Here is a 49592-nt window from a genome sequence, read left to right on the forward strand (position 1 = left end):
ACTGTGGGGAAATTTGATGTATTTCCAAATGCCGCTAACATCATCCCTGGGCGTGTGGAATTTGTGCTGGAAGTCCGGTCAGCAGACAAGCAGGAACGCGAAGCGCTGGTTGACGGGATTCATCAATTATTCGAAGCAATCAAAGAACAGTACGGAGTGTCTGTGTCCATAAAAAATATTTATGATACTCAGGAAGCCGTATTCGACCAGGAACTTGTCGAGCTTCTGGAACAGTCGGCAAAAACGATCGATGTCCCTTATGCTGTTCTTCCAAGTATGGCAGGACATGATGCCCTGCACCTGGCCGGAGTCACCAAATCCGCCATGCTGTTTGTAAAAAGCATAAAAGGCATCAGCCACAACCCTGAAGAATTGAGCCTGAAAGAAGATATCGAACAAAGCGCCAATGTTTTATTGAATGCCATTTTACTGGCAGATGAAAAACTTTCATGATTTTTCCATAACAAAACCCGCCCCTTAACTTTTTGAAGGGCGGGTTTTCAATTTTATCGTTGGATCAGCTCAAGCCGAAGTCGTTGACGAGAGCAGCAAGGCCGCCTTGATAACCGCTGCCGATTGCGTTGAATTTCCACTCACCACCGTGGCGATACAACTCACCGACGACAAGAGCCGTTTCGATGGAGAAGTCTTCCCCAAGGTCATAGCGCAAAACTTCTTCGTTTGTGCTTTCGTTGACGATGCGGATAAATGCATTTGAAACCTGGCCGAAGTTCTGTCCACGGCTGTCAGCTTCATGGATTGTTACAGTAAAGACAACTTTATGGATGTCTGCCGGAACATTCGGCAAATCGACGATTACTTGCTCGTCATCGCCTTCTCCTTCACCGGTCAGGTTATCTCCGGTATGCGTGACGGAACCATTTCCGCCGACCAGGTTATTATAGAAGATAAAATCTTCAGGACCACGGGACTTGCCGTTTTCTCCTACAAGGAAAACAGAAGCGTCCAGGTCAAAGTCGCCACCGCCGCTGTATTTGTTCGTATCCCAGCCAAGTCCGACAGTTACTTTTGTCAGTCCCGGGTTTGTTTTTGTTAAATCGATTTTTTGGCCTTTTGATAAGTTGATTGTTGACATACTCAATTCCTCCTCAGATCAATTGGTTTTTCTTTGGGCATCTTCGTATTTCTTTTGCAACTCTTCAATTCGGACACGGCCTTCTTCGCGCATTTTGCGGTTCTCTTCTTCAATTGCGCGCGTGTCGTTCATCCCTTGCATAATAGTCTCCCATGTTTGTTCGATGGTTTCAATCTTGATGCTCGGTTGACCGGACATGCGCGCAATATCCACGCTCTGGCGTGAAATATCATTGGCGTTGTTGATCAGCATTTCGTTGGTCCGGCGATCCAACTCATTCATCGACTCGGAAACCAGGTTTTGGCGCTTCGCCGCAATCGCATTGATCAAGCCGGTTTTGAAAATAGGAATCGTGGTGACGAACGCAGAGTTGATCTTTCCGATCAGTTTTGTGTTCCCCCGCTGCAGCATACGGATTTGAGGCGCCGCCTGGTACGACACTTGTTTAGCCATTTCCAGATCGTAGACGCGCTGTTCCAATAATTCGATGGCGTTCTGCAAAGAGTTCAGCTCCATCAACGCCATTTGGTCACCTGACTCGGCCTTTTTCCTTACAGCCGGTTCCTGCGCTTTCAATTCCTGCACTTTTACATCACCGGCAGCAATGTACTTCTCCAGCTCCATAAAGTACTGGAAGTTCTGGTCGTATAACTCTTCTAAAGTAGTGGTGGATTTTTTCATTTCCGATTCGTACTTTGTGATTTCCACGTATACTTTATCAATTTCCGTTCCCATCGTCTGATACTTATTAAACAGCTGCTCAATCATTTTGTTGCCTTTATTAAAAATTTTGTTGAAGAAGCCTTTCTTTTCAACGAAATCCTTTTTGTCGAATTTATCCATGATTTTTCCGAGCTGCCGTAATAGTTCACTGGATTCCTCCATGCTGTTGGCCTGCACGGAATTCAGTACTTTTCCTGTAAAAGCCGAAATCTCATTTGCCGGCTCGCGGCCGAACTCCAACAATTCAATTTGGTTTTTCGGGTCAATTTTCGAAGCCAATTGCAGCACTTCCGGATCTTGTTTGAGCTTTGTCTGCAATTCATTTTCATCTTTCATGATCAATTCCTGTTGTTCAATCTGATCTGGCATTGTATTCATCCTGTTTCCCTCCTTTATTGGTTACAGCCATTTCCTGAATAATTTTTTGACTACTGACGGCTCCTGGAAAGGTTCATTGAAACTTCGTTCATCCAGCCAATGTTCATCGATTGCCTCTGTGTCAATCCATCGTTCAATATCACGATGTCCCTGCGGATTGATGACGATGACATCAAGCCCGAACATGTGGACCAACGCAATCGCGTTGGCATCCGCCCGACTGAGTTCGCCGTCTTTTTCTTCGTTGTAAAACAGCAGCGTCGGGACAAACTGAGGATAATCGAACAATTGAATCAGCTGTATCACTGAATCAGGCAATGACATGGACTGGGAAAAAGCATAAAGCTGCAAATCCTCGAACGACTCTCCGGGCTGTGGCAGCAAGATCGGTTTCTCCACATGACGGGCGATTGCAGCACCTATTGCCGTTTGAACACCTTCCGGTAACTTGCTGTATCTCCACCAGTTCGAAGCTTTCATCTTCTCCGGATCCAGTTTTCCGTCATTGCCCAACGCTGCACGGTAATGAAATTGCTGATTGCCTTTCCGTTCCTCGATAAAAGGAAAACTGCGGATCAGCTTGGTGTCCTCCCGTTCCGTCAGGTTGTGGATATTGTCCCAAAAACGGCGCCGGTCTTTTTCGATGCCCATCACTTTGGCAAAAACCACCGGAATCATGACGGTTCCTTTTTCTACGCCAAAAGACGGCCGGACCATGGCCCGTTCTTTTGCCAGCATGAATGCTTCGTCTATGGTCGTTTTCAACCGGATCGACCGTGTAACGTAGGACTTGAATTGGAATGGCTTATAAAGACCGGAATCGTCATGATGAAGCAGCCGGTCCACTTCCTGCGTAGCGCGGTAGGCAACGGTTCCGACCCGCTCCGGCTTTTCTTCCGGAAAAAGAGGAATGCTGTCTGCTGTCACTTGGAACGTGTGGGTATGAAGGCCATCGCCGTCTACTGCTTTTTCAAACCAACGTTCGGCTGTCGGATCAAATACGATGATGTGAAACCCGAATGCAGCGGCAAAAGTGAGAAACCATTTCTCACTTTCTGTTGCCTCTCCGTACCATAAAAATCCGGGAAGCCCTTTTTCCAAAGACAAATTGTCAATCTCCGGCTGGATGTGATTGAACGTCCATTTCACAAGATCGGTTGCTATCCTCCGGAATGAAGAATGAGTCGTGCTGCCTCCCGACTGCTGCTGGAACGCTTTCAATATATCGATCATAACCACCCGGATACGCCGATTCATTCCCGCATCTTTCAACCTTGGCAAAAGTCCTTTGCCGTCAAGGAATGCCACAATCCGGTTAGGTGACAGCCCGTTTTCTTTTTTATTCATCTCAAACAAATCCTGCAAATTGCGCAGCCGCTCCTGATCAATGTGCTTATTGAGCTTTCCGGAAAGCCGCAGTACGCGCCCTTCCGCATCTTCCAGCAAATCGTAAATTGAAGCGAAATAATCATCTGTATCGAGCGGCATGCCGAGAAACTGGCCAAGCAGCTGCGGGTAAGTGATGGTTTCTCCGTCTATTTTCGTTTCAGTGTGATTGACAATCGGCTGTTTCAGCCAACCCGCCAGTTTTTCCGGGTCCCACGTTCTCACGCGAACCGGATGCAGTTGAACCATGGGCTTCCCTCCTTAATTACTTGCTTTGAAGCGATATATCAGCAACTCCCGCCAGGATTTCTTCTCCCGCTTTGATGCCTGTCTGCTCTGTCACCTGAATATGGGAGGAGATCGCCGACCGGCTGCGAACAGCTTCTCCATGTGCTGCCAAAAAACCGAGGTCCGCACTTTCAAGCAAATCCAGATCCAGCAGTGAATCGCCCGCTGCAACAACCAGTTCTGCTTCCATTCTATCACGGACATACTCCATCGCTGCCGCTTTGGTAATACTTTCAGGCATGAAATACAGCTTTCGGCCTTGAAGGGACATCCCCCAGCCGATTTCACGGAACACCTTCGTATAATATTCAAGGTTTTCCACTGGAAAACCTTCCCGGTCCACGATTAAGTAGACAAACCAATCGTCCGCCTGCCTGATTCTCAACACCCACTCTTCGGAGAAATGGCGCTTGATCTCAGGCATCAATTCTTCAATCACCGTCTTTTTGTCGATGCATTGTTTGCGGATATTGTCCGACCAATCACGAACCGGCTGTCCATTTTCTAAAATCACAGCCCCGTTCGAAATAACAGCAAATCGCGGAAGCTGCCCGTCCCTGTATATGCCTGTTACGCGTTCATACTGCTCTTGTGTCCTCGTGGTTACAGGAACAAAGACGGCTGACTTTTCAAGTTCCCATAACGCCTTTTGTCCCCGCCTGGTCATAAAGGATTGCGGCTTGCCTTCAAGATGCTCCACTACCTGTAACTCTTCAGGGGTCACATCTGGTCCCATCGAACGGTGGGAATAGATTAAGGTTTGGTCCAGATCGCTGGCAAATAGTATGGTCATGATTCTTTCCCCGAACGGATCAAACCGATCGCTCTGTAGAAAAGATCCGGCACTTCTATAACCGGCACTTCTTTTTCTGCCGCCAATATGAGAATGTGCTGAACATCCGGGTGTTTTAAATCATTCACAAGCACTTTCCACGGACTGCGCCGGAGAAGCACCCGCGTCGTTTCTCCTACTCCCGGCTTGACCAGATGGTAATCGGTTTCACTGTACATCTTCTGGCCGATCGCTTCTACTTCCTTCATCCCTTCCCAGGTTCTTTCCACTTTGACCGGTGTGCTGAGCACTTCTTTTTCTGCCGCAGCTGAAGTGATTGAGAAACAGGAGGTCACTTGGTCGATAAAGTCATTTGATAAATCTTCCTCCAGCAGTTCACCGTAAAACTTAGCACCATGGAAATCGTCATTGCCAATGTATTTTGGGTTTAGAATGGTACGGCTGACCAGACCCGAGACAGTAGCATTCAAGCAGGCACTTGGAATCAGAAAATCATTTCTTGTGCCAAACAATACAGCGCAGGCTCCCGGGTCGGCAAGCACCGCCATATCATCATGCAGATCCAAATCCTGTTTTTCATTCAGCAAATTTACCGCTTTCGTCAACTCTTTTTGGATGGCGCCTTTGCCGGTCCATCCATCCACAAATTGAATCCGGCTTTTTGGATGGGCCTCTCTGACTGCCTGAAGCGCTTTTTCATCAAGCCCTTTATCCCGAAGGATTGAAACACTGTAATGCGGCCAGTCCAAATTCAGGATTTGCTCAGCGTACCGGCGGATCAGGATACCGATTGGACTTCCCGCACGGGCCAGCGACACCAGCACGACATCCTCTGTACCCGCGTTAAGCAGAATACGCCTTGTCACAACTCCCACCAGACAGCTCAATTGTTCCTTCGTCTTTTCGACCGAAGCGTGATACAGTTTCGTATATTCTTCAGAAGGCCGGTATTCGACCGGGAGCCTTTCAGCATAATGAGCCCCACTTCTCACAGCATTTTCACGTTCTTCCAGGGAACTTTCCGTAAAATCCTCTGTTACATCTTTCAATAAAAAAGTAATGTCTTTTTTCGGATAACTGGTCTTCACTAAACGGGTTGCAATCATTCGGCTTGGGCACTCCTTTCGGCTGCTGTCATGGATATCCATTCAACAGGCGCTTTTTTCTCCAGGTAAGCAAGCAATGGCTGCCAGGATTTTTCATCGATCACTGATTCAGCCAATAGATAAATCTTGTCTACATCCAGTCGATTGACATTATATAAAAAATGGTCAATCCCTTCTGCATCAGGCAAACTGAATTTCGCTTTTTCCTTTATCGGATAACCTTCGCTGTCGGAAGCATAGATCGGACTTCTGGTTGCTGTTTGAACAAGCGGAGCGCCGTCGAGTTCCAATGCGAAGCGAAGCGGTAAATACATATTTTCTCCAATGCCGATCACCAGGGGCTTGGCACCACTCTCCACCGTTTTTACGGCAGCTTGTGCCCAGCTGCCGATTTCTGCATGGGTAGAGCTGTCCAGGCCAAACCTTCCCGTATATGTAAGGTAACGCTGTTGTGTTTGCGAAGAATACGGCAATGCTTTTCCTTCCGCTTTTCTGTTCAGCAAAACTGTTGACGTGCCGCTTAAAAAATCCAGGCTCTCTTCTTCAGGAGATTCACTGTGGATCAACTCGAATTCACCGGCCATCAACGCCAGCACTTCCACATGAATTCCCCGGCTTTCAGCCATCTGTGCCATTGTCTTTTTCTGGCTGTCATTGCGCCAATCGAGAATCGATAAACATTTGTACTCTTTCCCTGGGTATTGGTCATCCAATGCGCCAATCAAATTGATCAATGTATTGCCTGTTGAGATTTCATCATCAACCAACACAATCGTCTCAGCTTTTTCAAGCATTCCGGCAGGTGCATACACTTTGTGGTCCGTCGCATGAGAATGCTCTTCCTGAAAGACGAAAGAAGGTGTTTGGCCTTTGATTTCCTCACGCGTTGTATGAATATAATCCGCTTGCTTAAAATGCTGGAAAACAGCATGGCCCAACCCGGTGGCAGTTTCCGCCATTCCGAGGAAAAGTGTCTTTTCAGACAGGGCAATTCGATATTCCAGAGCTTTGCGCATCAATTTGCTGGATGGTTTTTGTGATTCAATCATGCGTGCAATTTCTTTCGTTTGCGGATGTGCCGAATCCCCTGCACTCTCCATCAGTAAAGAAGCCAGCAATGTTCCCGTCCCCAGGGCAAGTGACGGATGAACGGCCAAATGTTTTGCGATCAGTTTACTGACAAACAGAAATTGCCTTTTTTTGTTAATTCGCAGAGCCATGGCAAACAGCGAATCAGGCGTCAGCCCTTCGTAAGTTCGATGTATTTTTACGTTGATGTCCATTTTATCCCAGTACTTATAATTGGTTTGAAAATTGTTCGGCACGGATATGGTTGAGGACATCGATTGCTTGATAGTTTTCATTCAGCACCCCATAGACTTTCGCTTGAGCCGCAACCTTCTTCGCCCAGCTCAAATGCGGTTTTACTTCATTCATTTTATTTCGTTTCGGGCTCTGCAGCACACCATTGCGTTTTTCACTTTCCGACAAAATCAGCATGGCGTCTTCATAGGTCTCCAGAGAAACAATATGTCCGGCATTGACGATGGAAATCTGCGAAGGGTGAATGCAGGTTTTTCCTTTGAATCCATTCAGAATATCCAGCTGAACTTCTTCCCACAGAACTTTTTCTATAGAGGATGAAAGCCAGCCGTTTCGATGACCCGAAAAGTATTCATAAACAGGACCGGATACGGTAAAGCCATCTTCTGCCCGACTGAAGCGGTTCAGAACGGAAACCAGGCAGTCCCTGATCAAGTGCACATCGTAAACGGTGCGTTCCGCAGGACGGCGGATTCCATACAAGCTGGAAAAATCAGTGGCTCCTACACGCACTGTCAGGACCCGCTCTTTTTCCGCCACCAAAATTTTATATACTTCCTGTAAAGTCTGTTCTCTCGATTCGGTGTACAGCACTTCTTTCGTCTCCAGTAAAGGCAGTGCATATAACTTTCGATTCGCTGCTTCACTGGCACGGTCAAGCGCGCCAAAAAAAGACAGCAGGTTATCCGGCTGGCATTTCGGGAAGACGATGCCGGTTAAGACACCCATTGCCGTTCCTGCCTGGCAAACGATTTTGTCTAATTGTTCAGCATCACGAATCCGCAAGAACAAGGCAGGACCTTTTTCCAACTGATCAACCGGTGCCAGCTCGAGCTTTTTCAGCTGGCTCACTACATTCTTCTCTGCTGCAGGCAATTCAAAATCCGCGACTGCATCTTCCAGGCAGATGATCAAAGTCGCCAAGCCGGAAAAAGCTGCCTTCCTGTAACTGCCATCAATGACTTTCTGCGCAACATCAGGTCTCGATCCTGGTGTATAAAGCGCCGCTCCCAATGCCAGTCCCAACGTTTCCCGTTCTGTATCACGATTGAATTCTGCCGGGGAATATTTAAAGAAGGTTTTTAAATCAGAATCAGTCAATGCATTAAAATGTTTCACAATTGTCCCCTCCCGGCATGATGAAAACGTCATCTTATTCTTTTTCAAATAATGGAGAAAAAAGCAAGGAGCCCCGCCCCTTGCTTGTCTTCTCTTCACTGATTGATCAAGCGTCGAGTCCGAAATCCTTTACGAGAGATCCGAGTCCGCCCTGGTAACCGCTTCCGATTGCATTAAATTTCCACTCATTGCCGTGGCGGTAAAGTTCCCCTACCACAACAGCCGTTTCGATTGAAAAATCTTCTCCCAGGTCATAGCGGATCAATTCTTCATTTGTTTCGGCATTAACAATCCGTACATATGAATTGTTTACTTGCCCGAAATTCTGGCCGCGGGCTTCTGCATCATGGATCGTGATGGCAAAATTCACTTTTTCGATGGAAGATGGAATCGAAGACAAATTCACCTTGATCTGCTCATCATCGCCTTCCCCTTCGCCGGTTTTGTTGTCACCGGTATGTTCGACAGCTCCACCAGCGCCGACTGTGTTGTTGTAGAATACGAAATCCGCTTCTGAAGCCGCTTTGCCTTCAGCATTCAACAGGAATACGGAAGAGTCCAAATCGAAATCATGGCCTCCGTCGTATTTATTGGTATCCCATCCTAAACCAACGATGACATTTGATAGCCCCGGGTTGCTTTTTGTTAAATCCACTTTTTGTCCTTTTGATAAATTAATAGCCACTCCACTTCACTCCTTATGCGTATTTGTTGGCAATCGAGCCAATATCAGAATCCGTCGTACTTTCCCCTACTGCAGAGAACTTCCATTCATTGCCCTGGCGGTAGATTTCACCAGGAATCAAAGAAGTCTTGCCGGAGTAATTCTCCGTCAGATTGTAATGGACCAGTTCTTCTCTCGTCTGGTTATCGACCAAACGGATAAAGGCGTTTTCAATCATGCCGAAATCCTGCTTTTTCTTTTGGGCATTGTAGATATTGACGACAAATACAAGACGATGAATCGATGGAGAAATACGTTTCAAGTCAACGTTGATCGTTTCATCGTCGCCTTCGCCTTCCCCCGTCAAGTTGTCGCCGGAATGCACGACACTGCCGTCCTTACTTTTCTTGTTTCCAAAGTAAATCAGGTTTTCTTTGCCGCGTAATTTTCCATTTTCATCAAGCATGATGACGGAAGCATCACAGTCGATATCAGCTCCGCCACCGCCGCCGCCAAGCAGGCCGCTTAAAAATCCACCGCTCTTTTTGGTTTCGACCGGGTCCCACCCGAGGCCAACCATAATGCTTGAAAGGGATGAACGCCCTTTTGTCAAATCGATTTTTTGACCTTTCACTAAATTGATAGCCATCTTCAACACTCTCCATTCTCTTTATGCATTCTACTTCAATACTATTTGTAAACTCAGAAAAATTCAATTTTAAAAGCTGAAAAGTTTTAACCTTTCACGTCTTTTGCCGGAGATGATCCAGCATTTCTGAATTTATACATTTCCCTCTCCTACTGTACGTAAACAAAAAGAAAAGGTTTCATTGTTTCTGATAGACTCACGGTGCCGGCTTATTTTATCATCATTGGGGGTAAACAAAGTCAGAGACCGAGTTTTTTACATAAATGAAAGGGGAAGTGGTTATGAAGCTGATATCCATTGTTGTGCCCGCTTATAATGAAGAACACAATATTTCTTCGATGCATGAGAAGCTGGTTCAGCAGTTAGACGCGCTTCCTTATCGATATGAAATCATGTTCATCAATGATGGCAGCAGTGATGGCACGCTCGAAGAAATCTTATCGCTGGCCAAAGTTCATAAATACGTCAAATATATTTCGCTGACCCGCAATTTCGGCAAAGAAGCTGCCATTCTTGCCGGCCTTCAGCGCGTCAAAGGAGAAGCTGTCATCCTGATGGACAGTGACCTGCAGCATCCACCGACTTTAATCGGCGAAATGCTTCAAGGATATGAAGAAGGCTTTCATCAAGTGGTGGCGAAGCGGTCACGAGTCGGGGATCCAAAACTGCGCAGTTTTTTATCGTCCCTCTATTACCGGTTGATCAATTCCATTACAGACGTGGATCTAATGGACGGAGAAGGTGATTTCCGCCTGTTGAGCAGAAAAGCCATTAATTCCATTCTGACACTCAGCGAGAGCAACCGTTTTTCAAAAGGTCTTTTTTCCTGGATCGGGTTGAGCAAAAAAACAATTTGCTATGAAAATGTCCTGAGAGAAGACGGTGATTCCAAATGGTCGTTCGGCAGCCTGGTCAATTACGGAATTGACGGCATTCTGTCCTTTAACACGAAACCTTTGCGAGTTTGTTTTTACACCGGCTTTATCGTGTTGTTTTTGTCATTGATTTACATCGGCATAACGCTGATTCAAATTATAAAAGAAGGCATCGGGGCACCGGGTTATTTCACCACCATCACCGCCATACTCGTACTGGGCGGAATTCAGCTCATCAGTCTGGGAGTTGTCGGGGAATATATCGGCAGAATCTATAATGAAACGAAAAGGCGGCCGAACTTTTTGGTTGATGTCAGCAACGTGGATGAATATGATGAACAGTAAATTTCTGAATACGGAGTTTACCCGCTTTCTTTTTGTCGGTGTCATCAACACGCTGACATACTACGCTATTTACCTGGTTCTGCATAATGCCTTTTCCCTTCCTTATTTACTGGCTCATGTCATTGGATTCTTTATCAGTTTGAATGTCTCTTTTTTCCTTAACTGTTACGTAACGTACCGAATCAAACCGACGTTAAAAAAATACCTGTATTTCCCTTTGACTCAAGTGGTCAATATGTCCGTCTCTACATTTCTGATATTTGTATTTGTGGAGTTTTTCAAGCTGAACAGTAATATTGCACCTTTTGCTGCAGTGATATTTACTGTACCAATCACCTTTATCGTGTCCAGCAAAATTTTAAAGGACACTTCTCAACAAAAATTTGTCAAAAGACGGTGAATCCATGCGCAACATGACTTTTACAATTGTGCTAATGTTTATTTCCCTCCTGCTGTCTGTTTTCGGACATGCAGTCTTTTTGTATCAGTGGATGCACGACAGCTTTATGGTGGGCATCGGGGATGGCATTGCACAAATGGTTCCATTTAAACAGCTGCTGTATGACCAATACACAGAAGGAGAATTCTTTTATTCTTTTGACTTCGGCTTAGGCGCCGGCACCTACAGTGAACTGGCCTATTATTTTTCGACTTCTCTCGTATTCATCGTGACGGTGCTGGTCGTCTTTTTACTGGAAACGGTGGGGGCCATCGGTTCACCGGATGCCTTGTTTTGGGCCAACGCCGCCGTGTTCATCAGCATTGTCCGTTTGGCGTTTATCCTGTTCATCGCCACCCATCTCTTCCTGTACATGAGGTTTTCACGCCTCCTGGCAGTACTGGGGGCTTCTTTCTACGGTCTTACGGGCATGTACTTTCGCCACACCGTATACTGGGAGTTTTTCGCCGATGCTTTCCTGTGGCTGCCGCTACTGATTCTGGGTGTGGAAAAAATCTTCCGGGAACAAAGACCGGGCTGGTTTTTAGCCGCCGTGGCCATCTCGATGGTTGACAATTTCTATTTTTCTTATGTCAATTTCTTGTTGACCGGCATTTACATTCTGTTCCGATTGTTCATTCCTTTGGTTCCGTCCGAAACGAAAAGGAAAAAAGCGGTTGTCCAATTGTTTTTGAGCGGGTTGATCGGCGCCGGAATCAGTGCCGTCTCTTTTGTACCGGCCGTATACGCCTATTTGAATAATCATCGGCCGCCTTTTGAACAGGAAGTTGTGTGGTTTGAATTTATCGACAACATCTTATTTACGAGCCGGTATATTATGCCTCCCGCTCTTTTTGTCTTGTTGCTGTTTTGTTTTTTTCTTTATAAAAATAAGACATTCCGTTTGTTTGCTTTATTGGGGATGGCAGGACTTGTTCTTCACTACAGCCCAATGGCAGCCAGCGCCTTTAACGGGTTCTCCGCCCCTCAATACCGCTGGCAATATTTCATGGCATTGGTCATTGGGGGAGTAATAGCAGCCGGGATGCAGGATTTGTCGAAACTCACTACGAAATCTTTAACGCTCGCTTCTGCATTAGCCTTCGCCTGCTATGGATTATATGCAGCCAACGACGACTATTTTAAATTTTTCTCTCTTTCAACTGCATGGACATTGGGTACTTTGTTGTTGACCACCGGGCTGCTGTTCGGCTACGTGAAAACTGGCAGAGCCGGGTTCCGATATTCGTTAATCGGCTTTTTGTTTCTATGGATGATCGTTTCGGTCAACTTTTATCAGGTGGAGAAACTTCTGAAAGACGGAGACATTGCAGAAGTGACAGAAGAACTGCTGACAGGACCGGAATATGATGACCCTGAAATCCGGAATCTTATCAGGACAATTGAACAAAGAGAAGAGGACAGCTTTTACCGGATCGATTACATGGAAGGTGAACGCAACAATTCCCCAATTGTCCAGGGATACCGCGGTGTCAGTGCCTATTCGAGCATCCTGAACAAAAACTTGCTGTACTTCTATTTATATGACCTGGAAATCGATATGGCCCGTGAAAGTGTCAGCCGTTACGCTACGCTGGGAAATCGAGCGAATCTTTTAAGCCTTATCCAAGGCAAATATATTATTTTGCCTCAGGCCGATCCCAATGTCCCTTATGGATTTACAGAAGTAATGTCTTCAGAAAATTATACGGTCTATGAAAATGACAACGTATTGCCGTTTGCCCGTTCAGCTTCGACGATTTATCAAGAGGAACAGCTGGCTCCTTTTCCGCCTTTGATCCGGGAACATGCCATGCTGACAGGCATTGTGCTTGATGGAGACCAGGAGGCAGATCCCCTTCCTGACGTTCCGGACCAAACAGCTTCTTTCGTGATTTCTGAACATGCGGCTTCCTTTGAAGATGGTATATTGACCGTATTTGGAGAAACGGGCGGACTTGACCTTACGCCGGTAGACGGTAACTTCACCGAGGGCGATGTCTATCTATCCTTTCATTTAGAGAATATGGCAGCTGGTCAAGGTTTTCCGCTTACTGTAAATGGCTACCATACGACACGCAAACCAAACGATTCTATTTACAAAACGTTTGTCGATGATTTAACCATCCGCATCCCGTCAGCTGAAGTTGTGGAAATCCGTGTGCCGGAAGGACAGTATAAATTGACGGAACTCGAAATTTATGAAGAACCTTATGATGTATTGGAAGAACAAAGCAACCAGCCATCCACTCTTTCTTCTTTCCGCATCAACGGGAGTAGAGTTGAAGTTTTATACAACAACCCGCAAGGTCATCAATATCTGGTCATGAACATCCCCTATGAACGAGGATGGCGAGCGACAGTCAATGGACAAAACGTCGATGTCCTGAAAGCAAACTATGCTTTTCTTGCCGTTCCGCTCACTGAAGGTGAGAATGAGATGACGCTGACTTATCTGCCTCCTTTCTTTACACCTTCTCTTATTGTCAGCTTGCTGTCTCTGTTTTTGGCGATATGGTGGTCTTTCAGAAAAAGGAGAACATGAATCCGGAATTTCTCCTACAAAAGAAGTGCTTTCTGAAAATAGCGTTTATTTCCCCGGAAATAAGTGTATTGAAAGAATAACAAAATCTTCAAAAAGGAGTGGTTTAGTTGAAGCGTTGGCTGATGTTCCTACTGGCAATTGCAATTCTCCTTGTCCTTACAGCCTGTGGTGGTGGTGATACAGAAGAACCGGCAACAGAAACGGAAGGTGTGCCGGAAGAACAGGAAAATGTGGAAGGTGAAGAAGAAACTCCTCCAGTTGGCGAAGAAGCAGGTGAAGATGAAGGTGGCGGGGAAAGCGAAGAGTTCATGTTTTTAACCATCGACATGATGGACAGCGATGGCAATTCCATTGGCACTGCTGAATTGAGTGATGAAGACAACGGTGTTACTGTAGCACTTGACGTCGAAGGCCTGGAACAAGGGACCCACGGCATTCACTTCCATGAAACGGGACAATGTGAAGCACCTGATTTCGAATCGGCGGGAGGTCATTTTAACCCGACAGGCGCGAGCCATGGCTTAAACCACCCGGAAGGCCCTCATGCAGGTGACCTGCCAAACATTGAAGTCGGCGAAGATGGCACAGTCAGTGAAGAAATTACAGCTGAAAATGTCACCTTGAAAAGCGGCGAAGACAACTCATTGGTGAAAGAAGGAGGAACAGCTTTGATCATCCACGCTGGTGAAGACGATGGCGAAACTCAGCCATCCGGTGATTCCGGCGAACGAATTGCCTGCGGCGTGGTGACTGCTGAGTAAAAAAAGCGGGCATCCCGCTTTTTTTTGCATATATCCACGTACAAAATTGTTACGCTGGCCATCCTCCTGCAAGCACATGCGTTTATACGGGATTCAAAAGGGAATGAATACCGTAAACCGAATTTGTGAAGGAGGATTTTTTTATGTCAGAAGACAAGTTTGAACGAATTGACGAAAAAGTGGACCCTCAGGAACAGCCGAGACAACCGGGTCTGGAAAAGGAAATGGATCCTGAACCGATTTACGATGACAAAGAGTATAAAGGATCCGGCAAACTCCAAGGCAAAGTGGCATTGATCACCGGCGGAGACAGTGGAATCGGTCGTGCGGTAGCGATTGCTTTCGCCAAAGAAGGCGCGAATGTGGCCATTGCTTATCTGGATGAGCACGAAGATGCTGATAAGACGGTTAAAATTGTGGAAGAATACGGAGCCAACTGCATGAAAATCGCCACCGACATCAGCGATGTAGAAAATTGCCACCAGCTGGTTGCCGACGTAGTGGCTGAATTCGGCAGCTTGAATATACTGGTCAATAATGCCGGGAAACAATTCCCGCAGAAAAACTTCTTGTCCATTACACCCGACCAGCTGAAAGAAACGTTTGAAACTAATATCTTTTCCATGTTTTACTTGGCACAGGCTGCCTTGCCCCACCTGGAAAAGCATGATTCCATTATTAATACCTCGTCTGTGACGGCATACCGAGGGTCACCTGGACTCATCGATTATTCAGCGACAAAAGGAGCGATCACTTCCTTTACACGTTCTTTATCTCAAAACTTAATAGATGAAGGGATACGGGTCAACTCAGTAGCTCCAGGGCCGATTTGGACACCGCTGATTCCGGCTTCTTTCGATGCCGAAAAAGTTGGGGAACATGGTGGGGATACACCGATGGAGCGGCGTGGCCAACCTGCGGAATTGGCGCCGGCTTATGTTTACCTGGCGTCCAGAGACTCCACTTACATCACCGGCCAGACAATCCATGTCAACGGAGGAGATTTTATTACGTCCTAATTCACCCTAACTTTTGCATTCTTGTGTTTGAGTGAGTTTTTTTGCCGCATTCGGGTATAGGGAGGATATATAACCCAGTACTGAGGAGGTGGACCCATTGAAATATTTAGAAGCTTTTATCGTCAAGTTTGCAATGATTTTCGCTGTGCTGTTCATTGTTCTGGGACTGGCCTACGGCGTTCAGGTTTTTGAAATATTTATCATCAGTGTCATCTTGAGTGTTGTTGGATTTGTAGGGGATTTAACCATTTACCCAAGCACGTCCAATAAAGTTGCAACCGGCGGTGACCTCGTGCTCGCTTTTGCCGCAGTCTGGCTGATTGGCCTCTGGATGATCGAAAATCCTGACTTTTCTCTTGTTATGGCTGCCATCTATTCAGCTGTTTTAATAGCCGCCGGCGAATGGTTTTTCCATATTTATCTGACAAAGCGGGTGTGGAAACAGAAAGAAACTTCCCACACGACCACACACGATGAACCTAGACAGTCTTAACACCGAAAAGACGCCGATGCAGTTGCACGGCGTCTTTTACTTTTCAGGGACAGGCGGGAAAAAGCGCACTTTCTTTCGTTTGGAGTAATGAGTAAGCGGCTTTTCCAAATGAAGATTTTTTGATAAAAAGCTCGCCATAGTATTGTTTTCTATCTCACCTTGTATATATTGCAACTTCCAAGGGGAATGTTCAATATCCAGCCGGAGCAGCTGTCCTTTTGGTTTTGTCCATAAACAATAACGTTCCGTCAGCCAGCTTTCAAGCTCTGTTTTGTCAACAGGGTGTGAGGTTACTCGATAAGACAATTCCAAGGACTCCGGAAAAGAACCTTTATTCGTTCTTCTGCTTTTGAAAGTGCATCTTTTTCCGGTCGTTGACATTGCCATCTGCGCATGCCGGTAAGGTAAGAAATCACCCAATCTTGCTGCTTTGACAGCTAACGGATGATCTGCATCGAGACTGAAAAAATACACACCCGATTGCCTTTTGTATGTTACATAAGTTCGGACATTCAATTCCAGGAAAGAACTGACTCCGGGCACAGGCGGAAGAAAACGGGGGCGTGTCTTTTTTGCTTTGAAAAAAACCAGTCCAAGCCATGCCTTTCCATCATAAATGTCAATTTCGAGCTCAGCCGGCACATATTTTCTCATTTCATTCCTGTCTACGGGCCAATGCATAAACACCAAATCGTGCCATTCCTGAGTCATCATCCACTTTTTCGGCATTTTCATCGCTCCTTTCCGTAAAAATAGCCTCTTCCTGAGAAGAGGCTTGTGATGAGAAGTTTACTTCAGTTTGTCTTCCGGCAACGTATCATGTGCTTCCGGAGGTGCTGGTTTCAGGATGGGCGCCTCGCCCATCGGTTCCGGTTTTTCGACAGTGAAATTGTGGCCGTCCGGCGCTGTTTCGTGTAACCAGGAAAGCTGAGAGCTGGTGCTGGTTTCAGAATTGGTGAAATGGATATGTGAATACTCGGAAGCTTCCCATTCTGGAGGAACAGTAGAAGGCACGATAACGCCTTCTTTTGCTTCCATTTCTTTTATCGCTGCAAGCCATTGGTTTTGATGCATTGTATCACGCGCTAAAAGGAAGGAAAGCATTTCTTTTACGCCCTTATCATCCGTCATACTGTACAGGCGAGCCACTTGCAGGCGGCCTTGCGACTCAGCGTTGACATTGGAACGGAAATCCGCCAGCAAGTTCCCGCTTGCGATAATATAGCCTGCATTCCACGGCACTCCATTGCTGTCTTTAGGTGACGCTCCCAAGCCATGGACAATCGCGTGCTGTGGATTCATGCCTCCCAGGATGGCTCCCACTACCGGATCTGCTGCCGCTTTTTCCTGTTCGTAGGCAGGTGCTCCTTCCAACAATCTGGCAACCATGGTCGCCAGCATTTCGATATGTCCGAGTTCCTGAGTGCCTGTATCCATCAATAAGTCTCTGTATCGCTCATGGCCACGTGTACTCCAACCTTGGAATAAGTATTGCATCGCTACAGTCATTTCACCATATTGCCCGCCGATGACTTCCTGCAATTGTTTCGCAAAAACGGCATCTGGCGCATCGGGTTTAGCATGGAATTGAAGTTCTTTTCTATGGAAAAACATCTACAAGACCTCCTATATATGTTTTGAAATTATATTGCTTATTTTCCGGGGTTATCATTATTGGAGTCAATTCGTCCTTCACTCTTCGGTGACACGTCTTGGGGGTGGCCGCCGTCATAGTCAGAGTCGTTGCCACCCGCATTAAACTCATTTTCATCGAGTGATTTTTTATCGCTTTTTTCCTTTTGATTCGGGCGCTCTTCATCGGAACTGATGCGTCCTTCGCTTTCAGGATAAACGTCTTTCGGATGGCCTCCATCGTAGTCAGAGGCATTGCCACCCGCATTGAAATCATTTTTTCCTTTTCCGGTTTCAGTGCCTTCAGATTCATTTTTTAAGGGGTCTGTGCTGTAATCTGATTCTTTGTTCCCCACGTTTCTCCCTCCTTTCTGCTCATGTTAGTTTTAGGCACGCATTATTTGGATACCCTTCTGGCTCTGATTGAAACAAGTTTTTTCACAATTCAAAACCAAATAGCCTGTACGTGGAGATGCATAAATACAAAAAATAATCGGCCCCCACCATTACTGTCGGGGGCCGATTATTTTTTGCTACTATTTAAAAACACAGACACAACACAGGAACCGGTTTCTATAAATTCTTTTGGCAGAATCAGCTTACTCGCCGTCATAGCCCGCCCATCTTAATGACCTTCCTAATTGTGAAAACCACATTGCTTATAAGTCCTTTTTCTCCTGGGTGATCAACCGGTATGATTTACCGGTTGGGTCTCTTTTGTAACAAAAGCCAGGGCTTTTTCAATTGTAGAAAAAGTCGTCAACCGGCCATCAAGGCTTTCGTCGGTAACAAACTCCTGCGCTGCATAAGGGGAAATTCCGGTAACGTATAAATTGCTCCCCATAATCCGAAGCGCATCTCTGATTTGCAGAAACCAATGGAGCGGCGGGTTATCATCCCATGACAAACCGGTAATGTCAATGATGGCGTGCTCAATGCGATGTTCCTGTACATACTCACAGATTTTCACTTTCAGCATTTCAAAACGCTGCAGATTCATCGTCCCAACCAACGCCACAGTAGCGACATTTTCCTGAATTGCCAATATCGGCAGCATCAGCCGCTCAATCTCCATTTCATTGGCCATGATGGCCTGTTGCTGAGAACGTTCCAGTGTAATATCCGTCTGTGTGCCAATAAAATACAGTGAATCCTCTACCTGGACCGGCCGAACAGCCAACCGATTCCAAAAAGGAGTGCCATCCTTCCGGTAATTTTGAATGGTTACGGTAACGCTCTCCCTTGCTTTTACAGCATCTCTGATTTTCTCTACATCTCTATGGTCAGTCTCTTCCCCTTGCAAAAACCGGCAATTACGGCCTATGACCTCGTCTTCTGCATACCCCGTCATTTCCAGAAACGTTTTGTTGGTATAGATGATGGGGTTATCTTTTTGCTTAGGATCGGTCACAATGGTGCCGACTCTGCTTCCATCAAGCATAGCTTCCAGCAATTGCGTTTGTGTTTTGTCATCTAATGATTTCATTGGATACATATAGTTCACCTCATAGCTTCTAGCTTGTTACAAGCAATAGTAGCATATTTCTAAAGCAATACAAAAGGGCGGACAATACATCGAAACGTTTCAGCTTTAATGGAAAGGGTAAATGAAATTATAGTCATGAAACCCGGAGGAGGAAGATAGTATGGCGAAAGTATTGGCTGTTTTATCAAGTGGATATGCCGACGAAGAAAACAATTACGTAACAGGATGGTGGGCTGAAGAGCTATTCGCTCCCGTACTCGCTTTGGAAGAGGAAGGACATATTGTGGGTTTGGCCACTCCTGAAGGTGGCAAGCCCGTTGTTGATCCGCTCAGTCTCACTGAAGATTATGACCCCGATGGAAAGTACAAAGAGTTATACGAATCAGGGATAGCAGATAAAACAATTCCGATTGTGGATGTGAAAGCAAGTGAATTTGACGCTGTTTTCATCGTCGGCGGACACGGCGCCATGTTTGACTTGGCACACCATGAAGACCTGCATGCCATCCTCAATATCATTCACCAGAATGGCGGCATCATTGCGGCGGTATGCCACGGACCAGCTCCACTTGTCTTTACAAAAAACAAAGATGGCCGGCCTATACTCGAAGGCTTGAAAGTGACAGGATACCCCAACGACAAAGAACCTGAGGAAGTGCGCGGATTATTGCCTTTCAGCCTCGAAGATGAACTTCGGAAAATCGCATCTTATTCAGACGCTCCTGATGAAAAAGAATACATTGTATGGGGCAGCAAACAAATTCTCACAGGCCGTGATCCCGGTTCTTCTGAGCTTTTCGGCAAAGAACTTGCGAAAGCGTTGACCCGCCGCGAACAGGAAGCGGAAGAACGTTTTTTGGATTAACGCAGACCAAAAAGGGTATGTATAAATAATAAGCAGGAACAGGAGGGAGATACATGAGCGAGAAAGAACCAAAAGAAAAAAAGTATATGGAAGCAGAAAAAAAAGATGTACCTAAGCCTTCTGGAAGAGAAGAAGGGATCAAAGAACCAAGAGTCAAAAATTTCCCTAAAATCCAAGTGGGGGTCGCTATCTTTGTCGTAATTGTACTGATTATTGTAATTATAGGGATCTCTTACGGAATGTATGGTTTGTTCTTCAACTGATTGCTTTTATGCAATCAGTTTTTTATTTTTACAGCTTACAGAAGCATATGGCTTGTTTCCGTTTATGTGACATAAAAAACAAGAGCCTGCGAAATCACAGGCTCTTGTTTAGATCATTCTGGATATCAGGAACCGCGGTTGTTGTTTCTTTTTTCTTCGTCTTTTTGACCCATGTCTTCGTAAAATTCCTTGTCATGCTTCTTTGAAGTTGCCTCTCCGCCCGTGTGACCTGCTTCTTCATTGATTATTTTACCATTATTGCGATTTGCCATTTTCGATTCCTTCTTTAAATTAATATCGGTGCGCACACCCGCACTCTACCTGGTTACTTCTCTTCATGTCATCGACTTGTAATATCTACCAAGCAAATTTTCTTTGCGCATTATGAAAGAGCTTTTAGCAGGCTTACAGGCTTTCTGTCAATTCGATGTCAAATTCCATCAATTCTCCACCGCGATACACTTTTACTTGCAAGGTATCGCCGACGTCAGTTTTATTGTATAGATGCTGGCGAAGTTCAAGTACTGATCCGACTGCTTCTCCGTCCATTTCCACAATAACGTCCAGTTCTTTAAGCCCCGCTTCAGCTGCTCCAGACCCGGGTGCCACGGACTGCACGATAATACCGCTTTCCACGTCAGCCGGCAAATTCAATTGGCTTTGCCGTGATTGTGCCGGAATTTCAGCTAAATCCAGAATGGAAACACCGATGGAAGGACGTTCCACTGCCCCTTTTGTTTCCAGGTCTTCAATGATGGGAGCCGCAAAGTTGATAGGGATGGCTAGGCCGATTCCTTCCACTGCCTCCTGCGCAATTTTCATCGAGTTGATGCCGATTACTTGTCCCTGGCTATTGATCAATGCGCCGCCGCTATTGCCGGGATTGATCGCTGCGTCCGTTTGAAGGACTTCCGACTGCCAATCTTCTTTTCCGTCTTCGTTAATATCAATCGGGATGGATCGTTCTGTACCCGAAATAACCCCAGTAGTAACAGAGCCAGAGAACTGAAGGCCCAATGGATTGCCGATTGCAATGACCGGCTCGCCCGCTTTCAAGACAGAAGAATCACCAAACTCAGCTACAGTAGTGATGTTGTCATCTGCCACTTTCAATACCGCCAAATCCGTCCATACATCTGTCCCTAATACTTCTGCATCCAGCTCCGTTCCATCAGCTAACGTGATTTTTACGTCTTCCGCCCCTTCCACGACGTGGTTATTCGTAACTATATAGGCAAAGCCATCCTGTTTTTTATAAATGACTCCAGATCCTGTCCCCGCTTCCTGGGCTTCTGTTTCTGTCGCTGGCATGAAAGGGTTTTGCTGGGCAGTCTGCATATTCGTCACCCCTACAACAGCAGCAGATGTGTCTTCTACGGTATCCGTAACATCTGTCGTAACAACACTTGAAGTATTTTGAAGGCCGCTCACAGTTTCGACAGTTCCCTTCTCGTCTTGCATTGCAACTTCCTGGTCTGTAAACCCTGGAAGTACTACTCCTACAAGCATGGCGCCCGCAATCAGCCCTGTGAAGCTTGAAGCGAAATAGCCTGTACGTTTTTTCTTCGGTTGCGATGAATTATAGTAACCCATGATTAATTTCCTCCTTGAATAAGTATGTTGTCAATTTCCGGCGATTATTTTTCAGCGTTCTTGGTCCGCTTTCAATTTTCATCCGTTACTTCACTTAACCCCTCTTTTCCTAAGCGGTTAACCATAGCTTACCAAGCAATTATGAATAAACTATGACCAGAGTTTTAACAGAAATGAAAAGTTTCGAAAACAAAAAATGACTGAAGAGCTGCGAGCTCTTCAGTCATTTTTGTGCGGCAGCCGAATTTGGAATTTCGTGCCTCTGTCTTTTTCGCTTTCCACTTGAACATCCCCATCATGCAACGTAATCAATTGCTTCACAATCGACAAGCCGAGCCCGAATTGCCCGCTTCCGCGTGACACATCTGATTTATAGAAACGTCGCCAGATCTGATCGATTTCTTCCACATCAATGCCCGATCCAGTGTCTTCCACTTCTATCAGCATGAATTCCGGTTCTGACGAAGAGCGCAAAGTTATCAGCCCGTTCTCAGTAAATTGAATGCTGTTTTTAACAATATTTACCAGCACCTGAATCAGGCGGTCCATGTCTCCGTAAATCACTTGACCTTCCTTGGCTGCTGTTTCAATTCGATTGCCTTTTTCAGCCGCTTGCATCTCCAGCTGTTCCTGGATGATTTCAAAAAGTTCTTCCGCTTCGATTTCCTCTTTTGTCAACGTGACCTGGTTCGACCGTATCTTTTCGTAATCCAGATTTTCGTTGACCAGACGCATGAGACGCTTGGTTTCATCGCTTACAAGACGAATGCCTTTGTCCTTCTGCGCTTCCTCGATCATGTTATTGCGCAACCCTTCAATGACACCTGCAATCGTCGTCAAAGGCGTTCTCATTTCGTGGGAAACGTCGGCCATGAACTGCCTTCTTCTGTTTTCAAGGCGTTCGATTTCTTCGTTGGACTGCTGCAGATTGAGCGCCATTTTATTGATATCCCGACTCAAGTCACCGATTTCGTCAAAATTCGATTCCGGTAAATCAACATCGTATCGGCCTTCACTGATCATAGAAGTCGCTTTTTGCATACGCTGAATCCGGCTGACATGAAGTTTTGACAACAATAAACTCAATAGCAGCGCAATTGCGAGTGCCAAAAGGCTCACCGTCACCAGCGTCCAGTTCAGCTCGGAAATCATTTCACTTGTCCCGCTGACCGGCGAAGCCAGCAGGACACCGCCCACTAATCTGCCATTATCCACATACGGCAACGCGACAAACGTCACTGTATTTTCAAATCGCTCGACATCCCGGTTGACGACCAGCGTTTCTCCCTGCTCAATGACGTTCCATTCTTCCGCCGTCAATTCCACAGGTGGAAAAGCACCCGAATCCGGATATAAGATACGGCTTTGCTGGTCAAAAACAATGAAGTTAATGTTCTGCGCTTCTAAAATGGAAACGTAGGACTGAAGATCAGACCCCGGTCGTGGACGCTGAAGATCCGAAAGAATCTGTTCCCCGTAACTCTCCAACTCCTCCGCTTTTTCTTCATAGGCGAAATCCCCCACATATTGCACGAACAGCAAGCTCAGAATGAGAAATGCAATCAGCAAAACACTTAAATGACTGGCGATCAACTGGTAAAAGTACTTAATCCGCATGTGGTTCTTCAAACTTGTACCCTACTCCCCAAACGGTATGGAATAAGTTTTCACCGTTTGTAATTTTTTTCCGGAGGCGTTTGATATGGACATCAACGGTACGTTCATCGCCATAGTATTGATAGCCCCATACCTGCTCGAGCAACTGCTCACGGCTGAAGACTTGTTTTGGATGCTGCAGAAAAAACACAAGCAAATCGAATTCCTTAGGTGTCAGGTTGTGGACTGCCGCTCCCTCTTTTTGGACTTCCCTTGTCTCTTTATTGACTTTAAAATAGTTGGTTTCAATTAAACCCGCCGTCTCCACCGGTTTTTGTGTACGTCTTGCCACCGCCTTGATGCGTGCCATTAATGCCAGCGGACTGAACGGTTTTGTCACATAATCATCCGCTCCCATCTCAAAGCCGATGACTTGATCGGACTCACTGTCTTTCGCTGTCAGCATGATGATGGGAACCTGATCGCCTTCTTCCCTGATTTTCCTGCACAAGGTCATCCCGTCCATTTTCGGCAACATCCAGTCAAGAACGAGCAAGTCATACATTCCTTTTTTGTATTTGTCATACCCTTCAACTCCGTCAGCTGCAAACTCGCCGGTTATTCCTTCTTTTGATAAGAACATTTCCAGCATCGAGCTGACATTCGGGTTATCTTCAACCACTAAAATTCTCATGCAGCTTCTCCCTTCCCGCCATCATTCGGCTGTGACGAAATCCATCAAAAAACCGCCTTCATACTAAAAGGGCGGTTTTTTGTCAGTTTAAGCGTTTTTCTCACGTTTTTTATATTTCTCAAACAAATCGCCAATCATGTCGTAATCAATTGCGATGTTGTTTTCATACGCATATTTCACGCCATAACCCAGTGCGAGTGTCATGGCAGAAGCCACTGTACCGCCGATGACGGAACCTGCACCCGGGATAAACTTCAATGCCTGTCGGTAAATCGTGTGACCGATTGTCTGAGTCGCTGTGATGACGATCATGTCTTTCGCCGCTTTTTTCGTTAACGGTTGATCATAAAGCTTGGATAATTTAATGATCAAGCCAACCTGCAGGGAAGTCAGTGGGATGACATCAGAACCTGGAATCGGTGAAGCGCCGATGACGCCGGCTGAGACCCCCGAACCGATGATCCACCGGTTGGCAGCGGCTGATTTTTCCTTCATGCTTTTAGCGAAGAGCAGATCTTTGCCCTTCTTTTCCAGCAAAAAAAGAATTTCCTTCTTGAGTGTTTCAAGATTTTCTCCTGTCTTCGAGGAAATCGGAATGACTTTGTATTTATTGTTCGTATGATTTTTCACAAATTGGACGATGGAAGGAATATTCTCAGCGGCATCGATTTTATTCAAGACAATCAGAATATCTTTATTGTGTTTTTCGATGGCCGTGAATTTTTCTTTTTCGCTGTCTGAAAGCACGGTGCCTGCTGCATTCAGAAAAAACAGCACCACGTCAGACTGTTGTACAAATTCCAGGGTTTTTTTCGGGTTTTCGTCATTCGGATCGTTGAGCCCTGGCGTATCCATGAATTTGATGTTTTCCAACCCTTTGATGTTATATGGGTCCACGCTGACTGTTTCGCCAGGCATCGGATTTGTACTGGCAATATCTTCGCCGATGATTTTATTGACAGTAGATGATTTTCCGGCATTGACTTCCCCAATCAGTGAAATGAGCAAGTCCTGCTCCAATGTATCATTCACTTTTTTCATTTCATTTTCGAACATATTGTCCATCATGCGACTGACTTCTTTTTCAAATTCTTTTACCATGGTCTCTGCCTCCTTGATCGATCGTTATTTTCATTATAATCGTTTTATGAGTTTCAGACTAATCTTTCACTTGTTTTAGTTGAAGACTCCTGAGGAGCCAATGCTTAAAACAGCCTGAAAAGGGAATAACAGAAGTAATCTCAGAATGGAGAAAGGAGAAAGAGGATGTCTACTTTAAAAGCAATCTTTTTAAATTCTTCTTTGAAATCTTCAGATGAAGTTTCCCATACAGAAGGTTTCATCAAAGATGTCCAGTCTCACTACAATGAACTGGGGGTTGAATCCGAAATTGTTCGTCTGGCGGATTACCAGATCGCGTACGGGGTAGAAGAAGATATGGGCGGCAATGACAAATGGCCACAGATTTTGGAAAAAGTGATGGCTGCTGATATTGTGATTATCGGAACTCCGATATGGCTGGGAGAAAAGAGCGCCTTGGCCACTCAGGCAATTGAACGATTATATGGAAGCAGCAGCGTCACCAATGACCAGGGCCAAGCTGTTTTTTATAACAAAGTCGGCGGCGCTGTGGTCACCGGAAACGAAGATGGAGCCAAACACGCCGCTGCTTCCATTATCTACAGCCTGTCCCATATCGGCTTTACCATTCCGCCGAACGTCGATGCTTACTGGGTGGGCGAAGCAGGACCAGGTGATTCCTATATGGATGCAGGCAGAGACAACGAATTCACGAAAGGGACCATTGAACGGCTCGCCTACAACACCTATCATTTGGCAGGAATGCTGAAGAAAACCCCCATACCGGCAGAAGGAAATACACTGGAATAGTACTCAAGCGTATTTTAGACCTCACTTAAAAGCGCCTTTTTCCAATCGATTTCTTCATAGAAAAAAGCCTCCGAGGCACAAGCTCCGGAGGCTTTATCTGTGTTTATAATTTTTTCATCAGGTTGGCCATTTCAATTGCACCTGACGCAGATTCCCAGCCTTTGTTTCCGGCTTTGGTGCCTGCACGTTCAATGGCCTGTTCAATGGAATCCGTCGTCAGGACACCGAAGATGACAGGAATGTTCGCTTGATCGCTTGCTCTTGAAACGCCTTTCGCCACTTCGCTGCAGACAAAATCGAAGTGCGGCGTCGCTCCTCTGATAACCGTACCCAGTGTGATGACAGCATCGTAATTGCCGCTCGTTGCCATCTTCTTTGCCACTAAGGGAATTTCAAATGCACCGGGCACCCAGGCGATGGAAACATTCTCTTCTTCCACACCATGCCGTTTCAACGCATCTTCTGCTCCGCTCAACAGTTTGCTGGTGATAAATTCGTTGAAGCGTCCCACTACAATTCCAATCCGTAATCCTTCACCGTTTAAATAACCTTCAAAATGCACTGTCATATCCATTCTCCTTTAAAAGTTCAGTATGTGACCAAGCTTAGATTTTTTTGTTCTCATATAGGCTTCATTTTCTTTTTTCGTTGGCATCTCAATCGCTAATCGTTCAACCACCTCTAACCCATAGCCTCCGATTCCTGCAATTTTCCGCGGGTTATTTGTTAAAAGTTTCATCTTTTGAATACCCAAATCCCTCAAGATTTGAGCCCCGATGCCGTAATCACGCAAATCGTCTTCAAAACCAAGTTTTTGGTTCGCTTCCACCGTATCGTATCCTTGGGCCTGTAAATCATATGCTTTTAATTTGTTGATCAGTCCTATTCCCCGGCCTTCCTGTCGCATGTATAGCAGAACGCCATTTCCTTCATCGCTGATTTGCTGCAGGGCGGCTCGCAACTGAGTACCGCAGTCACATTGGAAAGAACCGAAGACATCCCCCGTCAAACATTCCGAATGGACACGTGTCAAAACCGGTTTTTCAGAATCGATCTCTCCTTTTACAAGCGCCACGTGATCCTGTCCTGTCAGCACTTCCGTATATCCAACGACGCGAAAATCACCAAATTCGGTCGGCAAGTTCACTTCCACTTCCCGTTTGATCAATTTCTCATTCTTTTGCTTGTATGAAATCAGATCCTGGATGGTTAAAATCCCAAGTCCCAGGCGCTCAGCCACTTTCTGCAGATCATCGACACGGGCCATCGTACCGTCCGCATTCATAATCTCACAGATGACGCCTGCCGGTGGAGAGCCGGCCAATTTGGCTAAATCCACGGCTGCCTCTGTATGGCCGGCACGCCGCAGCACGCCGCCTTTTTTGGCGATCAAGGGAAACACATGGCCGGGGCGTTTAAAATCAGACGCTTTGGCATCCGGGTCCAGCATGCTTTTGATGGTATGCGACCGTTCAAAAGCGCTGATGCCAGTGGTAGTGCTTTGGTGATCGACACTGATGGTAAAAGCTGTGCCGTATTCATCGGTATTGTTATCCGTCATCAAACCGATCTTCAATTTGGCGGCAATTTCCTCTGCTACAGGCACGCAGATCAAGCCCCGCCCTTCTGTTGCCATCAGGTTCACCATTTCGGGTGTAGCAAATTCCGCCAACGCCACAAAATCACCTTCATTTTCACGATTTTCATCGTCGATGACGATAATCGGCTTGCCGTCCTTTAAATCACGGACAGCTTCTTCTACGGTGTAGAACATCTTCATCGTCTCCTTTAAAATCCATTTTCCGCCAGCCAGCTTCTTGTCATTTTGGGCTTGGCTGTCTGTATGCGTTCGGTATATTTCGCCAATAAATCACATTCAATATTCACGCGTGAACCGATTCTTTTTTCCCCGATCAGTGAATCTTCCTGAGTGGTGGGAACCAGGGAAATCGTCACGGTATTCTGTCCAACATCAAAGACCGTCAAAGAAGTACCATCCACTGCAATGGACCCTTTCAGCATCATGTACTTCATCAGGTCATCATTCAATTCAATCGTCTTGGTAATGGCATTGGATTCTCTTTTCTCGGAGCGGATGATTCCCACTCCATCAATATGGCCGCTGACGAAATGACCGCCAAAACGTCCATTAGCCGGCATAGCCCGCTCCAGATTTACACGGGATCCGGTTTTCAGCTCTTCAATTGTCGATGATTTGACGGTTTCCGGAATGACATCTACGGTAAAAGACTCTTTCGTAAAAGTCGAGACCGTCAAACAGACACCATTAATGGAAATGCTGTCTCCCCGCTTTACATCTTCGAGGATAAGTGTGCATGAAATCGTCAGCTCTCTTGCCTGCGGCTTTGTGCGAACCGCTGTAACACGGCCGACTTCTTCAATAATTCCGGTGAACATCGCTGCATCCTCCTATTCTTGTCGGACACGACTTCGAGAAATATTTACTAATAATTGGGTTCTTTCCACCATGGGGCGAATGGGTGGTGAGGAAAGGGTGATTTGGAAGGATAAAATCATGGATTATTTGGTTCGTGCGCCTTGTTTCTTTTTCAAGCAAATCCTGCCGTTCGAATTTTTCAACAATTCGAAAAGACATGGTTTCCGCTTTCACTGGCTTCTTCGGCATGGCAAATATCAGCTCCATACTAACTTCCTCCTTTCGATGATCCATATCGAAAAGAACAGGCACATGACAAATAAACGCTCATCTTCTTCTCCCATCCAGACTGTCACTGTCGGTGCCGGATTTTCACCAGCTCCACCGATTATGAAAAGTGAGAACACTGTTCCCAGTGTCCAGGCTCCTGCGCCTGTACTTTTCAAAGTCGGGTCACGGACTTACAGTTTCCTGCTCACCGCCGGTAAGGATTTTCACCTTGCCCCGAAGAATTTGATTCGATTATTTATCTATTTCATAGTAGCATAAAAAAGAGAAGAATCAGTAAACTTTTTGTACATCGAGGAGGATTCAGTTATGGCCAGCCGTATTCCGGTCAAAGGGCTCGACGTGGATGAAGAAACACGATGCCGGCATTATCATTCTGAAATTGACCGCATTGCCATCAAATTTTACTGCTGCGGACAATATTATGCTTGCTTCGCATGCCATCAGGCGACTGGATGCGGAAAGCCGAAAGTATGGCCGGCCGGCAGTTTCGACCAAAAAGCAGTATTGTGTGGCGGCTGTGGACATGAATTGAGCGTCACTGAATATTTGCAATGCCAGTCAACCTGCCCAAACTGCGCCGCATCTTTCAATCCAGGCTGCAGCTTGCATAAACACCTGTATTTTGCATAAATAATAGAACCAACTAAAAAAGAGAGCATCAAATGCTCTCTGTCTTTTCGGTCACTCGTATACACATAACAATCTGCTCGCCCTTTGTTCGCGACAATATCCTTCTGCCGGTATCTTCAAACCCTGCTTGCCTGTACAGAGTCTGTGCTGGGGTGTTGCGGGCATTGACTCCGATGACCACCTCGTTGAATGCCGGAAACTCTCTCTTCATAAATTCCGGCAGGGCATAAAGCGAACCTGTCGCAATACCCCGCCCCTGAAATTTGGGATTGACGGAAAAGCCGCGCAACAATAATGCCTTCGGATTGTCTGTATATTTTTGCCGGTCACTTGATTCGTCCAATTCAAAAAAACCGGCCACTTCATTGCGGGCTTTGATGACAATAAGATGCTTTAACGGATTTTCAGCGTCCCGCTTTATGATGTCCTGGGGCAAGCCGGTAAACTCCAACTGATCGGAAGGCAAATCGTATTTCACCGTTACTTCCGATGTATAAGAATGCAAGGAAACTTCTTTCCTTTTTATCACTGTGACAGCCTCCTTCATTATGCTTTTTCTAATGTCACCACGACGATTTCCGGCAAATTAAATATCCTTACGGGGAAAGTGCTGTTCCCGAGTCCCCGGCTCAATACAAGCTGTGTACGGTCTTTTTGAAAAACACCTGTGGTCATCAAGGGGAACCATCCCTGGCCTGGAGCTATTAATCCACCGAGGCCTGGAATCCGGATTTGACCGCCATGAGCATGACCTGCAAATACTACGTCAACCTCTTCTTCGGCGTATATACTGAACATCTCGGGCCGATGGGCGAGCAATAAAGTAAAATTGTCCGACAAACCCGATTCCGTCAATGACTGACGGGTGAATTCTTCTTCCGGCAAATGAGGATTCAGCAGTGGGTCTACAATCCCCGCGATTTCTATAGTATCCCCTTCTTTTTCCCATTTTACCGAGTCGTTCATCAAGACCTTGACTCCTCTATTCTCCAGTTCCCTGTTGATTTCATCGATTTTGTTCGAAGCCACTTCGTGATTTCCAATAACGTAATAGACATCACTCATTTCGACTAAGGCATCAACTAATGTTAAACTGACATCCAAATCATAGCGATTGCTGTCCACCAAATCTCCAGTCAGGAATATGGCATCCGGCTCGGCATCTTCCACTTTGCTGATTAACCTTTCCTGCGCGTCACCAAAACTGGCATTATGCAAATCGGAAATTTGAATGATTTTTGCACCTTCGAACGCTGCCGGCAAGCCTTCCGATTCCACTGTATATTCTGTTGTCTGTATCCAGTTGTTATTGCCCCATATAAATCCCCATACCGAAAGTATAAAGATTGCTAGTACGACTAATCTCTTCATATCCTAACCCTCTATTCAAATCTGCACGCATCAATTGATATAATAACGTTTTTGCTGTTTGTCTTTCCTCTTTATGTAACACGAACGAATGCTTTTCCATCAATATTTTCCCTGCTGACTCTCACCCGTTTTATGCTTGTATTTAACGTCATTATTTCCCGGGAAATTTTAAAAAAGCCCCTCGATAATATCCTGTTTCATTTTATCATCAATGCGAAAAAAAAGAAGCGAATCAAAAGTTAATTCCCCAACTCTTGAATTCACTTCTGACATTTTGTTCACACTTTTGCTTTTGAAGCATTCAACCTAGACGCCCATATGCCTGCAATGAGCAATAAAGCGATCACCACCGCCACTAAACCAATGGAAATCCAAAAATCCACCAAATCGATTCTGCCATTTAACCAGCTGGCTGCATAAACAGGTATTTTCAAAGGCGACACCGACCAGTATGCGCCAATCAAACCGTCGACGAGCTGCATAAGCAATACAGAGCCCAGAGACACGGCAGCTGCCATGCCGGCATTCGGCAATGCAGCACTTGCTGCAAGAACAATAGAGACGATCAATACAACCCACACGCTGTATGTAGCTGCAAACCGAAGGAAATCGGCAAAGTTAACTGTATCAAACAATAACAACGTATAATAATAAGCTGCCAGGAGGCCGAGCCACAAACTCAGTAAAGCGATCAAACTGGCCATCAGCCACTTACTCAAGAAGTAAGCAGAAAAAGACAAAGGCCTCACATATAGTAATGTAGCTGTCCCGCTTTTCCGTTCCCCAGCTACAGTTCCCATATACGCAAGGATTAAAGCCAGCATACCGATAAATTGATATTGTCCTGTCACAGCCACCAGGATCTGTTCCGGCGTCGGTGTCGGGATTTCCAGAACCGCCCCTTCAGGCAATCCTCCGACAGAGTCCAGAATTTGCGGCAGAAAGTAATTAATGACAGGCTCCATGATGCCGAACAGAATGAAAACGACGGGAATCCAGAATATTTTATAATTCCGAACGTTTTCACGCCATTCTTTTTGCAGCAAAACACTGAATTGGCTCATCGTCCACCCGCCACCTTCATAAAAATATCTTCCAAACTCGCCGTCTGCCTTTCAACTCCCACCACTTTGTCTCCAGCAGCAGTCAAAGCCGTCAGTATTTCCTGCATACCGGGCCCTTTTGCTGTAACTGCCACATCAATCCGATTTCCATTCTGTACGGCTTCCCACGGCATGTGCCGACTGAACCCTCCAGCGTCTTCCGCCGTCTGGAAGTGGATCCGGATACGCGGCTCAGCATAGCGTTCCTTCACCTCTTCAAGCGAACCTTTCTCCACCAGTTTTCCTTGTTGCAAAAACAGCAGTTGATCGGTCATCTCTTCCGCATCGTTCAATATGTGGGTGGAATATAGGATCGTTGTATCCTGCTGCAGCGATTTCAACAAATTCATAATTTCCCTGCGTCCTGCCGGATCCAAAGCAGAAACCGGCTCATCCAGCAGCAGCAGTTCCGGCTGATGAACAATTGCCTGTGCCAATCCAAGGCGCTGCTTCATGCCCCCTGAAAAAGTTCCTGTTTTTTTGTTCAATGCGGGAGCCAACCCGACAAATTCCAGGGTCCTTGTCGCTTGCTGACGGACTTTTTTTGCCTCTACCCCGCTGAGCTTTGCGGCCATTTCCGTAAACTCCAAAGCAGTCAGCCATGGAAAAAAACGGGGGTGCTGAGGAAGAAAACCAACACCGGTTGTATGGTCCCAGGTGATGCTGCCAGTTGTCGGTTTCAATAATCCCGCAAGCATCGATAAGGCAGTCGTTTTTCCTGCACCGTTGGGTCCGATCAGAGCAGTCGCTGTATGCTGCTGCAAAGAAAAGGAAAGATGATCGACTGCCAGATCGCGTCTATAACGTTTCGTCAGGTTTTTCACATCCAGTAAACTCAATAATTTCTCCTCCCAATGACTAAATACAAAATCGGCCCAATGATGTTGACCAGTACAATTACAAGGCCCCACATCCATTTCGGGCCGTTTGGCTTCGGATTTCTCATCAGATCCACTAAAGTGAAAATCATGAGACCCAATTGGATGAGGATTACCGGCAACAGCAAAAGCAATAACGTCGGTTGATCCATTTCATTCACCTCTTTTTCAGTTAAACATTGATCGCGATGAACAAAATGACGGGCAGCCTTGCGATTATGCACAGACCCGCTTTTAAGCCCCTATGCAGGCTTCCTTGTGAGTCTAAGCCTAACCATCACGAAATCGGCAGCTATATATTCACTTTACGGACCGCTTCAAATTGTTCCAGCTTTTTCACTAATTCCATTTTGTTTTCGATTTTTCCTTCTTGAATGGTGAAGATATAATTTGAAACCTTTTGATCGTTATAGGAATCGATGTCTTCAATTTGAAAATCAACGATGGCGATATGATTTTCTTCCAAAATACCGCTGATTGTTGTGAAAGTCTGTTCGTCCGAATCGGCTATAACCGAAATCCGACGATTTTTCCTTCTGTCAAAAAATTGGCTTTCTAACTTTCCAAGCACATACAAGGTACTTATCACGATGACGGTCGTCAATACAGCCACGAAATACATGCCCGCTCCCACGACAAGCCCCAGGCCGGCAGCTACCCAAATAGAAGCAGCGGTCGTCAGTCCTTTTACCGTTCCTCTGTGCACTATAATGGTTCCTGCACCTAAAAACCCGATTCCGCTTATTACATAGGAGGGTATCCGGCTGGGATCGAAACGGATGGTTCCTTTATCACTCTGAATAAAAGTGTCAAAACCTGTAACAGAAAGAATCATCATCAAACAAGCGCCGGTGCCGACAAGCAGATGCGTTCGCAGGCCTGCAGGCTGATGCCTTGTTTCCCTTTCAATTCCAATAGCGCCACTCAGTAAAGCCGCCACCAACAAACGTACAGTAATGGAAAGATAATCGGGTGGTATGAAATCAAAAGCCATCTCCTTCCCTCCCAGCTGTTCTCCAAAGGGCCATCATCACTTATTTACCCAAATCCCCCTTCTTCATCCCTTACCATTTCATCTTCATTAATTGACCGATCAGCAATTCCTGGTAATGCTTTTCTATTTTCCAATCCGCTATCTCCTGCCGCACATCAGCACGGTTTCCATAACCTTTGACGAATCCATTTAAACGGGCAGCAAAAGTCGAATCAATCAGCAGTGAAGATTCGGGGTATAAAGGCTTCAGCTGTTCCAAAGCTTTTGGATAACGTTTCAGGTAATACTTCTGATGCCGCTCTTCCGCTAATGTAAAATTCGTGTACGGTCCGATTTCCGTTTCAATCGCCTCTCCGATTTCCTGTTCCATTTCCTTTTTGATTTCTTCAATTATTCGCTTCTGTCCTTCATCATGAAAACGCAGAAGTGAAATATATTGGCGTCCCTTGTAATTGTCGCGGTTCGGATAATGATTCCGCCAGAAATGCCGAAGAACGTCTTCATACGTCAATACATTCGGGTCATAATCGACTTCTACTGTTTCAGTGTGATCGCCCATCTGACGATACGTGGGACTTTCTGCAGTTCCTCCCGCATAACCTACCCGTGTCCTTAAAACCCCCGGCAAACTCCCGAAGCGGGCTTCCGGTCCCCAAAAGCAGCCCATTCCAAAAGTGGCTGTTTCATAATCGGAATCCCTTAACCCGCTTTCAATCGTTTCAATTGAAGCCATTTGTTCTTCCACTTTGCCGCCTCCTTTATCCTGCCGTTATAGTCCTTTCATTTAATCATATCGAACAGATTTTCAAAAGCTGAAAACTTACAGCTTCAACTGTTTCTTCGTAATCTGTTTAACAGCGGTCCCTAAAGGCAATAAAATGAATAACAAGCCAGTAACTTTGCTTAAGTTCGACACAAAACAAGGAGGCCAATTTATTATGAAAGTCAAGACCTCACTGCTTTCTGCCACAAGCAACTCCAACTATCATACCTTATCAGCCACACCCGATACGGTACATTGGGGCTTTTTCGACAAAAATCTGAAACCGGCACTTACCATCGACTCCGGTGATCTCGTTTATGTGGAAACCGTCACTCACCATGCAGGTGACGCGCCGGACGTACTGATGGACGATGGCATAGAAGCCATCTATCAAGCTATTCCTGAAGATGATCGGAAACCAGGACCTCATCTGCTGACTGGACCGATTGAAGTCAGAGGAGCAAAACCAGGTGATGTATTGGAAGTTCAGATTCTGTCTCTTGAGCCCCGCCTTCCGTATGGTTCCAATCTGGCTGCACCATGGGGGTATCTTGCTGATGACTTTAATAATGAAGAACGCGTCACCATCTACAAACTGGATACTGCCAGGCAATGGCTGACTGCCGAATTCGCCTACGATTACCCGGGTGATTATAATATAAACGGCAGAATTCTGCAGCCCGAAGAAGTGGAACGCGTCAAAGCCTTACAGAATGTCCAAGTGCCGGCAAGGCTTCATGTCGGAACTATTGGAGTTGCTCCGGCCGAGAATGGTCCGATTGACACCACTCCTCCGGACACACATGGAGGAAATGTGGACAATTGGCAAATTGGCGCCGGTGCCACCATGTTTTATCCCGTCCATACCGATGGCGCTTTATTATCACTGGGAGACTCTCATTTGGCCCAGGGCAACGGTGAACTAAGCGGCACGGGCGTGGAAGCTTCCCTGAACTGCCTTATCCGGGTCGTACTGCGCAAAGACTTGTCCCTGTCTCTTCCTGTTCTGGAAACTGAAGATGCCTGGATGATCCATGCCTTTGACCCTGAACTTGACGAAGCGGTACGGATCGGATCACATGAAACCCTGAAATTCCTGGAAACAATGTTTGGTATGAGCCGGGAAGACAGCTATTCTTATCTCAGCACAACGGCAGACATCCACATCACACAAGTTGTTAACCAAAACAAAGGCATTCACATTACATTACCGAAAAAATCGTTTCTGCCGAAAACTTAATCTTTCCATCATCCCCATTCGCTACTATGTGGCAATCACCGTTCCAGCTTGAATGCTGGAACGGTTTTTCTTTTACATAAAAAATACAGTATTTTCTAAAAATTTTATGATAAAATGGAATAAATTATATTTTTTATTTTTTAGGAGGATATAAATGGAAAAATTAAAAAGGAAAATTGTCTGCTTGATTGTATTGGTGATGCTTCTGGGAATGAGTGGATTTTCAAGCTCTGCTGTTGAAGCAGCTTCTCCCTATCAACCATTACAGCATTCCATCAATAAAATACTGACAGACAGTCGCATGGCAGGTACAACCAGCAGTATTACAATCCGTAACGCCGAAACCGGTGAAGCAATCTATGAAAAAAATGCGGATCAGCTTGTGACGCCTGCTTCTACCTTAAAAGTTTTAACCGCTGCCGCTGCATTGGAGACACTCGGAGAAAACCACCGCTTTTCCACTGAACTCTACACCGACGGCACTGTCGCAAAAGGCACTCTTTACGGCAATCTGTACCTCCGTGGAAAAGGCGATCCGACGGTATTAAAAAAGGACTTTGATAATTTTGCCTCTATCCTTTATAAACGGGGAGTCAAGCGTCTTGCCGGACACATAATAGGCGACGATACCTGGTATGATGCGGAACGCTTGTCTCCGGGAATTTCAAGAGAGGATGAATCTTATTATTACGCTGCTCAAATTTCGGCGTTGAACCTTTCCCCAAATACCGACTACGACGCGGGATCTGTCATAGTCGATGCCAAACCTTCAGTGTTATGGAGACCCGCTGACATTACGCTGACTCCTGCCACCGGCATTGTACGGGTTATCAACCGTTCCAAAACCGTCCCCAGAGGTTATGCGAACACGTTAAAAATCGAACGGGAATACGGTACTCACAAGATTATCATTTCAGGCCATGTTCCCATCGGAAGCATTGGAAAAAAAGAATGGATCGCTGTCTCCAATCCGACAAAGTATGCGATTGATGTTTTCAAGAAATCTTTGGCCGAGAGAGGCATCCGTTTTGTTCCCACTTCCAAAATAGCTGAAGGTGTTACACCGGAAAACGCCAGATTGCTTCTTTCCAAACAATCCATGCCACTGAAAAACCTGGTGGTTCCTTTTATGAAGTTAAGTAATAATACACATGCAGAAATTTTGGCAAAGGAAATGGGCAAAGCGGTATATGGAGAAGGCAGTTGGGATGCGGGGCTTCAAGTTATGACGGATTATGCTTCTTCCATCGGGCTGGATACTGGTCACTGGTCATTCGAAGACGCTTCCGGCATGTCCCATGCCAATAAAGTTTCTTCCAGTCAAATGAGTCAATTGCTTTATGCAGTACGTTCCGAGCCCTGGCATCAAACGTTCCTTACCGGCTTGCCGGTGGCAGGGGCTGATAAACGGTTTGTTGGCGGCACCTTGCGCTATCGCCTGACCGGTGGTGCCGGCAAAGGGAATGTCCTGGCCAAAACCGGAAACCTGGAAAAAGTCAGCTCTTTGTCGGGATACGCCAAAACTCAGGATGGCGAATGGCTGGTTTTCACAGTTCTCACACAAGATTATCGCTACAGCACGTTACCGGTGATCGACAGAGTGGCCCAGACCATCGCCGCTTCCAGTAAAAAGCCGTAACTTCGCCTATTGCATGAGAGTATACAAGAAGACGGAGTTTCCTTTAAAATGAAAGCAACCATATAGAAAAATCATGACCAAATGGCTTAGTCTTTATGGAGAGGAAAACCCCTGCGACCGACAGCCAGGCAAACATCGATAACCTATGGCCACTTGATCAGCTGGATGGATTTTGTCCTTATCATCAGTCAAAGAAAGCGGGTGGATGGCATGACGAACCGTGAACAAGAAATTCGAACGTATTTCCAAAACATGGATCGCAGCTTTTTCATGGATTCCCATAAAGACATGGCATTTTTTGACGAAGCGATTCCGATCGGCCACGGCCAAACAATTTCCCAGCCTTCCCTTGTACTCGAAATGACATTGGCACTGGATTTGCGGCCGGATTCCAAGGTATTGGAAATCGGTACCGGCTCTGGATTCCAGACCGCTTTGCTGGCCGCTTTCTCTGATACGGTTTATACAGTCGAGCGCATTGAGTCTTTGCATGAACGTGCAAAAGAGCGCCTAGCTGAAGCGGATTTTTCCAATATCCAGTTCAAATTGGATGACGGCAGCCTCGGATGGGAAGAACATTCGCCCTATGATCGAATCATGGTCACTGCAGCTGCTTCCGAAATTCCACAGGAACTGATCGATCAGCTGGCAAATGGGGGAAAGATGATTATTCCTGTCGGAAGTACTTTCAGCCAGGAATTACTGCTGATTGAGAAACAGCAGGATGGCACTTTGGATACCACTCTTTTAAACGAAGTGGTTTTTGTCAGATTGAAAGGGAAATACGAATAGAAAAGCTGCGCTTACGGAGCATCACGTAAGCGCAGCTTTTTAATCGGTGTTCTCCATTGATGGAAAAGCGCGGGGAGTTGCGTCTTTATACCACTGATAACAAAAAATCGTAATCAGCGCCAAGTCAATCAGGTCACCCCCGTAATACATCAGCATCCCGCCTGCCTCCGCTTCTGGTTTCGATACACCGCTTGGCGGATTGGCGTAGATATATTTCGACAGGATCTTATGACCTGCAAGTGCCAGAATCATCACGACGGAGCGGTAAATATAACTGAAACGATGCGGGGAAATATCGATATAAATGATGGAGATGGTAAAAAGATAACCGGCTAAAAAGACATGAACATGAACAAGAGCATAAAGAAATAAGGATTGGTGCGTCATCATATACAAGTCGGTCATGTATAGAAGATAAAGTCCTCCAATATTAAGGGTCGCTGCCGTCAGTGGATTGCTGAGCAAGCGGATAGGCCGGCTTTTGAATAACCGTGTCAACAGCCGGGCATACCTCGTGCTTAAGCTTCTTAACAACAAGGTCATCGGTTTGCCGAACACCATCAGCAATGGCGCAAGCATGCCAAGCAGAAGATGCCCCATCATATGAACTTTAAAATTCGTGTGAGCCAGCGCTGCCAATGGTCCGGTTACAGCAGCGGCAGCACACAGGACGCCGATGCTCCAAAGAAAATAGCGGTGCACCGGCCATTTCCTGAATTTTTTTCCGGTCAAGGCAGCCATCACAAAATACAGCAAAACAGCTGCAATTCCGATGCCGCCAGCGATTGTTTCAAAAGAAGTCCCAGTTGTCTGAATGTGGCCGTTCATCATATCAACTGCTCTCTTTCGCTTTTTTTCTGGTCTTTCTCGTCTGTAACAATATAACAAGACCAACCAACAAAAGAACCGCTCCGCTTATATTCCAAGCCAAATCGTATGGCAAAATGTCCACATTATAGCGGACTTGGTGAATCCTCAACAGTTTATGGTTGACGATGCCATCAAATAATTGAAAAACCCCAGCTCCGAGAAATACGGCACCCGTCCACCTCTTTGGCCATAACGCATTTCTCCTCCGAAGATTTGCAAACAGGAAAAGGGAACCGATCGCCACGAACCAGGCAAACGCATTCAATAGACCATCAGCAAAAATTCCAGCCTGCGTCGTTGATAAATCATAAAAATGATGCCACTGCAAAAGTTGATGAAATATGACTTCGTCAATAAAAGCCATTAATCCGATGCCAAAAAACGTGCCTGCCCAAAAGTTCCGGGCGTGATATACCGCCCTGTTTCTAAGATTGCCGTATGCTTGTAGGTTTTCTGTGTTTGTTCCCATAAAAGCCTCCTTCAGGACTCATCGCCTATGCTTTTTACGGAGAAATAAAATTTGTGCGGTTATTGGTAAAAAATACCCTTTTTCACAAAATTGAAACTAATTATCCCACGAAAAACCCCTCGTCCCCAGCTCTCCCTTTTTCTGCAAAAAGCAAATAGCAGAAAACCCGTTAAAATGAGTTTTCTGCAGTGAATGTCCATTTTTGTGGACTTTTTTGTATTCAGGCTACATTTGTTCAAGCACATTGAGGGCTCCCGAAAGACGGGCTGCAAAGTTTTCAGGTGGCTCGATCGATTCCAGATAAATCCCGATAATATTCGGATTGACCACTTGCCACTGCCGAAAAACAGAAGGAAACGGCACATGATGTTCCCGTAATGACAAGCTGAAAATCGGAAATTCTTCTGGTAATAAGAGAATTTCGGCTTTGTTGAAAGCCAGTCCATCTTCTTCTAAAAATTCAAACGAAATATCAAGTTCCAGTTTGCAATTAAAACAAACTGTCTTTTCATGGATTTCAATTTCCCGGCTTTTCCGGATCACGTATTTTTCTTTTTCCGATTCAACTGACGCATTCATTAAATCAGAAACTGTATCTACCACCAATTTAGCCGCTTCCATCCGCTCCATCTCCTTTGGCTTTTAACTTACTGCATCCGTCCTTCGATTACTTGATAATCGGTTGTGCCGACTTGCAATACCGGCATTTTTCATACCTCTCATTCTCTTCCAGTTGCTCAATATATATGGCGGAATCAGTGAACTCTCTCTTCTCAATGGAAGTATCGATAAAACCGCATCGGTCTCCAACATACTGTTTTTTATGAATTCTTTTTTTTGCATGATCGATAAAATACTGCACTGGTTTCACCTCTTCCTTCTCCAAATAAAAAAGCCGAAAAGAACCCCCACGAATAGGGGTTTCTTTTCGGCTTTGCTGACAGCGCTATTGTCCGTAACATGGAACCAATCGATTAAATTAGAGTTTTATGATTTTACTGTACTGTTGAATTCAAATAAAGGGAAGCGCTATTGTCTTCCAATCTCCTATAGTGTACTGAATAAAGCAAAACAAGTAAAGAATCGGCTATCCTATAGGTCGGCTTTTCAGCACGTTCAGTTTACGTTTTTACACTGTTTTTTCTTCTGTCTGTTTTTTGCTGGCAAGATCCTCAAATTCAGCTGCAATCCGCTCTAATGCCTCCCGAATTACAGGCCGTGGCGATGGGACACAGATTCTTTGGTGATACTCGCCTTCTTGGCCGAACAATTTGCCGTCTTCCAACACCACGTTGGCTTTGTTGTAAATGCGGTCATGTATATCTTCAGCCGATATTCCGTAACCACTGAAATCCAGCCACATCACATAAGTTCCTTCGGGGATCATCACTTTCACTTCCGGCAGTCGCTCTGCCAAAAAGTCCTTCACGTAATGGAGTGTATCATCTATATATACTTTCAGCTGCTCGAGCCAGTCTTCCCCGTCCGTATAGACAGAAATCAGCGCAGCAATGGCAAAAGGCGAAGCAAGTTGCCCACCCATTTCAGCGGCAAAGACAGCTTTCAATTCGGGATTGGTAATGATGACATTGGTGCAATGCAATCCCGCAACATTGAACGTTTTGTTGATGGCTGTACATGTAATGATATGATCGGTATGTTCCGCCACTTTTGCCATCGGAGTAAATACTTGGCCTTTACGCACCAGATCACCATGGATTTCATCCGCCACAATCAGTACATTGTGGCGGTGGCAGATCTCGGCCAGCTTCTTCAGCTCGTGCTCTGTGAACACGCGGCCAGTCGGATTGTGAGGATGACACATGACGAACATGGTGGTGTCTTCGTCTTTTGCCTTTTCCTCAAAGTCAGCGAAATCAATGGAATAATAGCCGTCTTCATCCGGTACCAGCGCATTATTGACCACTTTTCTGCCGTTGCCTTCAATGGCAGAAGTAAATGGCGGATATACCGGCCGTTGAATAATGATTCCATCTCCCGGCTTGGTATGAGCCTTAACGGCTATATTCAATGCATGGACTGTGCCTGGGCTGTAAATGATCTGGTCTTTCTTGACCTCCCAGCCATGTCGTTTGCTGAACCAGGAAATGATGGCCTGATAATATTCTTCCGGGAATACCGAGTAGCCGAAGATCCGATGATCGACCGTTTTGTGCAACGCTTCGACCAATGGCTGTGGCACCGGTAAATCCATATCCGCTGTAAATAGCGGAATGGTATCTTCATCGTATCGTTCTGTCAGACCGAAGGCTTTGATCATGTCCCCTCCGTCCCACTTCAATGAGTACGTTCCTCTTCTGTCGATCATTTCATCAAAATTATATTTCATTCGGCAACTTCCTTTCTTGGCGTGTGCTAAATTGAGGCAGTGCTGAAAAACTTCGATACTTTCTTGTTTCCCGTATTTCCGGCATTCAATCTTTATCTCGATTATCCATTATATTCGAGACAGGACCTGTTCTCCAATCTTCCGCTTTTCAAAACTCCATTTTCAGCTTTCCATCCTCCAGGACCAGTTTGGCATTGAACTTTTTGCCATTTTTCGACACAAACCCTTTCATGACCGGAGTTTTGCCTTTTGTGCACAAATACTCGATTTGTTTAGCACTTAGACGTTTTTTCAGAAAAGTTGCAGGAAACGACTGCTTGCAGCCGTTGGTGTATTCGGTGCAGCTGTAAAAGCCTTTATTGGAAATAATCATGCCTTTTTTGCAGCGCGGGCATGGCGCAATGGTGCCTTTTCCCACCGGCATTTCCATTTTTTCCGGTAAACCGTTCTGCTGGAGTTGAGTCGGCACTTCCGCCAGTAATTTGAGGATGAATTTGCCGATCGTGTCCAAAAAGACTTCCGCAGAACCTTCGCCTTTGCCGATTTTCTTCAGATATGTTTCCCATTTCGCAGTCATGGAAGGGCTGGACAATAAATTTCCTTCAATTGCCCGGCAGAGGATGCGTCCTTTGTCCGTGAGCGAAACGATATTTTTCTTTACTTGGATGTACTCGTGCCGTTTGATGGTTTCGATGATGCCACTGCGTGTCGCTTCTGTTCCGAGGCCCTCCACTTCTTTTAAAATTTCAGTGTCTTCGACGTCTTCCACGAATTTTCCGCACGTTTTCATTACGGCGATCAGCTGGCCTTCCGTATAAGGCTTCGGCGGCGTGGTCATGCCTTCCTTGATGGCAATTTTACTTTTTACCGCTTCCTGTTCACGCAGCTCAGGCAGTGAAGGTTCTTGTTTTGTTTCTTTTGTCGAAGCAAACAGCTCTCTCCACCCTTTATCCAGCTCCGTCTTCCCGGTCGTAAAAAACACCAGGCCTTTAACATCTGTCTCCACTTTTGTTTCCGCGTAACGGTAGTCTCTATGGAACATGGCAAGCGTCGTCCGCATCACTTCTTCGTACAGATTGCGTTCATCCTGTGCCAGGCCTTCCAGCTTCCGGGCTGTCGGCACTGTCTTTGTTGGAATGATGGCGTAATGCTCCTGGACTTTGGAACTGTCAACAAACCGTTTTTTCGGAGCTTTCGAAGCAATTGGAAATTCCGCTCCGATCAATTGCTGGTACTTCTCCACCTGCGCTGCCAAATAACTGAACTCACTCGGCGTTATGTGCTGCGAATCGGTTCTGGGGTAACTGACCAGCTTTTTTTCGTATAATTTTTGCACGACAGACAAAACTTTGGCCGGACTGTATTTCCATCTGCGATTGGCCGCAGCCTGCAAGGTCGAGAGGGAATGAAGCGGCGGTGATGGCGTGCGTTTGTCAGTCGTTTTCACTTTGGTGACGACGCCCTGTTCGCTGTTGCTGATTCCGTGCTTCGCCAGCAGCTCTTCCGCTTCTTTCCGTTCTTTCGCCCTCAGCTTCGCTTTTCCTTTGTAGCGTCCTTTTTCTGCTTCAAAGGTTCCTTCAATTTCATAAAAAGGTTCCGGCACAAAAGCTTCAATCTCTTTTTCTCGCTGATAAATGAGGAAGACGGTGGGTGTCTGGACACGCCCGATGGCGAATACCTCCCGGATGCCTTTTTCCTGCAACAGCAGCGAGTACAGTCGCGATCCGTTCATGCCGACCAGCCAATCGCTGATTTGACGGGCTTTCGCTTCCTGGTACAGCAGCAGATCCTGCCGGTTATCCCTTAGTTGCTGAAACCCTTTTCTGACTTCGTCGACTTCCAGCGAGTTGATCCACAGCCGTTGGATGGTCTTGTTCTTTGCTCCTGTCTGGTAATAGATGCTGTAAAAAATATTGGAACCTTCCCGGTCCACATCGCAGGCATTGATGACGGTATCGGTTTGGTGGATTAGTTTTTTAATGACTCCGAACTGTTGGGCTTTTCCCCTCGCTACCTGGAACTGGTACTGGGCCGGCAAGATCGGCAAGGCCGCAAGCGACCACCTTCCCCATTTCGGATCATACGCTTTGGGCTCTTTCAATTCCACAAGATGACCGATTCCCCACGTAATGTATGCCCCTTCCGGAAAAATCGGATTTGGTGCCACTTCCATATATCCCTCACGTTTGGTCGTCTTGAACGCTTCGGCATAAGCTTTTGCCTGACTCGGCTTTTCCGCTACAATTACTGGTTTCATGCATTTCTTCCTTTCACTTCTACCCTTTCCCTTATTGTACTCCTTCAGTGGAAAAATCATAATAAAAAAGCTGACGCCCAAACATCTTGTGCTTCGGTGTCAGCTTTTGTTTTTCGTTCAACGATTTTTCTTCATCGTGTGGCAGCTGTGATATCCGCCTGCAGCTCAATTTCCACGTTGCCTTTAATGGCGCGGCTGATCATGCACGAACTTTCTGCTTTCTCAGCCAGCCGTTTTGCCAGCGAGAAATCCCTTTCCGTTGCGTCCGCTTGCAATACTACGCGCGGTTTATGAATAATCTTTTTATACGTGATAACACCGTTTGTAACATCGACAAGCCCTTCAGATTCCATTGTCAGTGATTCTTTCTCCAGCTTGCTGCGTTCCATCATAGCAGCAAGAGTGATAATGTAGCAGGTCGCTGCCGCTCCCAACAGCATTTCGTCCGGATTGGTGCCAACGCCCGGGCCGTCCATTTCAGGCGGAATCGAAACTTGTGTTTTTAAGTTTCCCGCTTCGATCTCACCGACGTCATTTCGAAGTTCGGGCCAATCCGCTGTTAAATGGAATGTATGTGTCGCCATATTCTCTCTCCTTCAGTCTGCTTTTGCAGGGGTGAATTCTTTATATAAAATTTCGCGCCGGTCATCAAATACCGGGATCCGTTTTCGAACTTCTTCCACTTCGTTCAAATCGATTTCCGCATAACCGATGCCTTCCTCCTGTTGCAGGTCCAAACGCACTTCTCCCCATGGCGCAATAATCATGGAACTGCCGCCAAAGTCGTTTTTAGGGTCGCTGCCAATGCGGTTGACCGCTACGATAAAGCACTGGTTTTCAATGGCCCGTGCCTGCAATAAGACACGCCAGTGGTCGATGCGTGGCGCCGGCCATTCAGCAGGCACAAAAATTACTTTGGCACCGTTCAAAGCCTGCGTGCGAATCCATTCCGGAAAACGGATATCGTAGCAGATAACGCCTCCGCATACAGCGTCACCCAATTTGAACGTTCCGAGTGACTGCCCTTCTTCCAAATGGATATGCTCGTCCATCAATCCGAAACGATGAGCTTTATCGTATTCGCCTGCAAGTTCACCGATTTGATCGACGATATACATGGTGTTGTAGAATCCGCCGTTTTTCTTCGTCGACACAGAACCCCCGACGATATTTACCGAATGCGCTTTGGCAAAGTCACGCAAAAACTTTTCAGTCCGTCCGTCATGGTCTGCCAGCTGTTCCAAGTCCGTCAGCGCATAGCCGGTATTCCACATTTCAGGCAGCACAATCGTTTCCGCTCCGTTTTCCACCGCTTCCCGCAAATAGTCCTCAACACGTTGAAAGTTCGTTTCAGGATCGCCAAAGGCAATATTCATCTGTACGCATGCTATCTTCATTTTACTCTCCTCCAGTAGACAAGTTACCTTAAACTCTATAAGATTTGGAGTAGATGCGCAATTATTTAGAAAATGAGGGACTTAGTATGGAATTTTCAAACCGTTTGCAACAATTACCGACACAATTTTTTGCGTCGCTCGTCGCCAAAACGAGCAAGGCCATTTCAGAAGGCCGTGATGTCATCAACTTGGGACAGGGGAATCCAGACCAGCCGACACCTCCCCATATCGTAAAAGCCCTGCAGGATGCCGTCGCCGACCCGAAAACCCACAAATATTCACCATTCAGAGGCATGAAACGATTGCGGCATGCCGCTGTTGAATTCTACCAACGGGAGTACGGCGTCGAAATCGATCCCGATTTGGAAGTCGCCATTATGGGCGGTACAAAAATCGGCCTTGTCGAACTGCCGCTTGCCTTATTGAATGAAGGCGATTCGCTGCTCCTTCCTGACCCGGGCTATCCCGATTATCTGTCGGGCGCGCCACTCGCAGGTATTGATTACGATACCTTTCAGCTGAAAGCTGAAAATGATTTTTTACCTGATTACAGAGAAGTGCCGGAAGCTGTCCGACAGCGTTCCAAATTGATGTATTTAAACTATCCGAATAACCCGACAGGCGCTGTGGCCACGAAAGAATTCTTTGATGACACCGTCAAATTCGCCAAAGAAAATAATATCGCGGTTGTCCATGATTTCGCATATGGCGGCATCGGTTATGAGGGTCAGAAGCCGGTCAGCTTCCTCCAGTCCGAGGGAGCCAAAGAAGTCGGTGTCGAAATGTATACGCTGTCGAAAACCTATAACATGGCAGGATGGCGCATCGGCTTTGCAGTCGGCCATTCCAAAATGATCGAAGCGTTGAACCTGATCCAGGATCATTTATTCGCCGGCTTGTTCCCAGGCGTCCAGCTGGCAGCAGCAGAAGCATTGACGGCTGATCAGCAATGTGTCGAGGGACTGGTGGCTTTGTATGAAGGCCGACGCAACGTGTTGGTTCAGGAATGTGCACGCATCGGCTGGGAAGTCGAAGCACCCAAAGGATCGTTTTTCGCCTGGCTGCCGGTTCCAAAAGGCTTTACGAGTGTGGAATTTGCGGATTATCTTTTGGATCACGCAGACATTTCAGTCGCTGCAGGAAGCGGTTTTGGAGAAGGCGGAGAAGGATTTGTCCGCGTCGGTTTGCTGGTGGATGAAAGCCGAATCGTTGAAGCGGTCCAGCGGATTGAAAAACTGAACTTGTTTTAAGCGTTAAAAAGCCTGTCCTCCAATTTGAAGGGACAGGCTTTTCTTGCTTCCTAATAATATTTAAGTTTTCGGACACAGCTGCTTTGGTTTTCTTTACCATTATTCCACAGCACCCAAGTACTCGAAAGGAGCAAACCGGAACTTCACTTCCCCGAGCACCGCCTCTTTCGGGACAAAGCCGAACATTCTGGAGTCGACACTTTGAAGGCGGTTGTCACCCAACACAAAATAACATTCAGCCGGCACAGTGATTTCAGCGAAATCTTCTGTTAAATAAGAATGCCCTTTCTGCCTGGCGACTTTCCGATTATGTGTAAGATAGGGTTCTTCAACGAGTTCTCCATTAATATATAAGCGGTCGGCTTTCATTTCCAAGCGGTCGCCCGGCAGGCCAATGACCCGCTTGATCAGTTTATGGTCATCCGGAGCGTCAAAGACAATCAGGTCGAAATTTTCAATACGGCTTATTTTGTTGAGGATAACTTTATCGTCGTTTTCGAATGTCGGCATCATCGATTCGCCATGGACAGACAATGGCTGGATCAGAAACTGGCGGCCTGCCAATACGATGAGCGCTGTCAGAAAAAGAACCTTCATCCAGGACACCAGGTCTTTTGTCGAATCTTCGTACATCCCTATTCCTTCTTTCCCTTGTTTATACTCTTCTCCATATTACTATAGCCCGGATTTCTTCGCATACAGAGTTTTGCTATTCAAGGGGCCACTTGCTACAATTATGGAAATAGTAAGAAAAAGGAGTGGTAAGGCATGAAAACTTTGTCCAAACAAGACGTCATTTACAGTTTTTCTCGAAAAAACGAGCCGGTTATGACTGTAAAACCCGGTGAAACTGTCACCATCGAAACGTACGACTGCTTTAAAGACCAGATTCAATCGGAAGAGCAGGAAGTGGGAGCGATTGACTGGAACGAGATTAATCCGGCAACCGGACCGATTGCAGTAGAAGGCGCAGTGAGCGGTGATCTTTTAAAGGTGACCATCGACAATCTGGAAATCGGCAGCCAGGGTGTCATGGTGACCGGCCCGGAACTTGGCGTGATGGGGCATCGGATGGAAGAGATGGAAGCCAAAATCATCCCCATCAAAAACGGCAAAGCCATATTCAATGAACAGCTTCACTTGCCTTTGAATCCGATGATTGGTGTGATCGGTGTAGCGCCGGAAGGAGAACCGGTATCGTGTGGGACTCCGGGTGCACATGGCGGCAATATGGACACCAAGCAAGTCACCGCCGGAGCCACGCTGTATTTTCCTGTATTTACTGAAGGCGCTTTGTTTGCTTTAGGCGATTTTCATGCGGCGATGGGTGATGGGGAGATCAGTGTATCGGGTATCGAAGTGCCAGGCCGTGCCACCGTTACATTGGATTTGGTCAAAGGCTTCCATTCCAAATATCCGGTCCTGCAGAACGAATCCGGCGTCTCACTTCTTGTGTCTGCCATGACATTGGATGAGGCAGTGAAAATCGCGGCAGAAGAAATGATTGACCTCCTTCTTCCCTATACAGACATGAGTGTCAGTGAAATGACCATGCTCATGAGCGCGGCGGGAGAAGCTCAAATCAGCCAAGTGGTCGACCCATTGGTGACCGTGCGCTTTTTCGTGCCAGCCCATGTGCTGGAATCACTTGATATCCAGCTCTTTTCTTAACAAGTTGCAGTAATTTCCTTGCTGACTTTTTGTCATTTGTAATGCCTTCTTAACGTCAGAATCATCCGACTTTTGAGTGAAACGCTATTGTATGGTACACTCAAGAAAAAATGTAGGTGATTTAATTGGTAGGAAGAAATGATCCATGCCCTTGCGGCAGTGGCAAGAAATATAAAAAATGTCATGGCAGAGAAACTGCAGTTTCCATCAATGACTTAGTGAATGATGAATTATTCAAAGTGCGGCAGCAGTTCTTTTCGGAAAATCCGAACCAGGAACAGCTGGCGGATTTCCGCGAACTGCAGCAGGAGTGGCAGCCCCGCTTAATGGAAACAATGGCTGAAACAGACGCTCAGGCTTTTGTCATCGAGAACTTTCTCTTTATGAAAAAGCCTCATTTATGGGAAGACTTTTTGACAAAGCAAATTGAGCTGGCTCATCGTCCGACAACACAAGAAGTACTGGAAAATTGGAAGGACGTCAAAATTTTCCTTGGCCAGTATGTTGAAGGAGATGCACAAAGCGCTCAGTTAAAGGATGCCTTTACCGGTGAAACATTTAAAATGACCGATCAGCCACCGACGGATATGCAAAATAACCAAGGATTGCTCGCCATCCTGCTTCCCGATTCCCGAATCGGAAAAGACGGTGTGTTATTCCTGAATGGTTATTTGACGGTTGTCGGTGATTTTGAACCTTTCTTTAAACAGCTAAAAGCTGACATGAAAGAAAACGGTGCAGCAGATGGAGAGAGTTACCTGCAGGACAATTACTTGTTCGTCGTTGAACAAGTCGTTAAATACTCCACTGGAACAATTGATGAAAGCATTGAACTTTCCCCTGAGCATGCCCGTGTAATGGATGAGCTGAATAAACATATTCAGCAAGCTGATTTTGACGAAGAAACCGTCGATAATACGACCAGCATATTGAACAGTTACTTGGTCAGCCAGCAGCCAACAGTCCAAAAACCGGAAGCACTTGTAGCCGGTTACTGGAGATTCCTGCAGGATCACGAGCTGATCAAAGGTCCTATGCTGTCAGCCAAAGACTTAAGCGAAAAATTCGGCGTTTCTTCCAGCACGATTCTGAAGCGTTCGAAAGAATTTGGCGCTTATTTTGAAGAATTGCTGGCCAAAAATAAGTAATATCAAAAAGAGCAGCCGCGGGGTGGTGCACCCCAAAAGTTAGAGTTCAAAACTAACTTT

54 protein-coding genes and 1 riboswitch (1 of these 55 only partly in view) are annotated in these 49592 nt (G+C 46.1%); of the genes, 17 read left to right on the forward strand and 37 right to left on the reverse strand.

Annotation, left to right across the window (positions count from 1 at the left end; genetic code table 11):
* Window positions 1-453 carry the 3' end of a Zn-dependent hydrolase gene (locus EEX84_RS06430; RefSeq protein ID WP_240033928.1) on the forward strand. 783 nt of this gene lie to the left of the window's left edge, so only the last 453 of its 1236 coding nucleotides appear in the window; its start codon lies beyond the left edge, outside the window; the stop codon is at window positions 451-453.
* Window positions 454-517: 64 nt separating this feature from the next.
* On the opposite strand, the gene EEX84_RS06435 is transcribed toward EEX84_RS06430, so the two are convergent.
* The 9 genes from EEX84_RS06435 to EEX84_RS06475 form a co-directional block, all read right to left on the reverse strand.
* Window positions 518-1096, reverse strand: a complete 579-nt coding sequence (locus EEX84_RS06435; RefSeq protein WP_123164774.1) for a TerD family protein — start codon at window positions 1094-1096, stop codon at window positions 518-520.
* Between the two features lie 18 nt (window positions 1097-1114).
* On the reverse strand, window positions 1115-2197 hold the full coding sequence (locus EEX84_RS06440; RefSeq protein WP_123164775.1) for a toxic anion resistance protein: 1083 nt from the start codon (window positions 2195-2197) through the stop codon (window positions 1115-1117).
* Window positions 2198-2218: 21 nt separating this feature from the next.
* The gene (locus EEX84_RS06445; RefSeq protein WP_123164776.1) at window positions 2219-3832 is read right to left on the reverse strand and encodes a YceG family protein; all 1614 of its coding nucleotides are present in this window, start codon (window positions 3830-3832) and stop codon (window positions 2219-2221) included.
* Between the two features lie 16 nt (window positions 3833-3848).
* Window positions 3849-4664 carry a hypothetical protein gene (locus tag EEX84_RS06450; protein ID WP_123164777.1) on the reverse strand — a complete coding sequence of 272 codons (816 nt, stop codon included), beginning with the start codon at window positions 4662-4664 and terminating at the stop codon, window positions 3849-3851.
* Complete coding sequence (locus tag EEX84_RS06455; protein WP_123164778.1) at window positions 4661-5770, reverse strand: cysteine protease StiP family protein; 1110 nt, start codon at window positions 5768-5770, stop codon at window positions 4661-4663. The genes EEX84_RS06450 and EEX84_RS06455 overlap by 4 nt, the downstream gene beginning before the upstream one ends.
* On the reverse strand, window positions 5767-7134 hold the full coding sequence (locus EEX84_RS06460) for a phosphoribosyltransferase family protein (protein WP_123164779.1): 1368 nt from the start codon (window positions 7132-7134) through the stop codon (window positions 5767-5769). The genes EEX84_RS06455 and EEX84_RS06460 overlap by 4 nt, the downstream gene beginning before the upstream one ends.
* Window positions 7067-8212 (reverse strand): HpcH/HpaI aldolase/citrate lyase family protein, encoded by a 1146-nt coding sequence (locus EEX84_RS06465; RefSeq protein ID WP_123164780.1) that lies wholly within the window; start codon window positions 8210-8212, stop codon window positions 7067-7069. The genes EEX84_RS06460 and EEX84_RS06465 overlap by 68 nt, the downstream gene beginning before the upstream one ends.
* 106 nt (window positions 8213-8318) lie before the next feature.
* Complete coding sequence (locus EEX84_RS06470) at window positions 8319-8897, reverse strand: TerD family protein (protein WP_123164781.1); 579 nt, start codon at window positions 8895-8897, stop codon at window positions 8319-8321.
* Window positions 8898-8910: 13 nt separating this feature from the next.
* Complete coding sequence (locus EEX84_RS06475; RefSeq protein ID WP_123164782.1) at window positions 8911-9525, reverse strand: TerD family protein; 615 nt, start codon at window positions 9523-9525, stop codon at window positions 8911-8913.
* Window positions 9526-9806: 281 nt separating this feature from the next.
* Between EEX84_RS06475 and EEX84_RS06480 the strand changes: the two genes are divergently transcribed.
* From EEX84_RS06480 to EEX84_RS06505, 6 genes are all read left to right on the forward strand, one after another.
* Window positions 9807-10745: a glycosyltransferase family 2 protein gene (locus EEX84_RS06480; RefSeq protein ID WP_123164783.1), complete on the forward strand. Its 939-nt coding sequence runs from the start codon at window positions 9807-9809 to the stop codon at window positions 10743-10745.
* On the forward strand, window positions 10735-11145 hold the full coding sequence (locus EEX84_RS06485) for a GtrA family protein (RefSeq protein WP_123164784.1): 411 nt from the start codon (window positions 10735-10737) through the stop codon (window positions 11143-11145). Before EEX84_RS06480 ends, EEX84_RS06485 begins: the two co-directional genes overlap by 11 nt.
* A gap of 4 nt (window positions 11146-11149) precedes the next feature.
* Window positions 11150-13729, forward strand: coding sequence for a YfhO family protein (locus EEX84_RS06490; RefSeq protein ID WP_123164785.1), 2580 nt, complete (start codon window positions 11150-11152; stop codon window positions 13727-13729).
* A 107-nt stretch (window positions 13730-13836) separates the two neighbouring features.
* Window positions 13837-14490 carry a superoxide dismutase family protein gene (locus EEX84_RS06495; protein ID WP_123164786.1) on the forward strand — a complete coding sequence of 218 codons (654 nt, stop codon included), beginning with the start codon at window positions 13837-13839 and terminating at the stop codon, window positions 14488-14490.
* Window positions 14491-14633: 143 nt separating this feature from the next.
* The gene (locus tag EEX84_RS06500) at window positions 14634-15509 is read left to right on the forward strand and encodes an SDR family oxidoreductase (RefSeq protein ID WP_123164787.1); all 876 of its coding nucleotides are present in this window, start codon (window positions 14634-14636) and stop codon (window positions 15507-15509) included.
* Between the two features lie 97 nt (window positions 15510-15606).
* Window positions 15607-16002 (forward strand): DUF2512 family protein, encoded by a 396-nt coding sequence (locus EEX84_RS06505; protein WP_123164788.1) that lies wholly within the window; start codon window positions 15607-15609, stop codon window positions 16000-16002.
* Between the two features lie 36 nt (window positions 16003-16038).
* Here the strand turns inward: EEX84_RS06505 and EEX84_RS06510 are convergent, their stop codons facing one another.
* The 4 genes from EEX84_RS06510 to ytvA form a co-directional block, all read right to left on the reverse strand.
* Window positions 16039-16737: a YqjF family protein gene (locus EEX84_RS06510; protein WP_123164789.1), complete on the reverse strand. Its 699-nt coding sequence runs from the start codon at window positions 16735-16737 to the stop codon at window positions 16039-16041.
* A gap of 54 nt (window positions 16738-16791) precedes the next feature.
* Window positions 16792-17616, reverse strand: a complete 825-nt coding sequence (locus EEX84_RS06515) for a manganese catalase (protein ID WP_123164790.1) — start codon at window positions 17614-17616, stop codon at window positions 16792-16794.
* A gap of 38 nt (window positions 17617-17654) precedes the next feature.
* Window positions 17655-17990, reverse strand: coding sequence for a hypothetical protein (locus tag EEX84_RS06520; RefSeq protein ID WP_123164791.1), 336 nt, complete (start codon window positions 17988-17990; stop codon window positions 17655-17657).
* A gap of 329 nt (window positions 17991-18319) precedes the next feature.
* Window positions 18320-19129, reverse strand: a complete 810-nt coding sequence (gene ytvA, locus EEX84_RS06525) for a YtvA family blue-light photoreceptor (protein ID WP_123164792.1) — start codon at window positions 19127-19129, stop codon at window positions 18320-18322.
* A 151-nt stretch (window positions 19130-19280) separates the two neighbouring features.
* On the opposite strand from ytvA, the gene EEX84_RS06530 reads away from it, so the two are divergent.
* On the forward strand, window positions 19281-19985 hold the full coding sequence (locus tag EEX84_RS06530) for a type 1 glutamine amidotransferase domain-containing protein (RefSeq protein WP_123164793.1): 705 nt from the start codon (window positions 19281-19283) through the stop codon (window positions 19983-19985).
* 53 nt (window positions 19986-20038) lie between these two features.
* Entirely contained in the window at window positions 20039-20248 is a 210-nt protein-coding gene (locus EEX84_RS06535; protein WP_123164794.1) for a hypothetical protein, read from the forward strand.
* A 125-nt stretch (window positions 20249-20373) separates the two neighbouring features.
* Here EEX84_RS06535 and EEX84_RS16500 read toward each other — a convergent pair whose 3' ends face one another.
* The 5 genes from EEX84_RS16500 to EEX84_RS06555 form a co-directional block, all read right to left on the reverse strand.
* Window positions 20374-20520, reverse strand: coding sequence for a hypothetical protein (locus EEX84_RS16500; RefSeq protein ID WP_158599075.1), 147 nt, complete (start codon window positions 20518-20520; stop codon window positions 20374-20376).
* 133 nt (window positions 20521-20653) lie between these two features.
* Window positions 20654-21841, reverse strand: a complete 1188-nt coding sequence (locus EEX84_RS06540; protein WP_123164795.1) for a S1C family serine protease — start codon at window positions 21839-21841, stop codon at window positions 20654-20656.
* 219 nt (window positions 21842-22060) lie between these two features.
* On the reverse strand, window positions 22061-23458 hold the full coding sequence (locus EEX84_RS06545) for a sensor histidine kinase (RefSeq protein WP_123164796.1): 1398 nt from the start codon (window positions 23456-23458) through the stop codon (window positions 22061-22063).
* Entirely contained in the window at window positions 23448-24131 is a 684-nt protein-coding gene (locus EEX84_RS06550) for a response regulator transcription factor (protein WP_123164797.1), read from the reverse strand. Before EEX84_RS06550 ends, EEX84_RS06545 begins: the two co-directional genes overlap by 11 nt.
* An 87-nt stretch (window positions 24132-24218) precedes the next feature.
* Complete coding sequence (locus tag EEX84_RS06555) at window positions 24219-25232, reverse strand: GTPase (protein ID WP_123164798.1); 1014 nt, start codon at window positions 25230-25232, stop codon at window positions 24219-24221.
* A gap of 165 nt (window positions 25233-25397) precedes the next feature.
* On the opposite strand from EEX84_RS06555, the gene EEX84_RS06560 reads away from it, so the two are divergent.
* Entirely contained in the window at window positions 25398-26021 is a 624-nt protein-coding gene (locus EEX84_RS06560) for a flavodoxin family protein (RefSeq protein WP_123164799.1), read from the forward strand.
* Between the two features lie 103 nt (window positions 26022-26124).
* On the opposite strand, the gene ribH is transcribed toward EEX84_RS06560, so the two are convergent.
* The 4 genes from ribH to EEX84_RS06580 are packed head-to-tail and all read right to left on the reverse strand — an operon-like array spanning window position 26125 to window position 28686.
* A complete protein-coding gene (gene ribH / locus EEX84_RS06565; protein ID WP_123164800.1) occupies window positions 26125-26589 on the reverse strand; it encodes a 6,7-dimethyl-8-ribityllumazine synthase in 465 nt (154 codons plus the stop codon).
* A gap of 12 nt (window positions 26590-26601) precedes the next feature.
* On the reverse strand, window positions 26602-27795 hold the full coding sequence (locus tag EEX84_RS06570) for a bifunctional 3,4-dihydroxy-2-butanone-4-phosphate synthase/GTP cyclohydrolase II (protein WP_123164801.1): 1194 nt from the start codon (window positions 27793-27795) through the stop codon (window positions 26602-26604).
* Between the two features lie 14 nt (window positions 27796-27809).
* Window positions 27810-28439 (reverse strand): riboflavin synthase, encoded by a 630-nt coding sequence (gene ribE / locus EEX84_RS06575; protein WP_123164802.1) that lies wholly within the window; start codon window positions 28437-28439, stop codon window positions 27810-27812.
* A complete protein-coding gene (locus EEX84_RS06580) occupies window positions 28420-28686 on the reverse strand; it encodes a hypothetical protein (RefSeq protein WP_123164803.1) in 267 nt (88 codons plus the stop codon). Before EEX84_RS06580 ends, ribE begins: the two co-directional genes overlap by 20 nt.
* Before the next feature lie 61 nt (window positions 28687-28747).
* Window positions 28748-28935: riboswitch (FMN riboswitch) on the reverse strand.
* 81 nt (window positions 28936-29016) lie between these two features.
* Between EEX84_RS06580 and EEX84_RS06585 the strand changes: the two genes are divergently transcribed.
* Window positions 29017-29340 (forward strand): CHY zinc finger protein, encoded by a 324-nt coding sequence (locus tag EEX84_RS06585; protein ID WP_123164804.1) that lies wholly within the window; start codon window positions 29017-29019, stop codon window positions 29338-29340.
* Window positions 29341-29368: 28 nt separating this feature from the next.
* Here the strand turns inward: EEX84_RS06585 and EEX84_RS06590 are convergent, their stop codons facing one another.
* The 7 genes from EEX84_RS06590 to msrA form a co-directional block, all read right to left on the reverse strand.
* Window positions 29369-29869 carry a GNAT family N-acetyltransferase gene (locus tag EEX84_RS06590; RefSeq protein WP_123164805.1) on the reverse strand — a complete coding sequence of 167 codons (501 nt, stop codon included), beginning with the start codon at window positions 29867-29869 and terminating at the stop codon, window positions 29369-29371.
* A gap of 17 nt (window positions 29870-29886) precedes the next feature.
* Window positions 29887-30711 (reverse strand): metallophosphoesterase, encoded by an 825-nt coding sequence (locus EEX84_RS06595; RefSeq protein ID WP_123164806.1) that lies wholly within the window; start codon window positions 30709-30711, stop codon window positions 29887-29889.
* A gap of 278 nt (window positions 30712-30989) precedes the next feature.
* Entirely contained in the window at window positions 30990-31775 is a 786-nt protein-coding gene (locus tag EEX84_RS06600; protein ID WP_123164807.1) for an ABC transporter permease subunit, read from the reverse strand.
* On the reverse strand, window positions 31772-32653 hold the full coding sequence (locus EEX84_RS06605) for an ABC transporter ATP-binding protein (protein WP_123164808.1): 882 nt from the start codon (window positions 32651-32653) through the stop codon (window positions 31772-31774). Before EEX84_RS06605 ends, EEX84_RS06600 begins: the two co-directional genes overlap by 4 nt.
* Complete coding sequence (locus tag EEX84_RS06610) at window positions 32650-32844, reverse strand: PLD nuclease N-terminal domain-containing protein (protein ID WP_123164809.1); 195 nt, start codon at window positions 32842-32844, stop codon at window positions 32650-32652. The genes EEX84_RS06605 and EEX84_RS06610 overlap by 4 nt, the downstream gene beginning before the upstream one ends.
* Before the next feature lie 140 nt (window positions 32845-32984).
* Window positions 32985-33686, reverse strand: coding sequence for an MgtC/SapB family protein (locus EEX84_RS06615; RefSeq protein ID WP_123164810.1), 702 nt, complete (start codon window positions 33684-33686; stop codon window positions 32985-32987).
* A gap of 70 nt (window positions 33687-33756) precedes the next feature.
* A complete protein-coding gene (msrA, locus tag EEX84_RS06620; RefSeq protein ID WP_123164851.1) occupies window positions 33757-34419 on the reverse strand; it encodes a peptide-methionine (S)-S-oxide reductase MsrA in 663 nt (220 codons plus the stop codon).
* A 205-nt stretch (window positions 34420-34624) separates the two neighbouring features.
* On the opposite strand from msrA, the gene EEX84_RS06625 reads away from it, so the two are divergent.
* The 3 genes from EEX84_RS06625 (at window position 34625) to EEX84_RS06635 (ending at window position 38120) form a co-directional block, all read left to right on the forward strand.
* Window positions 34625-35689 carry an acetamidase/formamidase family protein gene (locus EEX84_RS06625; protein ID WP_123164811.1) on the forward strand — a complete coding sequence of 355 codons (1065 nt, stop codon included), beginning with the start codon at window positions 34625-34627 and terminating at the stop codon, window positions 35687-35689.
* A 154-nt stretch (window positions 35690-35843) separates the two neighbouring features.
* On the forward strand, window positions 35844-37328 hold the full coding sequence (gene dacB / locus EEX84_RS06630; RefSeq protein ID WP_123164812.1) for a D-alanyl-D-alanine carboxypeptidase/D-alanyl-D-alanine endopeptidase: 1485 nt from the start codon (window positions 35844-35846) through the stop codon (window positions 37326-37328).
* Between the two features lie 210 nt (window positions 37329-37538).
* Window positions 37539-38120 carry a protein-L-isoaspartate(D-aspartate) O-methyltransferase gene (locus tag EEX84_RS06635; RefSeq protein ID WP_123164813.1) on the forward strand — a complete coding sequence of 194 codons (582 nt, stop codon included), beginning with the start codon at window positions 37539-37541 and terminating at the stop codon, window positions 38118-38120.
* A 39-nt stretch (window positions 38121-38159) separates the two neighbouring features.
* Here the strand turns inward: EEX84_RS06635 and EEX84_RS06640 are convergent, their stop codons facing one another.
* The 7 genes from EEX84_RS06640 to EEX84_RS06675 form a co-directional block, all read right to left on the reverse strand.
* Window positions 38160-38951: a cytochrome c oxidase assembly protein gene (locus tag EEX84_RS06640; RefSeq protein WP_192892927.1), complete on the reverse strand. Its 792-nt coding sequence runs from the start codon at window positions 38949-38951 to the stop codon at window positions 38160-38162.
* 1 nt (window position 38952) lies between these two features.
* The gene (locus tag EEX84_RS06645) at window positions 38953-39459 is read right to left on the reverse strand and encodes a DUF2243 domain-containing protein (RefSeq protein ID WP_123164814.1); all 507 of its coding nucleotides are present in this window, start codon (window positions 39457-39459) and stop codon (window positions 38953-38955) included.
* A gap of 225 nt (window positions 39460-39684) precedes the next feature.
* Complete coding sequence (locus EEX84_RS06650; protein ID WP_158599076.1) at window positions 39685-40080, reverse strand: DUF1259 domain-containing protein; 396 nt, start codon at window positions 40078-40080, stop codon at window positions 39685-39687.
* Between the two features lie 508 nt (window positions 40081-40588).
* Entirely contained in the window at window positions 40589-41809 is a 1221-nt protein-coding gene (locus EEX84_RS06660) for a MalY/PatB family protein (RefSeq protein ID WP_123164817.1), read from the reverse strand.
* Window positions 41810-41957: 148 nt separating this feature from the next.
* Window positions 41958-44066, reverse strand: coding sequence for a type IA DNA topoisomerase (locus EEX84_RS06665; RefSeq protein ID WP_123164818.1), 2109 nt, complete (start codon window positions 44064-44066; stop codon window positions 41958-41960).
* Window positions 44067-44197: 131 nt separating this feature from the next.
* Window positions 44198-44650 (reverse strand): OsmC family protein, encoded by a 453-nt coding sequence (locus EEX84_RS06670; protein ID WP_123164819.1) that lies wholly within the window; start codon window positions 44648-44650, stop codon window positions 44198-44200.
* Between the two features lie 12 nt (window positions 44651-44662).
* Window positions 44663-45463 carry a carbon-nitrogen family hydrolase gene (locus EEX84_RS06675; protein WP_123164820.1) on the reverse strand — a complete coding sequence of 267 codons (801 nt, stop codon included), beginning with the start codon at window positions 45461-45463 and terminating at the stop codon, window positions 44663-44665.
* A gap of 86 nt (window positions 45464-45549) precedes the next feature.
* On the opposite strand from EEX84_RS06675, the gene EEX84_RS06680 reads away from it, so the two are divergent.
* Window positions 45550-46713 carry a pyridoxal phosphate-dependent aminotransferase gene (locus EEX84_RS06680; RefSeq protein WP_123164821.1) on the forward strand — a complete coding sequence of 388 codons (1164 nt, stop codon included), beginning with the start codon at window positions 45550-45552 and terminating at the stop codon, window positions 46711-46713.
* Window positions 46714-46812: 99 nt separating this feature from the next.
* Here EEX84_RS06680 and lepB read toward each other — a convergent pair whose 3' ends face one another.
* Window positions 46813-47346, reverse strand: a complete 534-nt coding sequence (gene lepB / locus EEX84_RS06685; protein ID WP_123164822.1) for a signal peptidase I — start codon at window positions 47344-47346, stop codon at window positions 46813-46815.
* Window positions 47347-47481: 135 nt separating this feature from the next.
* Here lepB and EEX84_RS06690 point away from each other — a divergent pair, with 135 nt between their 5' ends.
* Window positions 47482-48384, forward strand: coding sequence for an acetamidase/formamidase family protein (locus EEX84_RS06690; RefSeq protein WP_123164823.1), 903 nt, complete (start codon window positions 47482-47484; stop codon window positions 48382-48384).
* Between the two features lie 125 nt (window positions 48385-48509).
* Window positions 48510-49532, forward strand: coding sequence for an SEC-C domain-containing protein (locus EEX84_RS06695; RefSeq protein WP_123164824.1), 1023 nt, complete (start codon window positions 48510-48512; stop codon window positions 49530-49532).
* Window positions 49533-49592: the final 60 nt, after the last annotated feature.

The organism is Planococcus salinus, assembly GCF_003719725.1.
Taxonomy (GTDB): Bacteria; Bacillota; Bacilli; order Bacillales_A; family Planococcaceae; genus Planococcus; species Planococcus salinus.

What these genes read in the sequence shown, in the direction of transcription:
- EEX84_RS06500 (WP_123164787.1), top strand. Translation starts at nt 14,634, where the DNA reads ATGTCAGAAGACAAGTTTGAACGAATTGACGAAAAAGTGGACCCTCAG.
- EEX84_RS06440 (WP_123164775.1), bottom strand. Translation starts at nt 2,197, where the DNA reads ATGAATACAATGCCAGATCAGATTGAACAACAGGAATTGATCATGAAA.
- EEX84_RS06680 (WP_123164821.1), top strand. Translation starts at nt 45,550, where the DNA reads ATGGAATTTTCAAACCGTTTGCAACAATTACCGACACAATTTTTTGCG.
- EEX84_RS06450 (WP_123164777.1), bottom strand. Translation starts at nt 4,664, where the DNA reads ATGACCATACTATTTGCCAGCGATCTGGACCAAACCTTAATCTATTCC.
- EEX84_RS06515 (WP_123164790.1), bottom strand. Translation starts at nt 17,616, where the DNA reads ATGTTTTTCCATAGAAAAGAACTTCAATTCCATGCTAAACCCGATGCG.
- EEX84_RS06635 (WP_123164813.1), top strand. Translation starts at nt 37,539, where the DNA reads ATGACGAACCGTGAACAAGAAATTCGAACGTATTTCCAAAACATGGAT.
- EEX84_RS06480 (WP_123164783.1), top strand. Translation starts at nt 9,807, where the DNA reads ATGAAGCTGATATCCATTGTTGTGCCCGCTTATAATGAAGAACACAAT.
- EEX84_RS06555 (WP_123164798.1), bottom strand. Translation starts at nt 25,232, where the DNA reads ATGGTAAAAGAATTTGAAAAAGAAGTCAGTCGCATGATGGACAATATG.
- EEX84_RS06670 (WP_123164819.1), bottom strand. Translation starts at nt 44,650, where the DNA reads ATGGCGACACATACATTCCATTTAACAGCGGATTGGCCCGAACTTCGA.
- EEX84_RS16500 (WP_158599075.1), bottom strand. Translation starts at nt 20,520, where the DNA reads ATGGCAAATCGCAATAATGGTAAAATAATCAATGAAGAAGCAGGTCAC.
- EEX84_RS06550 (WP_123164797.1), bottom strand. Translation starts at nt 24,131, where the DNA reads ATGAGAATTTTAGTGGTTGAAGATAACCCGAATGTCAGCTCGATGCTG.
- EEX84_RS06510 (WP_123164789.1), bottom strand. Translation starts at nt 16,737, where the DNA reads ATGAAAATGCCGAAAAAGTGGATGATGACTCAGGAATGGCACGATTTG.
- EEX84_RS06650 (WP_158599076.1), bottom strand. Translation starts at nt 40,080, where the DNA reads ATGGAAGCGGCTAAATTGGTGGTAGATACAGTTTCTGATTTAATGAAT.
- EEX84_RS06445 (WP_123164776.1), bottom strand. Translation starts at nt 3,832, where the DNA reads ATGGTTCAACTGCATCCGGTTCGCGTGAGAACGTGGGACCCGGAAAAA.
- ribH (WP_123164800.1), bottom strand. Translation starts at nt 26,589, where the DNA reads ATGACAGTGCATTTTGAAGGTTATTTAAACGGTGAAGGATTACGGATT.
- msrA (WP_123164851.1), bottom strand. Translation starts at nt 34,419, where the DNA reads ATGGCTTCAATTGAAACGATTGAAAGCGGGTTAAGGGATTCCGATTAT.
- EEX84_RS06530 (WP_123164793.1), top strand. Translation starts at nt 19,281, where the DNA reads ATGGCGAAAGTATTGGCTGTTTTATCAAGTGGATATGCCGACGAAGAA.
- EEX84_RS06640 (WP_192892927.1), bottom strand. Translation starts at nt 38,951, where the DNA reads ATGATGAACGGCCACATTCAGACAACTGGGACTTCTTTTGAAACAATC.
- EEX84_RS06490 (WP_123164785.1), top strand. Translation starts at nt 11,150, where the DNA reads ATGCGCAACATGACTTTTACAATTGTGCTAATGTTTATTTCCCTCCTG.
- EEX84_RS06475 (WP_123164782.1), bottom strand. Translation starts at nt 9,525, where the DNA reads ATGGCTATCAATTTAGTGAAAGGTCAAAAAATCGATTTGACAAAAGGG.
- EEX84_RS06600 (WP_123164807.1), bottom strand. Translation starts at nt 31,775, where the DNA reads ATGAGCCAATTCAGTGTTTTGCTGCAAAAAGAATGGCGTGAAAACGTT.
- EEX84_RS06485 (WP_123164784.1), top strand. Translation starts at nt 10,735, where the DNA reads ATGAACAGTAAATTTCTGAATACGGAGTTTACCCGCTTTCTTTTTGTC.
- EEX84_RS06645 (WP_123164814.1), bottom strand. Translation starts at nt 39,459, where the DNA reads ATGGGAACAAACACAGAAAACCTACAAGCATACGGCAATCTTAGAAAC.
- EEX84_RS06435 (WP_123164774.1), bottom strand. Translation starts at nt 1,096, where the DNA reads ATGTCAACAATCAACTTATCAAAAGGCCAAAAAATCGATTTAACAAAA.
- EEX84_RS06675 (WP_123164820.1), bottom strand. Translation starts at nt 45,463, where the DNA reads ATGAAGATAGCATGCGTACAGATGAATATTGCCTTTGGCGATCCTGAA.
- lepB (WP_123164822.1), bottom strand. Translation starts at nt 47,346, where the DNA reads ATGTACGAAGATTCGACAAAAGACCTGGTGTCCTGGATGAAGGTTCTT.
- EEX84_RS06540 (WP_123164795.1), bottom strand. Translation starts at nt 21,841, where the DNA reads ATGGGTTACTATAATTCATCGCAACCGAAGAAAAAACGTACAGGCTAT.
- dacB (WP_123164812.1), top strand. Translation starts at nt 35,844, where the DNA reads ATGGAAAAATTAAAAAGGAAAATTGTCTGCTTGATTGTATTGGTGATG.
- EEX84_RS06690 (WP_123164823.1), top strand. Translation starts at nt 47,482, where the DNA reads ATGAAAACTTTGTCCAAACAAGACGTCATTTACAGTTTTTCTCGAAAA.
- EEX84_RS06560 (WP_123164799.1), top strand. Translation starts at nt 25,398, where the DNA reads ATGTCTACTTTAAAAGCAATCTTTTTAAATTCTTCTTTGAAATCTTCA.
- EEX84_RS06460 (WP_123164779.1), bottom strand. Translation starts at nt 7,134, where the DNA reads ATGAAAACTATCAAGCAATCGATGTCCTCAACCATATCCGTGCCGAAC.
- EEX84_RS06580 (WP_123164803.1), bottom strand. Translation starts at nt 28,686, where the DNA reads ATGGAGCTGATATTTGCCATGCCGAAGAAGCCAGTGAAAGCGGAAACC.
- EEX84_RS06625 (WP_123164811.1), top strand. Translation starts at nt 34,625, where the DNA reads ATGAAAGTCAAGACCTCACTGCTTTCTGCCACAAGCAACTCCAACTAT.
- EEX84_RS06660 (WP_123164817.1), bottom strand. Translation starts at nt 41,809, where the DNA reads ATGAAATATAATTTTGATGAAATGATCGACAGAAGAGGAACGTACTCA.
- ytvA (WP_123164792.1), bottom strand. Translation starts at nt 19,129, where the DNA reads ATGTATCCAATGAAATCATTAGATGACAAAACACAAACGCAATTGCTG.
- EEX84_RS06570 (WP_123164801.1), bottom strand. Translation starts at nt 27,795, where the DNA reads ATGTTCTACACCGTAGAAGAAGCTGTCCGTGATTTAAAGGACGGCAAG.
- EEX84_RS06665 (WP_123164818.1), bottom strand. Translation starts at nt 44,066, where the DNA reads ATGAAACCAGTAATTGTAGCGGAAAAGCCGAGTCAGGCAAAAGCTTAT.
- EEX84_RS06585 (WP_123164804.1), top strand. Translation starts at nt 29,017, where the DNA reads ATGGCCAGCCGTATTCCGGTCAAAGGGCTCGACGTGGATGAAGAAACA.
- EEX84_RS06615 (WP_123164810.1), bottom strand. Translation starts at nt 33,686, where the DNA reads ATGGCTTTTGATTTCATACCACCCGATTATCTTTCCATTACTGTACGT.
- EEX84_RS06545 (WP_123164796.1), bottom strand. Translation starts at nt 23,458, where the DNA reads ATGCGGATTAAGTACTTTTACCAGTTGATCGCCAGTCATTTAAGTGTT.
- EEX84_RS06535 (WP_123164794.1), top strand. Translation starts at nt 20,039, where the DNA reads ATGAGCGAGAAAGAACCAAAAGAAAAAAAGTATATGGAAGCAGAAAAA.
- ribE (WP_123164802.1), bottom strand. Translation starts at nt 28,439, where the DNA reads ATGTTCACCGGAATTATTGAAGAAGTCGGCCGTGTTACAGCGGTTCGC.
- EEX84_RS06455 (WP_123164778.1), bottom strand. Translation starts at nt 5,770, where the DNA reads ATGATTGCAACCCGTTTAGTGAAGACCAGTTATCCGAAAAAAGACATT.
- EEX84_RS06610 (WP_123164809.1), bottom strand. Translation starts at nt 32,844, where the DNA reads ATGGATCAACCGACGTTATTGCTTTTGCTGTTGCCGGTAATCCTCATC.
- EEX84_RS06595 (WP_123164806.1), bottom strand. Translation starts at nt 30,711, where the DNA reads ATGAAGAGATTAGTCGTACTAGCAATCTTTATACTTTCGGTATGGGGA.